The sequence below is a fragment of the Delftia sp. HK171 genome, assembly GCF_001886655.1.
GTDB classification, from domain to species: domain Bacteria; phylum Pseudomonadota; class Gammaproteobacteria; order Burkholderiales; family Burkholderiaceae_C; genus Comamonas; species Comamonas acidovorans.
In genome coordinates this window covers 6,311,237-6,368,907 of record NZ_CP018101.1, presented here as the reverse complement: position 1 = coordinate 6,368,907, position 57,671 = coordinate 6,311,237, and the positions used below count along the sequence as shown (strand labels likewise).

The following is a 57,671-nucleotide window of genomic DNA, read 5'->3' as shown; positions in this document are numbered from 1 at the left end:
GCGCCAAGGCCTGTTTCCGAGCGCACCTGCTGCGCGGGGAAGATGGCGCGTTCCTTGGCGGCCTGGGCGCTCTTGTCGAGCACCGAGAACAGCCACACGCCCACGAAGCCGATGGTCATGGAGAACAGCGCGGGCGAGGCGTAGGGGAACCAGGCCGAGCCTGCGGGGTTGCCCAGCGTGGCCTCCCACACCGGGGGCGAGACCACGGTCAGGCCCACGGAGGAGATCAGGCCCATGAAGCCGCCGATCACCGCGCCCTTGGTCGTGCAGTCCTTCCACAGCACCGACAGCAGCAGCGGGGGGAAGTTGGCCGAGGCCGCGACCGCGAAGGCCAGCGACACCATGAAGGCGATGTTCTGCTTCTCGAACACGATGCCCAGCAGCACGGCGATGGCGCCCAGCGTCAGCGTGGTGATGCGCGAGACGCGCAGCTCGGCGGCGCTGTCGGCCTTGCCCTTCTTGATCACGGTGGCGTACAGGTCATGCGACACGGCCGAGGCGCCCGACAGCGTCAGGCCCGCGACCACGGCCAGGATGGTGGCGAAGGCCACGGCCGAGATGAAGCCGTAGAACACGTCGCCGCCCACGCTCTTGGCCACCAGCACAGCCGCCATGTTGGCCGTGCCCGCGCCGCCGTGGATCACGCCCTTGACCGTATCGGCCATCTCGGGGTTGGTCAGCACCAGGGTGATGGCGCCGAAGCCGATGATGAAGATCAGCACGTAGAAGTAGCCGATCCAGGTCGTGGCCCAGAACACGCTCTTGCGTGCTTCCTTGGCATCGGGCACGGTGAAGAAGCGCATCAGGATGTGGGGCAGGCCCAGCGTGCCGAACATCAGCGCCATGCCGAAGCTGATGGCCGAGATCGGGTCCTTGATGAAGCCGCCCGGGCCCATGATGGCCAGGCCCGCCTTGGCGGCGGCCGAGGGGTCGGCGCCGTTGTTGGCAGCGATCTCGGAGCGCACGCGCACGCCTTCGGCGAACAGCGCCTCGGGGCTGAAGCCGTACTTGGCCAGCACCATGAAGCCCATGAAGGTCACGCCGGCCAGCAGCATGCAGGCCTTGATGATCTGCACCCAGGTCGTGGCCGTCATGCCGCCGAACAGCACGTAGATCATCATCAGGCCGCCCACCAGCACCACGGCGATCCAGTAGTCCAGGCCGAACAGCAGCTTGATCAGCTGGCCCGCGCCCACCATCTGCGCGATCAGGTAGAAGGCCACCACCACCAGCGTGCCGCTGGCCGCGAAGGCGCGGAACGGTGTCTGGGAGAAGCGGTAGCCTGCCACGTCGGCGAAGGTGAACTTGCCCAGGTTGCGCAGGCGCTCGGCCAGCAGGAAGGTCAGGATGGGCCAGCCCACCAGGAAGCCGATGGAGTAGATCAGGCCGTCATAGCCGCTGGCCATGACCGAGGCCGAGATGCCCAGGAAGGAGGCGGCCGACATGTAGTCGCCCGCAATCGCCAGGCCGTTCTGAAAGCCCGTGATGCCGCCACCGGCCGTGTAGAAGTCGGCGGCCGACTTGGTGCGGCCCGCGGCCCACTTGGTGATCCACAGCGTGGCCACGACGAAGGCCGTGAAGAGAATGATGGCGGTCCAGTTGGTGGCCTGCTTGGCGGCCACGCCGACATCTCCGCCGGCGGCCAGCACGGGCCCCGTCAGGGCCAGCGCCACGGCGGGCGCCAGCAGCATGCGTTGTGCGGAATTCTTCATTTCGTGGCGTCCTTCAGGATGTCCTGGGTGAGCTTGTCGTACTCGCCATTGGCGCGGCGCACGTAGAGGCCGGTGATGATCACCGAGAAGACGATCACGCCCATGGCGATCGGGATGCCCAGCGAGGTCACGCCCGCGCCAATGGGCTGGGCCAGAAAGGATTTGTCGAAGGCAATCAGCGCGATATAGCCGTAATAAACGACCAGCATCAGCAGCGTCAGAAAAAGGCCCAGGCGATTGCGTCTGGATCGCAACTCCTGGTATTTGGGATGGCGCTGTATTTTGTCTACCACCGGATCGGTCATGGTTTGTCTCCTGAAGTTGGAATCGCGGCGGCAGCCCCATGGATCTGCAGCCTTGCGGCGCATTCTGGAAAGCGCTTCTGACCGAGTGCTTACGCAGTGCAGCATGGTTTGGCAGGGTTTTTACGGTGCTTTTCACATGGAAAAAGACGGCATCAGGGTTGCTGCTGAGTTAGTAAGAAATCGTTCAGTTCGCCGTCAATTTCTGTAAGAGGTGAGTCAGATTCGCGTCAGCAGGCAGGCGGATAGTGAATCGGCGGGCCTATGGCAAGCCCGCTAAATATTCAATAAATCAAGGAGACAGACATGGCTATCAACGCATCGCAAGGCGCGGGGGTCAAGGCGACCCCGCGGCCCATGACTCCGGAAGAACGCAAGGTGATCTTTGCCTCGTCGCTAGGCACGGTTTTCGAGTGGTACGACTTCTATCTCTACGGATCGCTGGCGGCCATCATCGCCAAGCAATTCTTCAGCGGGCTCGATGCGGGATCGGCCTTCATCTTCGCGCTGCTGGCCTTCGCGGCCGGCTTCATCGTGCGGCCCTTCGGCGCACTGGTGTTCGGGCGGCTGGGCGACATGATCGGGCGCAAGTACACCTTCCTCGTGACCATCCTGATCATGGGCCTGTCGACCTTCATCGTCGGCATCCTGCCCACCTACGCCAGCATCGGCGTGGCGGCGCCGGTGATCCTCATCGGCCTGCGCATGCTGCAGGGCCTGGCCCTGGGCGGCGAGTACGGCGGTGCGGCCACCTACGTGGCCGAGCATGCGCCGCACGGCAAGCGCGGCGCCTACACCTCGTGGATCCAGACCACCGCAACGCTGGGCCTGTTCCTGTCGCTGCTGGTGATCCTGGGCGTGCGCACCTCCATCGGCGAGCAGGCCTTTGCGGACTGGGGCTGGCGTATTCCCTTCCTGCTGTCCATCGTGCTGCTGGGCATCTCGGTGTGGATCCGCATGACGCTGTCCGAGTCGCCGGCCTTCCAGAAGATGAAGGCCGAGGGCAAGGTCTCCAAGTCCCCGCTGACCGAGTCCTTCGGCCAATGGCGCAACCTCAAGATCGTGATCCTGGCGCTGATCGGCCTGACCGCCGGCCAGGCTGTCGTCTGGTACACGGGGCAGTTCTATGCGCTGTTCTTCCTGACCCAGCAGCTCAAGGTCGATGCGGTGACGGCCAATCTGCTGATCGCGGCGGCGCTGATCATCGGCACGCCGTTCTTCGTGATCTTCGGTTCGCTGTCCGACAAGATAGGCCGCAAGCCCATCATCATGCTGGGCTGCGTGCTGGCCGTGGTGACCTACTTCCCCGTGTTCAAGGCGCTGACCGAAGCGGCCAACCCCGACCTGGCTGCGGCACAGGCCAAGAACAAGGTGGTCATCGTCGCCGATCCCAAGGAATGCTCGTTCCAGTTCAATCCCACGGGCACCTCCAAGTTCACCAGCTCCTGCGACGTGGCCAAGCAGCTGCTGGCCGCAGGCTCGGTCAGCTATGACTCCGAGGACGCAGCGCCCGGCAAGACGGCCTTCATCCGCATCGGCAGCACCGAGATCCCCTCGTTCTCCATCAAGGGCCTGAGCCCCGAGGAAGCCAAGGCCAAGGACGCCGAGTTCAAGAAGACCGTGGCCAAGGTGCTGGCCGAGGACGGTTATCCCACCAAGGCCGACCCCGCGAAGATGAACAAGGTCATGATGGTCGCCATCCTGACCTACCTGGTCATCCTCGTGACCATGGTCTACGGGCCCATCGCCGCCATGCTGGTGGAACTGTTCCCCACGCGCATCCGCTATACCTCCATGAGCCTGCCGTATCACATCGGCAATGGGTGGTTCGGCGGCCTGCTGCCCACCATGTCGTTCGCCATCGTGGCCCAGACCGGCAACATGTACAGCGGCCTCTGGTATCCCATCGTCATTGCAGGCGCCACGGCCATCATCGGCACGCTGTTCCTGCGCGAGACCAAGGATGTGGATATCTACGCGAATGATTGAGGGCTCCCCCTGAGGCGCTGACGCGCCTTCCCCCTCTCTCGCTTCGCGGGAGGGGGACGACGCCATCGCCGCGAGGCGGCTCTTGCTCGGCGTCTCTGAGTTGGGCCGCGCCGGTTGCATGCGGTATGCGCAGTATCCGGCGGTGTTTTGCGGCTCTGCATTGATGAAAGCCCATGGCGGTTTGCCGTGGGCTTTTTCTTTGGGTGCTTCTAATGGTTTTCCATGTCATGCCTGTGGCAGCAAAGCATCAGATGGCGCATTTTCAGAGGCGGGCATACATTTTTTGACATGCCCGCACCTAGAATCCGCAGCAGCCGCAAATGGCACTGATCTAGAGCCGGAGTCGGCCCTGAGATTTCAAGAATACCCACTCAACAATCCCAAGGAGATGCCGAGATGATCAAGATGAACCGCGTTGCCCTGGCCGTGCTGGCCGTGCTGGGTTCCACCACCGTGATGGCGCAAAGCAGCGTGACGATTTATGGCCGTATCAACACCACGATCGAGCGCCAGAAGATCGGTGACGAAAGCGTCAGCAAGATGGAGAACAACTCCTCGCGTTGGGGCATGCGCGGTGTCGAAGATCTGGGCGGCGGCCTGAAGGCCGGCTTCGTGCTGGAAAGCGGTTTCGCTTCCGACACCGGCATGGGTTCCTCCTCCACCGGCGCGCTGACCTTCGGCCGTCAGAGCGAAGTGAACCTGTCGGGCAACTTCGGTATGCTGCGCCTGGGCAACTTCTTCCCCGGCTCGTACTTCGCCACGGCCGACTACGTGAGCATGCACAACCATGACACGGGTTCGTCCTCCGACGCGCTGTACTTCGATCCCGTCTGGTTCGCCAGCGGCCTGGGCACCGCCAACAAGATCTCCTACACCACGCCCAACTTCGGCGGCCTGACGGTGGAAGGCTCGGTCTCCATGCACGAGAAGGCCACCGCCCTGGCCAAGAAGAAGAACGGCTACGACCTGGCCGCCAACTACAACGTGGGCCCCCTGGCCCTGGGCGCCGGCTACAGCCAGTTCGACGAAGACAAGCAGCTGGCCTTCCGCGCTGCCTACACTCTCGGCCAGTTCGTGCTGGGCGGCTACTACCAGCGCAACGACGAAGAAATCCGCGGCACGCGCAACAACTTCCGTCTGTCGGGCATGTACACCCTGGGCGCTTCCGAGTTCCACGTGAACCTGGGCCACGCCAACAAGTGGAGCAACATTGCCGACTCCGGTGCCAACCAGTGGACCCTGGGCTACAACTACAACCTGAGCAAGCGCACCAAGGTCTACGGCTACTACACCAAGGTGGACAACAAGGCCGGCGCCAACTACATGACCGGTGTGAAGGGCGCGGACTTCTCCTCCTTCGCGCTGGGCGTGCGTCACGCATTCTGATCGCCGCGCGGCGTAAGCCGCGAGCAAAGCAGGTCTGTTCCAATCAGCACCTGCCTGCCATATCAGGCCTCGTACCGAAAGGTGCGGGGCCTTTTTGTCTGGGCCCGTCTTTTCAAAGCCTGATCAAGGAAAAAACCATGAGGATCATCGCGGCCGGTTGCCTGGCCTTTGTCGTCGTCTCGCTGCTGGCCGTCACCCAGGTGAAGGGTGTGCCGAGTGAGCAGGCCATGCCTGCCTCCGTGCAGATGGCCAAGTAAGCCCTCGGCAAGAGGCACGAGCCCCGGACTGGTTCCGGGGTTTTTTTATGGTCGCGCGGATGCGTCGAGGGGGTATCTTTTTGTTTAACCTGTATGAAAATACAGGTATTGAGAAGCGTCTGATGCCTGACGCATGGACTGCCTAGAATGTTTGGCTCCCACTGACCACAGAACACCCATGACGCACGGTCTGATTCGAATTCGCGGCGCACGCCAGCACAATCTCCAGAACCTGGATCTCGACATCCGTACCGGCGAGCTGACCGTGGTCACGGGGCCCAGCGGCTCGGGCAAGTCCAGCCTGGTGTTCGATACCCTGTATGCCGAAGGCCAGCGCCGCTATGTCGAGACCTTCTCGGCCTATGCGCGCCAGTTCCTGGACCGCATGGACAAGCCGGCCGTGGACCGTGTGGAGGGAGTGCCGCCGGCCATCGCCATCGACCAGACCAATCCCGTCCGCAACTCGCGCTCCACCGTGGGCACGATGACCGAGCTCAACGATCACCTGAAGCTGCTGTTCGCGCGTGCGGCGCAGCTGTTCGACCGCGACACCGCCGTGCCCGTGCGCCACGACACGCCCGACAGCGTGCTGGAGGAGCTGGCCGAGCGTTGCCGGCAGGCCGGCGATCCGCGCATCGCCATCACCTTCCCCGTCGAGCTGCCCGCCAACACCACGGCTGCCGAGGTGGAGCAATGGCTGTCGGCCAGCGGCTTCACCAAGGTCCAGGCCGAGCGCGAGGCGGAGAAGGCGGGCGCCGTGGAGCCCGCTGCAGACGCCAAGGGCAAGAAGACCAAGGCGGCGGCGCCGCTCAAGGTCAAGATGCTGGATGTGGTGGCCGACCGCTTCCGCCTGGGCAATGTGGAGCGGGCCCGTGTCTACGAGGCCATCGAGGTCGCGCTCAAGCGCGGCAGCGGCCACATGACGGTCTATGTGCTGCCTGAATCCGCCGTGGAAGCCGCAGGTGGCCAGCCCACCGAGCCCCAGCTGTGGAAGTTCTCGCTGGGCCTGCACTGCCCCGAAAGCGGCCTGAGCTACCAGGAGCCGATTCCCTCGCTGTTCTCCTTCAACTCCGCCGTGGGCGCCTGCGAGGCCTGCCGTGGCTTTGGCCGCGTGATCGGCGTGGACTGGGGGCTGGTCATTCCCAACGACAAGCTCACCCTGCGCACGGGCGCCATCAAGCCCGTGCAGACGCCGGCCTGGAAGGAGATCCAGGATGACCTGATGCGCCACGCCGAGGCCGAAGGCATTCCGCGCGACACGGCCTGGGCCAAGCTCACCGATGCGCAGAAAAGCTGGGTGCTGGACGGCTCGCCCAACTGGAATGGCAAGTGGACCCAGACCTGGTACGGCATCAAGCGCTTCTTCGAATACCTGGAGAGCAAGGCCTACAAGATGCACATCCGGGTGCTGCTGTCCAAGTACCGCAGCTATACCGAATGCCCCACCTGCGGCGGCGCGCGCCTGAAGACCGAAAGCCTGCTGTGGCGCCTGGGCGGCAAGCAGGCCGCCGATGCCGTGCTGCCGCCCGGCGACGAAGGCCGCTACCGCCGCTTCATGCCGAAGGGCGTGGCCTGGAGCCGTGAGCAGCTGGACGCGCTGCCGGGCCTGTGCCTGCACGACCTGATGCAGCTGCCCCTGGTGCGGCTGCGCGACTTCTTCCAGCAGCTGGCGCCAGCAGTCGACGCCCCATTGCATGACGGCGAGGCCCAGGCGCTCAAGATGCTGCACGCCGAAATCATGGCGCGCGTGCAGTACCTGTGCGACGTGGGCATCGGCTACCTCACGCTGGACCGCCAGAGCCGCACGCTGTCGGGCGGCGAGGTGCAGCGCATCAATCTGACCACGGCCCTGGGCACCTCGCTGGTCAACACCCTGTTCGTGCTCGACGAGCCCAGCATCGGCCTGCACCCGCGCGACATGGAACGCATCACCGAGGCCATGCAGCGCCTGCGCGATGCGGGCAACACCCTGGTCGTGGTCGAGCACGACCCGGCCGTGATGTTCGCCGCCGACCGCATGATCGACATGGGCCCCGGACCCGGCGCGCGCGGCGGCCAGATCGTGTTCGACGGCACGCCCGAGGACCTGCGCCATGCCGACACGCTGACCGGCGCCTACCTGGGCGGCCGCAAGCAGGTGGGCTTCGGCCTCAAGCGCATGGTGACCGAGTCCACGCCGCGGCTCATCCTCGAAGGCGCGCGCGAGCACAACCTGCGCAGCATCGACGTGGACTTTCCGCTGCAGCGCCTGGTCACCATCACCGGCGTCAGCGGCTCGGGCAAGTCCACGCTGATCCAGGACGTGCTGGTGCCCGCGCTGATGCGCCACTTCGGCAAGCCCACGGATGCGGCCGGCGCCTTCGAGCGCCTGCTGGGCGCCGACCACCTGAGCGACGTGATGTTCGTGGACCAGTCGCCCATCGGCAAGACGGCGCGCTCCAACCCGGCCAGCTACGTGGGCGCCTGGGACTCCATCCGCGAGCTGTTCGCCATTGCGCCGCTGTCGCGCCAGCGCGGCTACACGGCCGCCAAGTTCAGCTTCAACAGCGGTGACGGCCGTTGCCCCACCTGCGGCGGCTCGGGCTTCGAGCATGTGGAGATGCAGTTCCTCTCCGACGTCTACCTGCGCTGCCCCGACTGCAACGGCACGCGCTACCGCCCCGAGATCCTGGAAGTCACGATCGAGCGCCACGCGGTCGGCGAGCTGCAGCCGCGCAAGCTCAACGTGGCCGATGTGCTGGAGCTCACCGTGGCCGAGGCGGCCCTGCTGTTCGCCCAGGACCGCGAGGTCATCCGCGCCCTGCAGCCCATCGTCGATGTGGGCCTGGAATACGTGAAGCTGGGCCAGCCCGTGCCCACGCTGTCGGGCGGCGAGGCCCAGCGCCTCAAGCTCGCGGGCTTTCTGGCCGAGGCGGCCAAGTCCCAGGCCAAGTCGAAGCAGGCGCTGGCCAAGAAGGGCACATTGTTCCTGTTCGACGAGCCCACCACGGGCCTGCACTTCGACGACATCGCCAAGCTCATGCGCGCGCTGCGCAAGCTGCTGGAGGCCGGGCACTCGCTGATCGTCATCGAGCACAACCTCGACGTGATCCGCGCCAGCGACTGGCTGATCGACCTCGGCCCCGAAGGCGGCGACGGCGGCGGCGGCATCGTGGCCCAGGGCACGCCCGAGGAAGTGCGCCAGATTCCCGGCTCGCACACGGCCCAGGCGCTGCGCGAGTACGACCTGGCCATGGGCGTGGGCGGCGAGGCCGTGCGCGAGGTCGCCCCCATGCTCTACAAGAGCCAGCGCAAGGCGCATGCCATGTCGGGCGCCGCGGCCAGGAATGCCATCGAGATCGTCAACGCCAAGGAGCACAACCTCAAGCAGCTGTCGGTGGAGATCCCGCGCGGCAAGTTCAACGTGGTGACGGGCGTCTCGGGCTCGGGCAAGTCCACGCTGGCCTTCGACATCCTGTTCAACGAAGGCCAGCGCCGCTACCTGGAGTCGCTCAACGCCTATGCGCGCTCCATCGTCCAGCCTGCGGGCCGGCCCGAGGTGGATGCGGTCTACGGCATTCCGCCCACCGTGGCCATCGAGCAGCGCCTGTCGCGCGGCGGGCGCAAGTCCACCGTGGGCACGACCACCGAGGTCTGGCACTTCCTGCGCCTGCTCTACGTCAAGCTGGGCACGCAGCACTGCATCCACGACGGCGCCGCCGTGCAGCCGCAGACGGCGGAAAGCATCGCGGCCCAATTGCTCACGCAGTTCAGGGGCCAGACCATCGGCCTGCTGGCGCCGCTGGTGGTCAACCGCAAGGGCGTTTACACCGAGCTGGCCGACTGGGCGCGCCCGCGCGGCTACACGCATCTGCGCGTGGACGGCGAATTCCTGCCCACCACGGGATTCCCGCGCATCGACCGCTTCAAGGAGCACACCATCGAACTGCCCGTGGCCAGCGTCACCGTCACGGCGGCCAACGAGCGCGAACTGCGCGGCCACCTGGCGCAGGCGCTGGAAACAGGCAAGGGTGTGCTGCATGTGCTGTCAGGCCTGGACAACCTGGCCGATGCCATGGCCGGCGGCCGGAGCACGGCCGGCATCGGCAGCCTGCAGGTGTTCTCCACCCAGCGCGCCTGCCCGGTCTGCGCCACCAGCTATGCCGAGCTGGACCCGCGCCTGTTTTCCTACAACAGCAAGCACGGCTGGTGCCCCGACTGCGTGGGCACGGGCGTCAAGCTCACCAAGGACCAGCGCAAGGTCTATGACGACACCCTGCTGGTCGAGGACAACCGGGGTCGCGAGGTCAAGTTCGAAGGCCAGGAAATCGAAGACCTGGCCGAAGTGACCTGCCCCACCTGCCAGGGCACACGCCTGAACGCCACGGCGCGCGCCGTGCGCTTCCATGGCGTGGGCATTGCCGAGATCGCCCAGCTGTCGGTCAACGACGTGCGGCAATGGGTGCAGGCGCTGGCCCTGTCCGGACGCGAGTCCGACATTGCGCGCGACCTCATCCCCGAGATCCAGAGCCGCCTCGAATTCCTGGAGGAAGTGGGCCTGGGCTACCTGACGCTGGACCGTGGTGCGCCCACGCTGTCGGGCGGCGAGGCCCAGCGCATCCGCCTGGCCGCGCAACTGGGCAGCAACCTGCAGGGCGTGTGCTATGTGCTGGACGAGCCCACCATCGGCCTGCATGCGCGCGACAACCAGATCCTGCTCAACGCCCTGCACAAGCTGGGCGACAAGGGCAACACCCTGGTCGTGGTCGAGCATGACGAAGACACCATCCGCCGCGCCGACCACATCATCGACATCGGCCCCAGCGCCGGCATACGCGGCGGCCGCCTCGTGGCCCAGGGCACGGCGGCCGACATCATGGCGGCCGAGGACTCCATCACGGGCCGCTACCTGCTGCACGCCATGCGCCACCCGTTCCAGCCGCGCCGCTGGGTGGGCGAAGGCCAGCCGCCGCAGGCGGCCGCCGAGCTTGCCGCCGTGGCCGAACCGGTGCCGGAACCCGCGCCTGTCAAGGTATCCAAATCCAAAAAGAAGGCCGCGCCTGTCGTTGTCGAAGCCGAGCCCGCCTCCGACGCACTGAGCTGGCTGACCGTGCGCGGCGCCCACTTGCACAACCTGCAGAACGTGGATGCGCGCGTGCCGCTCAAGCGTCTGGTGGCCGTCACGGGCGTCAGCGGCTCGGGCAAGTCCACGCTGGCGCGCGACGTGATGCTGGCCAATGTGGCCGCCTGGGTGGGCCAGCGCGCCACCAAGGCTGGGCGCGATGCCATGGACGCGGGCAAGGCGCCGCCGCTGTCCGGCTGCAAGGGCCTGCAGGGCTTCGAGGGCATTGACCGCGTGCTCGAGGTCGACCAGACCCCCATCGGCAAGACCCCGCGCAGCTGCCCGGCCACCTACATCGGCTTCTGGGACACCATCCGCAAGCTCTATGCCGAAACGCTGGAGGCCAAGGCCCGCGGCTACGCGGCCGGCCGTTTCTCGTTCAACACCGGCGAAGGCCGCTGCCCGGCCTGCGAGGGCCAGGGCATGCGCACCATCGAGATGAGCTTCCTGCCCGACGTCAAGGTGCCCTGCGAGGTCTGCCATGGCGCGCGCTTCAACCCCGAGACCCTGGCCGTCTCCTGGCGCGGCAAGAGCATTGGCGACGTGCTGCAGATGGAGGTGGACGAGGCCGTCGAGTTCTTCGCCAGCATGCCCAGTATCGCCCACCCGCTGCAGCTGCTCAAGGACGTGGGCCTGGGCTATCTCACGCTGGGCCAGCCCTCGCCCACGCTGTCGGGCGGCGAAGCCCAGCGCATCAAGCTCGTCACCGAGCTGACCAAGGTGCGCGACGACGTGACCCGGCGCGGCAACAAGGCGCCGCACACGCTCTATGTGCTGGACGAACCCACGGTGGGCCTGCACATGGCCGATGTGGACAAGCTCATCCGCGTGCTGCACCGCCTGGTGGATGCGGGCCATAGCGTGGTCGTCATCGAGCATGACCTGGACGTGATCGCCGAGGCCGACTGGATCATCGACCTCGGCCCCGAAGGCGGAAAGGACGGCGGCCGCATCATCGCGGCCGGCACGCCCGAGGATCTGGTGGCTGCGGGCACGCACACGGGCAAGGCGCTCAAGCCCGTGCTGGCCCGTTGAGCCTCAGGCGCAGGCCACGCCTGCGCTGCGTGCGGAGCCTGCGGACAGGCGGCTGCTCCAGAAGACCAGCACCAGGCCCACGGCCGTCAGCGCGGCGGCGGCCCAGCCCAGGTTGACCAGGCCCAGGCCACCGGCCAGGGCCAGGCCGCCAACCCAGGCACCCAGGGCATTGCCCAGGTTGAAGGCCGCAATGTTCAGGCTGGAGACCAGGTTGGCGCCCTGGGGGCCGGCCTGGTCCAGCACGCGCATCTGCATGGGGGCCACCGTGGCGAAGGCCACGACGCCCAGCACGATCACATAGGCCATGGCCACGGCCTGGTTCCCGAAGGCCCAGCGGCCTGCCGCCAGCACCACCATCAGCGCCGCAATGCTCCACACCAGGGCGCGCATCACGCCCCGGTCGGCCAGCTTGCCGCCCAGCAGATTGCCTGCGGCCAGGCCCGCGCCAAACAGCAGCAGGGTCAGTGCCACCAGGCTGTCGCCCATGCGGGTCACCTGGGTCAGCAGCGGCTCCACATAGGTGTAGAGCGCAAACACGCCTGCAAAGCCGAAGGCCGTGATGCCCAGGCCCAGCCAGACCTGGCCGTTGGCCAGCACGGCCAGCTCCTGCGCCAGCGGCGTGACTTCGGGGCGGCCCTGGTCGCGCGGGACGAAGGCGGCCAGGATGGCAAAGGCCAGCACGCCGATCGCGGCCACGGCCAGGAAGGCGCTACGCCAGCCGAACATCTGGCCGATCCAGGCGCCGGCAGGCACGCCCAGCAGGGTGGCCAGAGTCAAGCCCGAGAACATCAGCGCAATCGCCGACGCCTTCTTGTCCACCGGCACCAGTCCCGTGGCCACCACGGCGCCCACGCCGAAGAAGGTGCCGTGGGTCAGCGAGGTCAGCACGCGCGCCGACATCAGCCATTCATAGCTGGGCGCGAACGCGGCGGCCAGGTTGCCGGCGATGAAGATCAGCATCAGCGCCAGCAGCAGGCGCTTGCGCGGCCATTGGCGCGTCAGCAGCGTGAGCACGGGCGCGCCCACGGCCACGCCGATGGCGTAGCCCGAAATCAGCGAGCCCGCCGTGGGAATGCTGATGTGAAGATCCTGGCTGACCTGTGTCAGCAGGCCCATGATGATGAATTCCGTGGTGCCGATGCCAAAGGCACCGGCCGCCAGGGCGAGTAGGGAAAGAGGCATGGACGGATTCCTTGTGATCCTTGGTGTGATGTCCATTAATGTCGCACTGCAACATACCTTTGTGTAGATGGAATAATGGAAACGGATCTGTTCCTGTGTGGAATAGATGACCTCTTTTCAGGAGACGCCATGCCCGCACTTGTCCCACCCACGGCCACCGACACAGGCAGCGCCGATGCCAACCGCTTTGCCGAGCTGGAGATGCTGATCCTGGTGGCCGAGCGCGGCAGCCTCTCGGCCGCTGCGCGCCACCTGGGCATCTCGCCCTCGGCCGCCAGCAAGAGCATGTCGCGGCTGGAGGCGCGCCTGGGCGTGCAGCTGCTGCAGCGCAGCACGCGGCGCCTGCATCTCACGCCCGAAGGCTGCCAGCTGTTCGAGCGCGGCAAGCGCGTGCTGGCCGACCTGGAGGAACTGGAGGCCTGCGTGGCCGTGCGCAGCGAACCGCGCGGCCTGGTGCGCATCAACACCAGCTCATCGACCGGAAAAATGCTGCTCGTCCCGCTGGTGCCGCAACTGCTGCAGCGCCATCCCGGGCTGAGCCTGGAACTGAGCTTCACGGACCAGATCGTGGACCTGGTCGAGGCCGGCACCGACATCGCCGTGCGCTGGGGCCAGCTTCCGCCCTCGGACATGGTGGCGCGGCTGCTGGGCCACACGCGGCAGGTCATCCTCGCCTCACCGCAGTACCTGGCCCGCATGGGCAGGCCCCTGCATCCAGACGAGCTGGGCCACCATGTGCGCCTGGGCTGGAGCTACCAGCGCGCCATACCGCACTGGCCATTTCTGGTGGACGGCCAGCGCGTGGCCGTCGATATCGGGGAGGTGGTGCGCGTCAACGACGGCGATGTGATGCGCGAGCTGGCGCTGCATGGCACGGGCCTGGCCCGCCTGTCGCTGTACCACGCCTGGGCCGACGTGCTCGCCGGCCGGCTGGTGCCCGTGCTGGAGGAATTCAACACGGGCGACCTGGAACCCATCCACGCCGTCTACCTGGGCAAGCCCGACCGCCTGCCCCCGCGCACGCGCGCCGTGCTCGACTTCCTGCAGGCGCATGTGGACCTGCGGCATGCGGAGCAGCTGCCGGCGCTGCCCTGAGGGGTGGCCGGCAGCGAGGGCGTCACTCCTGCTCGGCTGGCAGAGGCGCGGCGTTGAATGACAGGTTCTCGATGATGTCGTGCAGCACGGTGGGCACTGGGTCCACGGGTGCATCGGCCGCGTAGACGATGCCTGTGCCCACGCCCTTCGGGTCAAGCAGGCGCTTGACAACCATCACCTGTTCGGGGCGGGTTCCATTGGTGCGGGAACTGCCTTCACCCTCGTTCACGCTGTAGACGAAGTAGTAGGAACGCAGCAACTGGCCAGAGCTGGTGATCTTCACGCACAGCACGCCGCCCGCCAGATTGCCCCGGATCTGGTGTTCACAGCCAAACAGCCGGTCTGCCGTTTCCATCAGGCCATTTCCGTTCGCCGTGGCGGGTGTCTGCAGCTGCATATTCACGACTTCGGAGAAAACGCCTTCGCTGCCGAACGAAGTCAGCGCCCAGATTCCGCGCAGGCTGGATGCCACGGCGGGGTAACCGAAGTTGAAGCGCGAAATCGCCACTTCCTGCTCGCCGGGCAGCGTGATGAAACCCGAAACGCCGCTGGTGAAGCGCATGCTGACCTGGCCCATATTCCGGTCTTCTGTGCCCGACAGAGGGCCGCTGCCCAGATAGCGGCCACCCGTATAGCGCATCAGCGGCGCTGAAAAACGGTTGTTGGTCAAGGCGCCCGACGTCATGTAGAAGCTCGGCTGCCCGCTGGGCTCGTAGGCATACATCTGCATGACCAGGGTGCCGTTCTGTGCATCAAGGGCGAGTCCGCGACCCGGCTTGCCGTTGAGTTCGGAAGTCACGACCCAGGTGCCATTGCTGGGCATGAATGCGTGCGCCAGGCCGCAGCCCAGCAAGATGGCTGCTGCCAATGCTTTCTTGAACATGGTCCCTCTCTGTCTGATTAAGAAAATGCATGGGCATTCTAGCCATCGTCTTTATAAAGAGAAACAGTGCGATGGTTTTGAGTGGTTTTTGCTGGAGTCCGTGAAATGGGTTCGTACGCCGGCAATGTGTTTTCCGGCGTGCGTATTCAACTTTCTTGAAAGCGCCCGAATTCCATCCATTCACAGGCCTGCCCTGGCATTGCCCACGGGCCGAAAGGCGCGGGCACCCTGCCCATCCCTCCCAATCGCCCAGGCACACCAGGCCGATACCGCTCCCGCAAACACCACATACAGGCACACCAGCCATGGGCTGCCACCGGCCGTCTTGACCAGCGCCGTCGCAATGATGGGCGTGATGCCGGACGCGAAAATGCCCGAGAACTGGTAGACGAAGGAAATGCCTGTGTAGCGCACCTTGGCGTCGAACAGGTCGCAGAAGAGGGCGGCTTCGGGACCGTAGACCGCCGCGTAGAGAATGCCGAAGGGCACGACGATGGCGATCCATATCAGCAGCACATTGCCGCCGCTGTGGGCCATGAGCCAGAAGGCCGGGAAGGCCGAGACCGCGGTGATCAGCGATCCCCACAGATACACGCGGCTGCGCCCCATGCGGTCGGACAGGCGGCCGAACAGCGGAATCGTGAAGCACATCACCACGGCGGCGACCATCACGCCGATCAATGCGTCGGTGCGGCTGATCTGCAGGGTGGAGGTCAGGTAGCTGATCGAGAACACGCCGAAGACGTTGAAGAAAACGCCGTCGATATAGCGTGCGCCCATGCCCTTGAGCACATTGCCCGGATAGCGCCGCATCATGTCCATGAAAGGGATGGCCGTTTCCGCATTGCGTGCCTTGACGGCTGCGAATTCGGGCGTCTCCTTCACATGCAGGCGGATGTACATGCCCACGGCCACCATCAGGCCCGAGATCAGGAACGCGACGCGCCAGCCCCAGGCCATGAATTGCTCTTCGGTACACAGCCAGGACAGCAGGGCCACCACGCCCGAGGCCATGAACAGGCCGATGGCCAGGCCCACCTGGGGCAGGGAGGCGTAGAAGCCCCGCTTTTCCTTGGGCGCGTATTCGTAGGCCATGAGCACGGCACCGCCCCATTCGCCGCCCAGGCCTATGCCCTGGGCCACGCGCAACAGCAGCAGCAGGATGGGCGCGGCCACGCCGATCTGCGCATGCGTGGGCAGCAGGCCGATCAGGAAGGTGGACACGCCCATGATCATCAGCGTGACCACCAGGATGCTCTTGCGTCCCACGCGGTCGCCGAAGTGCCCGAAGATCACCCCGCCCAGCGGCCGTGTGACGAAGCCCACGGCAAAGGTGGTGTAGGCCAGCAGCGTGGAGATCAGCGGATCGTCGCTGGGAAAGTACAGCTTGCTGAACACGATGCCGGCGACCACGCCGTACAGGAAGAAGTCATACCACTCGATGGTTGCGCCGATGAGCGCGGAGGTCACCACCTTGCGGATGACCCTGGGATCGGTTGCCGTCGTCATGCTGTCTCCTGGTTGTCTGTCGCATTGCCGGGATGCAGGAACGGGCAGTCATGCGACCTTGAGCTGCCCTGTCTCTCCGTGCCTGTCTTCGCGAACCATGTCGGCGGCCTTCTCGGCCATCATCACCACGGGCGCGTTGGTGTTGCCCGAGACCAGGGTGGGCATGACCGAGCAATCGACCACGCGCAGACCGGCCATGCCGTGCACGCGCAGGCGCGCATCGACCACGGCCAGGGCGTCGCTGCCCATGCGGCAGGTGCCGCTGGGGTGGAAGATGGTGGCGCCGTGGTTGCGGCAGAACTCCAGCAGTTGAGCATCGCTGTGCGCATCGGGGCCGGGCTTGACCTCGCGCTTCACGAAGGGGCGCATGGCCGGCGTGTCGGCAATGGCGCGCGCCGCGCGCACGGCCGCCACGTTGGTGCGGCGGTCCAGGTCGGTGGCCAGGTAGTTGGGCTGGATGGAGGGCGGCTCGAAGGCATCGCGCGAACGGATGCGCAACTGCCCGCGTGACTCGGGCCGCAGCTGGCAGACTGACATGGTGAAGCCCGAGTACGGATGGACCTGCCCCCCTGCCATGTCGGCCGACAGCGTGGAGACGTGGAACTGGATGTCGGGCGTGGCGGCCACGGGCCGGCCCTGCTCGTCCCTGAGCGCACGCATGAAGCAGCCGCCCTGGTTGATGCCCACGGCCAGCGCGCCCGAGCGGAACAGCAGCCATTCCAGCCCCAGCCTGGTCCTGCCCACCCAGGAATTGAGCTGGTCATTGGTGGTGATGGGCTGGCTGCATTCGTAGCCCAGGCGGATCTGAAGATGGTCCTGCAGGTTCTCGCCCACGCCCGGCAGATCGTGCACCACGGGAATCCCCAGGGACTGCGACAGCGCGGCCGGGCCTATGCCCGACAGTTGCAGCAGCTGCGGCGACTGGATGGCGCCTGCCGACAGAATCACCTCGGCCCGCGCCTGGGCCTGGCGCTCCTGCCCGCCTTGCCGGTAGCGGATGCCGGTGGCGCGCCGGCCGCGCAGCACCAGCTGCGTGGCCATGGCGTCGGTCTCTATGCGCAGATTGGGGCGGCGCCGGGCCTCGCCCAGATAGGCCTTGGCCGTGCTGCAGCGCAGGCCCTTGTGGGTGGTGAGCTGGTAGTAGCCTGCGCCCTCCTGGTCGCGGCCGTTGAAGTCCTCGGTGCGGGGCACGCCGACCTGGCCTGCACCGGCAATGAAGGCCTCGATCAGCGGATGCTGTGCGCCGATGTCCGAGACCTTGAGCGGCCCGTCCGCGCCATGGCCCGGGAAGGCGCCGCGCGCATTGCCTTCGGACTTCACAAAGTAGGGCAGCACCTCCTCATACGACCAGCCTGCATTGCCCAGCGCCGCCCAATGGTCGTAGTCCTCGCGCTGGCCGCGCACGTAGATCAGGCCGTTGATCGAACTGCTGCCGCCCAGCGTGCGGCCGCGCGGCCAGTAGATGCGCCGGCCGTTCATGTTGGGGTCCGGGTCGGTCTCGAACTTCCAGTTGTAGACGGGGCTCCACATGGTCTTGCCGTAGCCGATGGGCAGGTGGATCCAGGGCGAGCGGTCCGGCGGGCCGGCCTCCAGCAGCAGCACCCGCGTGGCCGGGTCCTCGGACAGGCGCGCGGCCAGCACGCAGCCGGCAGAGCCTGCTCCCACGATCACGTAGTCATAGCTGTCGATGGGGTCCGGCATGCGGTGGCTCCTTTTGAGTTTCTTTTGAAGGAACTATTTGTTCCTTTGGATGAAACTTATTCGTTGCCGCCGTGGACTGCAACCCCGCGCAAACCCTTGCCGCCTCCTGGCGATCAGGCATGATCGAAAGCGTTTCCGGCCTTCCACACGACACGACACCGCCCCATGCCGCCATCCCTTGCCAGCGCTGCCCCGGACCCCACCCCTGCACGGCAGGACGAAGCGAACTCGGTCTCCGATCGCTCCCTGGCCGTGCTCGATTTCGTGACCCAGGCCGAGGCCCCGCCGGGCCTCATGGACATCGCAGCCGCGCTCAACCTGCCCAAGGCCACGGCCTCGCGCCTGTGCTCCCACCTGGAGGCGCGGCAATGGCTGCTGCGCCATGAGGGTGACCGCAGCTTCTCCCCCGGCCCCAAGCTGCTGAGCCTGGCCGTGCGCGCCCTGCAAGCCGACCCGCGCCAGGCCCTGCGCCATGAGCTGCTGTCCCAGCTGGTGGCCCGTCTGGGCGAGACCTGCAACCTCACCGTGCTGGACGGCACGCGCGTGCGCTACCTGGACCGTGTCGAAACCCACTGGCCGCTGCGCATCCAGCTGGAGGCCGGATCGATGGTGCCCATCCACGCCACGGCCAGCGGCAAGCTGTTCCTGGCCCATATGCCTGCGGCCCGGCGCGCCGCCATTCTGGACAGCGTGGAACTCACCGCCTGCACGGCCAACACGTTGACCACGCCCGAGGCGCTGGCACAGGAGTGCGCGCGCATCGTGCGTGAAGGCCACTCCTGCGACCGCGAGGAATTCATGCGCGGCATGATCGCCGTGGCCGTGCCCGTGCGCGATGCCAAGGGCCAGTGCCGCGCCACGCTGGCCGTGCATGCGCCCGAGGCGCGCATGCCGCTGGCGCAGGCGCTGGAGGGCCTGCCGCACCTGAAGGAAACGGCCCAGCGCATGGCCGGCCTGCTGTTCTGAGGCGCTGGGCACCCCAGAAAAAAGGCCCCCACGCTACCCTTGCTGCGCAAGGTCCGCTGCCCCCCAAGGGGGCCGCTTTTTGCCTTGGGGCGGCCCGGCGGCAAAATAAGGCCCCCACGCTACCCTTGCTGCGCAAGGTCCGCTGCCCCCCCCAGGGGGCCGCTTTTTGCCTTGGGGCGGCCCGGCGGCAAAATAAGGCCCCCACGCTACCCTTGCTGCGCAAGGTCCGCTGCCCCCCCAGGGGGCCGATTTTTGCCTTGGAGCGGCCCGGCGGCAAAAAAAAGGGCCTCACTCGGAGGCCCTTGTCGTCACTGGAAGCCCAGCGTATGCGGCAACCAGGTGGACAGCGCGGGGATGAAGGTCAGCAGGCACAGCACCACGAAGTGGGCCAGCAGGAACAGCGGCATCTCGCGTGTGAGATCGGTGATGGACACGCGCGTGGCCACCGAGGTCACGAACAGCAGCCCGCCCACGGGCGGCGTGATCATGCCCAGCGTCAGGTTCACGATCACCACCATGGCGAAGTGCGTGGGATCGATGCCCAGGCTGAACGCAATGGGCGCCAGGATGGGCACCAGGATCATCACGCCGGGCAGCGGCTCCATGAAGATGCCGAACACCAGCAGCAGGATGTTCACCGCCACCAGGAACAGGGTGGGCGACAGCTCCCAGCTCACGATCAGTTCGGACAGGTACTGCGGAATGCCCTCCACCGTCAGCACCCAGGCAAAGGCCGCCGAAGTCGCCATCACCAGCAGCACCGAGGCCGTCAGCATGGCCGAGCGCGCCGCAATGCCCGGCAGCGCGGACCACTGCAGCGTGCGGTACACCCACTTGCCGCAGACCAGGGCGTAGAACACGGCCACCACCGACGCCTCGGTGGGTGTGAAGATGCCGAAGCGGATGCCCACCACGATGAGCACGATCAGCATCAGCGCGGGAATCGCCTTGAAGCTGTTGATCCACATCGTGCGGCCGTCAGGGCGCGGCTCGGTGGAGCGGTAGTCGCGCTTCCTGCACACCCACCAGTTCACGGCGGCCATGGCCAGCGCGATCAGGATGCCGGGGATGAAGCCGGCCATGAACAGCCCGCCCACCGACACGTTCTCATCCTGCAGCGCGTAGATGATCATGCTCACCGACGGCGGAATGATGGGCCCCACGATGGCCGTGCTGGCCGTCAGCGCCGCCGCGTAGGAGCGTGCATAGCCGGCCTTGTCCATCATCTTGACCATCATCGAGCCGGGGCCGGCCGCATCGGCCAGGGCCGAGCCCGAAATGCCCGAGAACAGCGTCAGCGACAGCACATTGGCATAGCCCAGGCCGCCGCGCAGATGGCCCACGAACTGCGCGGCAAAGCGCAGCAGCACATGCGTGAGCGCGCCGCCCGACATCAGCTCGGCGGCCAGGATGAAGAAGGGCACGGCCATCAGCGGAAAGCTGTCTATGCCCGTGAACATCTCCTTGAACACGATGAGCTGCGGATAGCGGCCCCCACGAAGACGGCCAGCGCGGCGGAGATCGCCAGCGCGAAGGCCACCGGAAAGCCCAGCGTGAGCAGGACGATGATGGCGATGAAAAGCGTGATACCCATGATGTGTCTGCCTGGTGGATCAGATCGACGCGGCTGCGTCGGCATCCATCTCGTCGGATTCGGCGAAGGAGCCATCAGCCACGTAGCCGCGCGCAATGAACAGCAGATGCACCAGCATCAGCACGAAGCCCACGGGCATGGCCGCGTAGACGAAGGAGATCGGAATGTCCGTGGCCGCCGTGGTCTGGAAGCGCGTGGCCCAGACGTACTGCGACGAGGCCACCGCCATCACCGCGCAGAACAGGCCCACGCCCAGCACCACGAGGCGGCGCAGCCACTGCGCCTTGCGCGTGCCCACCGAGCGGTGCAGGTTGTCGATGGCGACATGGCCGCCGAAGCGCAGCACCAGCCCCGCGCCCAGGAAGGTGACCCAGATCATCATGTGCCGGGCCACTTCCTCGGCCCAGACAATGGAGTCGCCCGTGGTGTAGCGCAGCACCACATTGGCAAACACGATGCAGGCCATGGCCAGCAACAGCACGATCAGCAGCCAGCGGTTGCAGGCCACAAGGGCGCGTTCGATTCGGTTGAGCATAGGAGTGGGCGAGAGCAGGAGGGGAGCGGCGCAAGGGCCGGGCTGCCGCCGGATGTCAGATCATCGGCGCGGGCGCCGTGCGGGGCCACAGGTGTTGCCTGCAGCGGGGCGCCCTGCATTGCGGGCCGCAGCCCGCAATGTGTCAGGGGATTACTTGGCGTTGGCGATGGTGTCCAGCGTCTTCTGGCCGAACTTCTTCGCGTATTCCTTGTAGGCCGGCTCCAGCGCGGTGCGGAAGGCGGCCTGGTCCACCTTCTCCACCACCTGCATGCCGTGGCTCTTGGCCTCTTCCACGCCCTTCTTCTCCACCGTGTCCACGAACACGCGCGAAGCGATGGCGCCCGACTTGGCGCCCTGCGTGAAGGCCGCCTTCTGGCTGTCGTTCAGCGTGCCCCAGAACGAGGGCGACACCAGCAGGGCCATGGGCGCGTACACATGGGCCGTCAGCGTCAGGTGCTTTTGCACCTGCCACAGCTTGGCCGAGGCCAGCACCGAGATCGGGTTCTCCTGGCCGTCGATCGTGCCCTGCTGCAGCGCACCGATCACCTCGGGCCAGGACATGGGCGTGGGCGATGCGCCCAGCGTGCGGAAGGCCGTGATGTGCACGGGGTTCTCGGTCACGCGGATCTTCAGGCCCTTGAGATCGGCCACGCCGTTGACGGCGTGCTTGTTGTTGGACAGGTGGCGAAAGCCCTGTTCGCCCCAGGCCAGCGCGACCAGGCCGCGCTTGCTGAACTTGGCCAGCAGCTCCTGGCCGAAGGCGCCGTCCAGCACGGCGCGTGCATGCTGCGTGTCGCGGAACAGGAAGGGAATGTCCACCACGCCCACATCGGGCACGAAGTTGCTGATGGCGCCCGTGGAGACGATGGCCGCCTCCACCGTGCCCAGCTGCAGACCCTCGATCAGCTCGCGCTCGCCGCCCAGGGCGGACGCGGGGAACTGCTTGAACTTGTAGGCGCCGTTCGTGCCCTTTTCCACCGCATCGGCCCAGGCCTGGGCGGCCGCGCCGTAGTGCGAATTCACGGCCAGGGCGTAGCCCACCTTGACCTCCTTGGTCTGGGCCAGTACGGCGCCAGCCGAAGCAACCGCCATGGCGGCCACGCAGGTCGAAAGAAGGGTGCGGCGGATCATTTGCATAGCGGCAGTCTCACTTGTTGTGTGTTGAAAAATGGCCCCCACGCTCCCCTTGCAGGGCAAGGTCCGCGGTCCCCCGCAGGGGGCCGCTTTTCATCCTGGGGCGGCCCGGCGATGAAAAAAAGAGCCCATGGATTGTAGTGACCACTCCCCTTGTGGCGACCACGTACAAAGCGCTCGTCATGTGCGTTGAGGTGCATCTGATTTGGCGATGTCGTGGGCAGCGATCGGCATATCAACCAATGGACAGACGCACCGGCTTTCCCACGCGGCTCAACATTTCAACCAGGGCGTCAATGGTGAACTTTGCAGTCTTTCTGTTCACCACATCCGAGATGCGCGGGCGGGACACCATCAGGATCTCTGCCGCGTCTGACTGCTTCAGGTGATGCTGTGCAATCCATTGCGCCAGCTCCGCCATCAGCTGCTCCTTGAGAAGATGGGTGTCGTTGATCTGCTGGCGCGATGCAGCTTGCAGCTTCAATGCCTCGTCTTCAGGAAAGCCCAGCTCCAGAAAGAGGTTTGCCTTCGCCTTGGTCACATGGCGGATTTCTGTATCGATCTTCATTTGTTGGCCTTTCTCATGTGGACCACGGCACGGTAGCGCGCCGATGCGATGTCCTTGTCGTGCCGGCTTGTCACCTGTGATTTCTTCTGGAAGCAGTGCAAGACATAGACCGCTTCCTCGAACTTGGCCACATACATCACCCGGAACGCTCCGCTGGCGTCCCTCACGCGGATCTCCCGCGTCCCGGCGCCCACGTCGTCGAAGGGTTTCCAGTCCTCCGGTTCCTGGCCTGCCTGAACCTTGCTCAACTGAAAGCCCGCATCTCGCCTGGGGCCTGCGGGAAAGTCCCGCAGATCGTCGTATGAGGATCCGACCCAGCGGATGTCTTTGTCCTGCTCCATGGAAGATCCTTGTATAAAATTTTATACAGGCATGCCGAAGGCGTAAAGCGGCTGTATGGCCTTTCGAGTGCGTGCATCAAAGCAAAAACGCCCGAGGCGCAGGCATCGGGCGTTTTGCGTCATGGCAGGGGTGCCGTCTTCGTGCGCGCGGCTCAGCGTGCCCCGATCCGCTCGAACTCGCTCTCCACCGCCGCATGCGCCTTCAGGATGCTTTGCGAAGGCGCAGGGCCCATGCGGCTGACGACCACCGTGGCCAGCCAGGCCAGGATGAAGCCGGGGATGATCTCGTACAGGCCCAGCCAGCCGAACTGCTTCCACACCAGCACCGTCACGGCGCCGGTGATGATGCCGGCCAGCGCGCCGCCGCGCGTCATGCGGCTCCAGAACAGCGACAGGATGATCACCGGGCCGAAGGCGGCGCCGAAGCCGGCCCAGGCGTAGCTGACCATGCCCAGCACCTTGGAGTCGGGGTTGCTGGCGATGGCGATGGCGATCAAGGCCACCAGCAGCACCATGGCGCGGCCGATCCAGACCAGTTCGATCTGGCTGGCGTTCTTGCGCAGGAAGGTGCGGTAGATGTCCTCGGTCAGCGCGCTGGAGCACACCAGCAGCTGGCACGACAGCGTGCTCATCACGGCCGCCAGGATGGCTGCCAGCAGCGCGCCCGAGATCCAGGGGTTGAACAGCTGCTTGGTGATCTCCATGAACACCGTCTCGGCATTGGCGTTCACGGCGGAGGCGCCACCGGGGTTGGCCGCGAAGTAGGGGATGCCGATGAAGCCCACGGCCACGGCGCCGGCCAGGCACAGGATCATCCAGGTCATGCTGATGCGGCGCGCCGAGGGAATGGTCTGCACCGACGAGGCCGCCATGAAGCGCACCAGGATGTGCGGCTGGCCGAAGTAGCCCAGGCCCCAGGCCAGCAGCGAGACCACGCCCACGAAGCTGGCGCCACGGAACAGGTCGAACTTCTCTGCCGCCACGATGGCGTGCAGGTCCTGGCCCGGCTGCAGATGGCCCTGCACGGCCAGCCAGGCGATCACGGGCGCCAGGATCAGCGCCGTGATCATCATCGAGGCCTGGATGGTGTCCGTCCAGCTCACGGCCAGGAAGCCGCCGATGAACACATAGGCGATGGTGCACAGCGCGCCCACCCACAGGGCCGTGCTGTAGGGCATGCCGAACATGTTCTCGAACAGGCGCGCTCCCGCCACCACGCCCGAGGCGCAGTACAGCGTGAAGAACACCAGGATCACCACGGCCGTCACGATGCGCAGCACGTTGGAGTGATCCTCGAAGCGGTTGGCCAGGTAGTCGGGCAGGGTCAGCGCATTGCCGGCGCGCTCTGTGTACAGGCGCAGCCGCGCCGCCACCAGGCGCCAGTTCAGGTAGGCGCCCAGGATCAGGCCGATGGCGATCCAGGCTTCCGACAGGCCGGACAAGTAGATGGCGCCGGGCAGGCCCATCAGCAGCCAGCCGCTCATGTCCGAGGCGCCGGCCGACAGCGCCGTCACGAAGCTGCCCAGGCTGCGGCCGCCCAGGATGTAGTCGGAAAGATTCTTGGTGCTGAAGTAGCCGATGGCGCCGATGCCGAGCATGGCGACCAGGTAGATGGCGAACATGATCGCCGTCGGGTCGTTCCAGTTGAATTGCATTGAAGTGTCCTGCGTTGGTCGTGTTTTTCGGGTTGTGCGGGGCGCTTGCCAGGGGCCGGTTGTGCCGGCCCCGGCGGTTCAAGCCATGGTCATGAGTTGGGCGTTTCCGCCTGCAGCGGCGGTATTGGTGCTGATGGATTGCTCGTGGAACAGCGCGGCCAGGTCATAGCCGCGGCCCGCATGCAGCTCGTCGCTGTTGCGGCTTTCCACGCGCACCAGGGCACCGTCGCGCGCGGCGACCTGGGCGCAGACCTGCAGCAGGGCGTCGCCGTCGCCCTCGAACAGCAAGGCCGCCATGGGCGCTTGTGCATCAGCCAGCGATTCGGCGCTGGCGCTGTGCAGCCACGACACGCCGGCATCGCCCGCAGCGGCGCGCAGCGCCTGCCAGGTGGCGGCGCAGCCGCTGTCGGCGCCTGTTCCGTTGTCGGGCAGCACGGCATGGCAGGCGTTGCCGCTGGCCAGGGCTGCTGCCACCTGGGCCACCAGGCCCAGCGGCGTGCGCGGCAGTGCCCAGACGGGGCCGCGCGGCAGCAGGCGGTAGCGGTTGGATTCGCCCGTGGGGCCGGGCAGCAGCATGGCGGCGTCAAGGCGCGAGGCGGCCAGGGCCTCGTCGCAGGCGGCGAGGGCCTGCACCTGCTCATCGGCAGACATGTCCTGGGGCGGTGCCTTGGACAGCGTCTCGCGCAGCAGGCCCAGCAATTGCAGCGGTGCCTGGGCGGACGCCTCGGCCCGCGCAAAGACGGACAGCGCCGCGCTGGCCGGCCCCTGGGCCAGTCGGTGCAGGTACAGCGGGCCGCCGGCCTTGGGGCCGGTGCCGGACAGGCCCATGCCGCCAAAGGGCTGCACGCCCACCATGGCGCCGATCACATTGCGGTTCACATAGATGTTGCCCGCATGCACGCGCTGGGTGAGGTGGGCAATGGTCTCGTCGATGCGGCTGTGCACGCCGAAGGTCAGGCCGTAGCCGGTGGCGTTGATGCCATCGACCAGCGCGTCCAGCTGCTCGCGCTTGAAGCGGATCACATGCAGCACGGGGCCGAAGACCTCGCGCTGCAGGCGCGTGGTGCTGTCGATCTCGATGAGGGCCGGTGCCACGTAGTGGCCATTGAGCACGCCGTCCTTGCGTTCCACGCGGGTGACCTTCTGGCCCGCTGCGGCCATCTGCTCTATGTGCTGCTCGATCTGGCGGCGCGCCGCGTCGTCGATCACGGGGCCCACATCGGTGCTCAGGCGGTCGGGGTTGCCCAGGTTCCACTCCTGCAGCGCATCGCGCAGCATGGTCAGCGTGCGGTCGGCCACCTCGTCCTGCAGGCACAGCAGGCGCAGGGCAGAGCAGCGCTGGCCGGCCGAATCGAAGGCCGAGGCCAGCACATCGGCCACCACCTGCTCGGCCAGGGCCGAGGAGTCCACCACCATGGCGTTCTGGCCGCCGGTCTCGGCAATCAGCGGAATGGTGCGGCCCGCAGGCGACAGGCGGCGGGACAGCTGGCGTGCAATCAGGCGCGCCACCTCGGTGGAACCCGTGAACATCACGCCCGCCACCTGGGCATGGGCCACCAGGGCTGCGCCCACGGTCTCGCCCGTGCCCGGCACCAGCTGCAGCGCGTCGCGCGGCACGCCAGCCTCGTGCAGCAGGGCCACCATGGCGGCGGCCGTCAGCGGTGTCTGCTCGGCAGGCTTGGCCAGCACCGTGTTGCCGGCGGCCAGGGCCGCAGCCACCTGTCCGCAGAAGATGGCCAGCGGGAAGTTCCAGGGACTGATGGCCAGCACCACGCCCAGAGGGCGCTGCGCGGCGTTGTCGAAATGCGCGGCCGCCTGGGCGCCGTAGTAGCGCAGGAAGTCCACGGCCTCGCGGACCTCGGCCACGGCGTTGGAAAGGGTCTTGCCTGCCTCCCGCATGATCAGGCCCATCAGCGGCTGGCTGCGTTGCTCCAGCAGGTCGGCGGCGCGGGCCAGCGCGTCGGCGCGCGCGGCGGGCGGTGTGCCGGCCCAGATGGGCGCGGCCTGCGCGGCGCGCGCGGCGGCGGCTTCGGCCTCGGCCGCCGTGGCCTCGCGCACCCAGCCCACGATGTCGGACAGCTCGGCCGGGTTGCGCATGGGCTGCCAGCCTTCGGTACGCGCCGGGTCGGCCGGCAGGTCGGCATCCGCGGGGGCGGCCAGATAGGTCTGGCGCGTGCTGTGCAGCAGCGCGGCGGCCAGCGAGGCCAGTTGCTGCTCGTGCGCCAGGTTCAGGCCCTGGGAGTTGGCGCGGGCCTGCCCTGGCTTGTCTCCCTGCTGCGCGAACAGATCTGCCGGCAGCGCAATGCGCGGGTGGGGGGCGCCCAGCCGGCCTTCGTTGCGCGCGATCTTCATCACCTCGTCCACCGGGTCGGCCACCAGGTCGGAGACCGGCACGGAGGCATCGCCGATGCGGTTCACGAACGAGGTATTGGCACCGTTCTCCAGCAGGCGGCGCACCAGATAGGCCAGCAGCGTCTCATGGCTGCCCACGGGCGCATAGATGCGGCAGGGGCGGGCCAGCTTGCCTTCGGAGGCCGGGCCCGTTACCTGTGCGTACAGCGGCTCGCCCATGCCGTGCAGGCACTGGAACTCGTACTGGCCGCTGTAGTAGCTGCCGCCCACGGCCTGGGCCAGGTGGTAGATGCTGGCCAGGGTCTGCGCGTTGTGCGTGGCGAACTGGGGGTAGATGGCATCGGGCGCATCCAGCAGCTTGCGCGCGCAGGCCAGGTAGCTCACATCGGTATAGACCTTGCGCGTATAGACCGGGTAGCCGGCCTGGCCGCCTTCCTGGGCGCGCTTGATCTCGCTGTCCCAGTAGGCGCCCTTGACCAGGCGCACCATCAGGCGGCGGCGGCTGCGGCGGGCCAGGTCCACCAGGTAGTCCAGCACCTGCGGGCAGCGCTTCTGGTAGGCCTGGACCACAAAGCCTATGCCGTTCCAGCCCTTGAGCGAGGGCGCGGCACACAAGGCCTCCAGCAGGTCCAGCGACAGCTCCAGCCGGTCGGCCTCTTCGGCGTCGATGTTCATGCCGATGTCGTACTGCTTGGCCAGCTCGGCCAGCTGCAGCACGCGCGGCAGCAGCTCGGCCATCACGCGCTCGTACTGCGCGCGGCTGTAGCGCGGGTGCAGGGCCGACAGCTTGATGGAGATGCCCGGCCCCTCGAAGATGCCGCGCCCGTTGGAGGCCGCACCGATCGCGTGGATGGCCTGCTCGTAGGCCTGCAGGTAGCGCTGTGCGTCGGAATCGGTGGCGGCCGCCTCGCCCAGCATGTCGTAGCTGTAGCGAAAGCCCTGTTTTTCATAGGCGCGGCTGTTGGCCAGCGCCTCGGCAATGTCCTGGCCCGTCACGAACTGCTCGCCCATCAGCTTCATGGCGCGGTGCACGCCCTGGCGGATCAGCGGCTCGCCGCCCTTGCCGATCACGCGCGTCAGCGCCGACGACAGGTTCTTTTCGCTGCTCGTGGACGTGAGCTTGCCCGTCAGCACCAGGCCCCAGGCCGCCGCGTTCACGAACAGCGAGGGCGAACGGCCCACATGGGCGCGCCAGTCGCCCTTGCTGATCTTGTCGCGGATCAGCGCATCGCGCGTGGCACGGTCGGGAATGCGCAGCAGCGCCTCGGCCAGGCACATCAGCGCCACGCCTTCCTGGCTGGACAGCGAGAACTCCTGCACCAGCGCCGCCACGCCGCTGCCGGCCGGCGCATCGCGCAGCCCCTGCACCAGCCGGGTCGCCAGCTCGCGCACCTTGTCGGCCTGCTGGGCATCCTGGGCGCGTGCCAGCGGCAGCAGCACCGGCAGGCACTCGGGCTCGGGCCGGTGCCAGGCGGCCGTGATGGCAGCGCGCAACGGCGTCTGCGGCAGGATGGATTGGGCGAATTCCAGAAAGGGTTGCACCTCTTGGCCAGCGTTGGGTTGTGCCTCTTCGATCGCGACATCGCCAGGGCTGTCGCCTGCGCCTGCAAGCCGGATGGTGGTTGCGCCGCGCTCCAGCGCATCGACGTACTGGACGACGGCCTGTTTGATCAGCCAGTGCGGTGTGCGACCCATCTGCTGGGCTGCGACGCGGATGCGCTCGCGCAAGGCGTCGTCGACTTTGATGCCTACGGTGGTGGACATAATGGATTGGAAAGGGAAAGTGCTTTTTCGATGACTGGGGTGCAACCGGATTCGGCGTGATTTCACATGGGTTGCACCTTTTTTGATAGGGGGTAAACCCTTTATATTTACTCAGGCAAGCTGGGTCCCATGGAGCCCGTCCAGGCGGGCCGCTCTCACGGCTTCCCGGGTCGTCCTGCGGATGGCTCCAGCGCCTGCGCTTACTGGTAATGGATGGTGAACTCTGCGGAAGCGTTGGCGCTGCCGGGTACAACCCGGTCTTCCGTCTGCACGTAGCGTCCCTGCAGCGGAATCGAGAACGCCGTCTGCCCTTGGGGAACGTCGCCCGCCAACCATCGGCTGGTGTCGTCCGCCTCTGCGCCGAACCGCACCGGCTTGCCGTTGCTGAGGATTTGCGCGGCAATGCCTCGTGCCGTGGAGGTCCTGTCCAGCGTGAGGTTGGAGGACGTGTTGTTGCGGTCGGTCACATCGGTCAGTGTCACGTACACCTGCGTTGCGGTCCCTGTATCGCCGCCCGAGCAGTCCAGCTGAATGTTCTGTTCCTCGCTGCTGGCGCTGGTGGCTCCAACGCCACCGGACGACCTCATGAGCACGGCGCCCATGTCGAACCTTATTTCTTTCACCCTGACCTTGCAGGTAGGAACGCGGGGACGAATGACGACCGGGCCCGCGAAACGAAAATCGACCAGCAATTGTCCGGTCGCATCATTGGCACGGGATTGAGCGAATGAGCCAGATAATGTGCCCCCACTGGAGATGGGGCCCGTTTTGATTAATTCGATATCATAATAAAAGCTCGCTTCATTCCAATTGCCACTTGTCTTTGGAACTGTTGAGTAGACCAAAAAAGGGAACGGAATTGTGAAGGCGCTTAATTTTAACTTGATATTCTTGATGGTTCCAGGGGCTGCATAAAGACCATTTTCATGAGGGCCGATGCCAGTGAGGTAGTCTTCTATTCCAGGAACACATTCAAACTGTGGTTTCTTGGATTCTGGGATTTTATTGGTAAGTTTCAACGGGCCGCTGTATTTGTAGATGGTGCTTCCAATGTCGTAGTCACCAGGTGCGAATTCGGGAACTGTCATGCCGGAGAGTTCGGCCGTAAAGTACGGCAAGCCGTCGCTGGTGTTCAATTTGCACAAGGCCCATGTTGAAGGGGTAGTCAAGGCCCAAGTCAATGGAATAAATGAACTTTTGAGGATGCGAAGTGCATTTTTCACGGAGTTTCCTTTCGAGCATCGGGTAAGGTCTGCCCAATGCAAGCATGAACGTTGGTTCCCCAAAGGCTCAGAAGTATCAGACCGTGCTACTGATAGCTCATCGTGAATGTGGCCGCACCATTGGCCTTGCCCGGCGTCACCTGGGGAGCGGTGTTCAGATGGCGGGCCTTCAAGGGAATATCCAGTTTGCCTTGCCAGAATACGGCGCTGCCTGCAAACCACTGGTTGGTATTGCCTACGGCTCTGCGAAGTGGTGCCCACGGGCGTGGAAGACGAAAAATGCACATTTCCCAAAAGAAGATTGATAGGGGGCGGATACGCGGCAGGTGAGCACCTGAGGGGTAATTCTTAATGGTGTGCTTATTTGAAAATAGACCAAGAGTTGGCCAGAATTGCTGCCGGCACGGTATTGCATATTGAACCGCTCATTTTTCAATCTGCTGCGCAGCCGAGCCGCCGGTTGCAGCCGTCAAACGGCAAGCAGGCGTGGCAGCACGAGCCAATGACTGCAAGAGTGCGTTGTGTACGGTAGGGCCGCGCAGTGCTGCGTGCCGCTGGCGCGTAAAAGGGCACTATCGAAATGCTTGTCGGTTGCCGCACCATGTGGCGTTTCCTGGGCTAGCGCGAACCCTCTTTTGGGAAGAGGGTTCGCCTCAGATTCAGGTCTTGTCAGCCGCCTTCAAGGCGCTGATCTTCAGGCTGGGCTGCAGGATGGCCAGCGGACGGTCAGCCCGCAGGGTTTGCTGCGGCGGCTTGTGCTTGCCGGTGCCTGCGTCGTGCCCTGCCGCCACGGGAGTTCTGCCCGTGTTGCTGGTGACTGGCACCGTGGTGGGCAAGGCGCTGATCTTGACGCTCATGCGCAGGCCGTCCAGGTTGCGCTCCAGCTTCAGTGCCTGCTGGCTGTCGCTCGGCTGTGTGGCACGAGCGGGCAGCACTGCCGCCGCAGTGACTGCCGGGGCGCTGGCGACTACCGTGGCCGGTGCCGTTGCTGCCGTACGTTCCTGGGTCATGCCGGCCAGAGCCACGGCCGACGCAGCGTTGGAGGCCGGGGCGCCTGCCACGGCTGTCTTGGTATTGGTGGTTGCGGTTGAGGTTGCCGCGGTCTTGCCCGGCTTGGCCGATGCCACGTCGGTGGCCGCAGGCAGCAGCTTGTTGCTGGCCACACAGGGCAGTTCCAGGCTTTGCGGCGGCTGGTAGGTGGTGCTGCGCTTTCTTTCAGGCAGGGTATAGGAGAGGTTGCAGCCCACCATGCCGGTGTCTGTCTTCCACTGCACCTGCAGCTCGCCCTGGTCAGACAGTCCGCGCGCCAGCAGCTTGCCGGCCTGGCCGATCACGCCCAATTCCTTGCCGTCCATGTCCAGCACGCTGGCGCCAAAGGGCACAGGCATGTTGCCTGCCTGCCGCGCGCGGATCACGGCCGAGCGACCATAGGCTGTCTTGAACACCAGCAGTGGCACGGCGCCGGCCAGCGGCGCGACGTGCTGGCTGGTTTCCTTGAGTTCCACGTCCGTCGACAGGCCCTTGGGATCGATGGAGACCTCGTTCATCGAGAACGGCGTCAGATACGGGACGACGGCATAGCCCCGGCTGTCCACCTTCACGCCGGGCGCGTTGTTGATGCGCGCGCCTTCCGCGTTCTTGGCCTCCACGATGGCAAAGGTGTCAGATACCGATTGCGACAGCGTCACGCCGCCCGGGTGGGCCACGATGGCGCCACGCGCGCCTACCGAGAACTGCTGGTAGCCGCTGCTGGCGCTGACGCTGCCGCTGAGTTCGGTCTGCGATGCGCGGTAGGTGGCGTTGGCGCTGGCACTGGTGCTGCTGCCATTCATGCCACCGGTGTTGTGGTTGGCGCTGAGGCCGTAGGAGATGGCGTTGTCGTCGCCCAGCAGCCCGGACAGGTTGGCCTGGGCCTGCACGCGGCCGCGCGAGTCGCGGTTGGTATTGGTGGAGAGCATCATGCCGCGCTCCATGCTGAGCGGAATCGACAGGCCCACGTGCAGGAACGTGTTGGACTGTCCCCAGGCATCACGCTGGCGCGCCGCAGAGAGGTTGTAGGAGATGTTGCGGAACGAGTTGCTGTAGCCAATGGCGTAGTCGACGTTGGAGCCCTGGCGGTTCCAGTACTTGGCAGTGGACGCCGTGAGGCTGAGACTGCCTCCCCCGGGGCCAAACTGCTGGCCCATGACCAGAGAGGCGCGGTTGCGAGGCCGGTACAGGTCCGTGGAGGGCCGTAGCAGATTGGCCTGATCCCGTGCGCGCATGGCGTCGTTGAGGCCGAAGAATCCGTTGGTGGAGTAGCGATAGGCGGCAATGGCCACGTGGGTGCCGGTCTGCGCAAAGGACTTGGCGTAGCTGGCACGCAAGCTCTGTCCGGAAAAGGAGCCGTCATTGGGAATGCTGGTGGAGGCGTGCGTGATGTCTGCACCAAAGGCACCCCAGGGCGTGGTGAGCGCCGCGCCAATCATGGGCGAGATATGGCCCTTTGCCACGGACACACCGCCGTAGCCGGTCAGCATGTTGGTGAAGCCGTGCTGCCAGGTCGCCTGCGAGAACAGCGGTGAGGTATTGGGCAGGTGGCGCACCACGCCCGCCGTGAGGCTGTAGCGGTCCTGCCCCTCGCGCAGCGACAGCGGCACGGCCGCGTAGGGCACGGCAAAGCTGCGCACGGCGCCATTGGCCTCGGTAATGCTGACTTGCAGGTCGCCACCGTAGCCCGTGGGGTAGAGGTCGTTGATGACGAAGGCGCCGGGCGCCACCGTGGTTTCGTAGAGCTTGATGCCGTTCTGCGTGATGGTGACTCGGGCATTGGTGTTGGCCACGCCGCGCACCACGGGCGCGTAGCCGCGCTGGGAGTCGGGCAGCATGCGGTCGTCACTGTTCAAGCGTATGCCGCGAAACGAGGTGGAGTCCATCAGGTCGCCACCCGTGTAGGTGTCGCCCAGTATGAGCTGGGAAGACCAGTCGGCAATGTCGCGCTGTGCGTAGGTGGAGATGTTCTGGTAGTTGCCCCGTCCAGTGTCCGCCCAGCTGAAGGAGCCGTTGTGCCGGAAATGCCAGCGGTCGATGTTGACGCCGCCGTTCAGGCCCAGGTAGCTCTGCGTGGTGTTTTCTGCGTTGCTGGAGCGCCCGTGGTAGGTGTTGAACTGGTAGCCGAGCAGGCCGACAGGCACGCCGGCGCTCCATTGGTCGGGGCTGACATAGCCGCGCACCGAGCGGCGCAGCGAGGCCTGGGGCACGCTCAGGTCCAGTCGCTGCTTGCCGAAATCGAAACTGGTCAAGGCGCCTGCAACGATCTGGTCCAGACGGTTGCAGCCACCGTCGGCCACCAGCTTCAAGGCGGCCTCGGGCGGCAGGCGCGAGAGGTCGATGCCCACCTTCTCCAGCAGTGCTTTGTCCAGGCAGGGCAGCGCGTCCTGCGAACCGGCGAGTGCCTTGAACTGCACTTCGCTGCGGCCAACCCAGTTGCCGTTGATGTAGATGTCTGGGTTGTAGCTGCCTGCCGTGACCACGTTGGCGCGCGAGTAGCGCGAGACGTCAATGGTCTGCCTGCCGGTGTTCAGAAAGCTGGGGTCGAAGTCGACGGCAGCCGGCGTGGGCTGCCACTGGCCGGTGGACGTGGAGGTCGTGACTTCCTTGACCTGCTGGCCCTGCTGGGCCTCGGACTGCCAGCACACCAGCACGGAGAGCAGCAGCGCATGGCCGGGCTTCAGTTGGAAATATCCGGCAGGGCCCTGGCCTGGCCCCGGCATTGTTCCTTTTCCTTGCCTTGTATGCCGGCTTTTGATTCCCTTTTCTGAATCTGGAAAGACTGGCCTGATCATTTGCTTATCTCCTAATGCTGTGCGCCCGATGCAAAGCGAACGGCCAAGGCCGATGTGCCAGTCCCGTTAAAGAGACCGATGCCGTTTCGCTGGGTATTAACGCTGGGTATCGGTGTGCTGGCCGGGCTGAAAATGCAGTGGCATTAGATAATCAGACCGGAGAGAACGGGGGATTCGCGTGGCTGTGCTCGCATTGCCCTGTTTATTGGGCGGAATTGCCAATTCTGGCTTCGTGGTTGAGACTGGCGCCCCAATCATTGATGCTGCTGAACATCACCGTGGCACCGGTCGCACCAGCCATATTGGCACCCGCAGGTTCCTTGATTGGGAAGGCGGCCACTTGGCCGGGAAGAACGGGCCCAACGCCTGCCTCGAAGGATTTGCCGTTGAGCTGCAATTCAACGCCAGCCACATTGACCACAAAGGCGCTGGGATTGCGTGCATTCAACACAGGCTGGTTTTTGGCGTCAACGCCTGCCGACCATTGAAGCAGGGCAGGAGCCTCCTGGGCATTGCCGGGCAGATTGCCGGGCCGGTACATGAGCTTGACGCGAGTGCGAAAGGCGAACTGGAGATTGTTGGAGTCGCCTTCCATTTCCGCCTTGGGCGGGACGTCCAGCACGTTGAGCCAGAACAGGGATTCCTTGTCAGCAGGCAGTGCTTCGCCCGAATAGATGATGCGCAACGTCTGGGTCTTGCCCGCCTCGATGCGCATGATGGTGGGCGTGATGACGAAGGGAACGTCGATGTTCTCAGGCGATTCCTGGTTGTTGCCCTTGTCCAGCCAGGTCTGCACCAGGGCAGGTTTGCTGCCTTCGTTGGTGAGCTGGATGGTGGCTTCCTTCTCGCCACTGGGGAATATGATGCGCGTGCCCGTCAATGTCACGCTGGCCTGTGCCGCCGTTCCAAGAAGAAGGGACAACAGGATGGCAGCAAGCCCATATGAACGTTTGATCGTCAGCATCGGAGAACTCTCTGGGTTTTGAGCGAAAGAATGGGGCCAGGCCCATGTCGGGAAAGCAGAAGACACGGCATACCGACCACCGCAAGGCGGCCGATATGCCTGAAAGTCAGTGATTACTGATAGACCAGCGAGTAGGTCACCGAGGTGTCGGTACGGCCTGCGGTCACGGGGCCGGTGGCCACGTATTCGGAGGCGAAACGCATGATGGCCCGGCCATTGCCACCGACCTTGTTGTCGATGTCCACAAAGCGCGATTGGGCGGAACCGATCTTCAGGCGCTCGTTGTTGCTGGGATCCACGATGGCGATCTGGACACCGGAGGCCACGGTGGGCGCACCAGTACCGCTGGCCGCTGCGGGCTTGAGCATGCCGGTGACCAGGTCCACGTTGGGGCCGGCTTCGAAGAACACGGCGACCTTGGAGACGGGTGCTGTGGAGGTGGCGGTGGCCAGCTCACAGCCGCTGAGTTCCAGCGAGAACGCCTGGCGGCCGACCGTGGCACCCACAGTGGCCAGCTGGTTGTTCGCCACGTTGGGCAGCTTCACGCCGTCCTTGGCGGCGCCGGCGACCGTGGTGTCCACCTTGCAGGTGGTGGTGACCACCTCGCCCGTGAAGTTGATGGTGCCGTCTGCTGCTTGAGCGGTGTTCATGGCCATCATGACCAGGCCGGCAACCGATGTCAGCAATGCGATCTTTTTCATGGGTATTCCCTCGAGTTGAAGAGATAAATGAAATTCCAGCAGCGATGAATGCGCTGGTGGAATAAGAGAGTGTGTGAATGGTTGAGTGGTTAATAAATCATCAGTGTTCCATGTTCACCTCATCAATCCAATGGTTGGTAACTGTCAGCATGGTCAAGGGTTTGCAAGGGGTGCGATCATGCTGGAATAGGTGGTGGCGCTGACATGGAGAAATTGTTCGGATGAGGGAGCGTTGGCGAGGGATGGGCGAGGTTTGTTTCTCTGGCATGTTTGAAGTTGAATTGTTCAAATACACCAGTGCCCAATGGCGCGGATGGGGTGCAGGAGGGAATCTGTCAAAGAAAAAGGCGAAACAAAAACCTGTTCTTTGGGTATGTGATGGATTCTAGGTGTGCACCGCCGCTATATGAAATAGGGCGCATTCTGATAATTGATGCTTGATCTAGGAATAGTCCTAGATTTGCTCTGTCGAATGGGGAAAAGAGGGTGCACAGCCCGCCTGCGCCGGGCGGTTGGCTGTGCTGAGGGTGATGGTGTCTGCGGGGGGAGCGCGGGTCCCGCAGATCAGGAGGGGCCGATGGGGTAGTCGAAGGCGAAGGCGCAGGCCTGCAAGGGCTGCACCGGCCCTCGGTCCTGTGGATCAGGGGCGCTGGGTCAGCAGGTACTGCGCCATTTCGGCAAAGCCGTCTCCACGCTCGGCCTGGGTGACGTGGCGAGGCAGGTGCTTGAGCTGGGGCACGAAGCGCGCGATGTTGGCCACGCCCAGGCTGTGGGGCATGTGCTCGAACATGAGCTGGTCGTTGGTGGAGTCGCCGATGTAGATCCAGCGGTCCAGCGTGGCGTCGAGGTCGATGTCGAACAGCGTGCGCAGGATCCATCGCGCGCCTTCGAGCTTGTTGTGCGCGCCAAACCAGCCGTTGATGTGGATGGAGCTGACGGTGGCGTTCATGCCCGCCGCCTTCAGGATGGCCACGCAGCGGTCAATGTCCTGCTGGGGCATCTGGGTGAATTCGCTGTGGTCCACGGCAATGTCGCATTCGCGGCCCGCCGAGTCGGTGGCGCGCAGCGCCCCGGGCACGGTGGCCTCGATCTCGGCCAGCACCTGCTGCATGCGCGCGTAGTTGGCGGTGCGCGTGGCCTCGTCCTGCTGGTAGAGCTTGTCCAGCCCGCCCTGCGCATTGCGCCGCAGTGCCACGGCGCCGTTCTCGGCCACGATGGCATCCACGGGCCAGGCCTGGGCAAAAGGCTCGCTCCAGCCCACGGGCCTGCCCGTGATCGGCACCACGCGCAGGCCGGACTGCTTGAGCCGGGCGATGGCATCGACGACATGGTCCGGCACCACGCCCTCGGTGGTCAGGGTGTCGTCGATGTCGGTGAGGATGCCGAGCGGCGATGCGGGAGGTGTCCAGAGGGACAGCGGCTGGAGGGTTGTAGGCACGGTCGTCAAAATGCAAAAAGCCGCCCGGGGCGGCTTGTAAAAGGGCAGCGTTTGCGCGCACGGACCGTGCGCGCAAGGGCTCCATCCTACTGCCTGGCGAATTCGACGATGGCCTTGTAGAACTTGTCGGAGCCGTCCTTGGGGTTGTCTGGGGACAGTTCACGCATCTGAATCCTCAAGTGACAGGCTGATCGGCTCGGTTGGAACACTGCTCACGTCGTAGTGCAAAAAGGCGATCAGGCACTGGATGCCGATGATGATGGGCAAGGCTGCCAGCATGACGGTTCCGCTCGTGGCTGGATGACTGGTGTTTCCAATCCAATGCCAGAGGCCGAAGATAGTGCCCACCAAGACCAGCAAGGCGCCGCTCAGGCTGTATACCGTGCCGATATTGAAGTCGCGCACCAGATAGTTGTAGACATAGCGCCGCCCCAGCCGTGAAGCATGCTTGCGCAGGAATTCGGGCAGCACCTTGCCGATCCTGAGGTTGGACTCCTCATCGGCATAGACTGAATCCATGGGTACATCCTTGACGACGGCGCGGACAGTGTTCAGGCGAAACAGCATGTCGGTCTCGAAGAAATACCGGCGCTCCAGCTTGTCCAGCGGCAGCTCGGCCAGCACGCAGGTGCGCACGGCGGTGTAGCCGTTGGTGGGGTCCATCACGTTCCAGTAGCCGCAACTGAGCTTGGTCATGAAGGACAGCACGGCATTGCCGAACAGGCGCAATGGCGGCATGTCCTGTACCGACTCGGGCCGGTAGAAGCGGTTGCCCTTGGTGTAGTCGGCCTGGCGGCGCAGCAGGGGGCGCACGAACAGGGGCAGCAGCGTGGGATCCATCTGGCCGTCGCCGTCGATCTTCACCACGATGTCCATGCCGTCGGCAATCGCCGCCTTGTAGGCCGTGACGATGGCTCCGCCCACACCCCGGTTCTCGGGATGGTAGAGCACGCGCACGCGCGGATCCGTGTTGGTTTCTTCGATGAAGCGTCCACTGTCAGCGGGGCAGGCATCGTCCACGGCATAGATGGCCTCGACCTCTGGGCCAATGGCTTGGATGACACCCTGCACGTGTTGAGTGACCTTGTAGCAGGGGATGGCGACAGCGATGCGCATGGGGGCTCTTCAGAAAATCGTCTATGGTAAGTGTGCTTTGGCTTTTGCCGAAGCAGTAGGATAGTTTAGTTGTCTGGGGTTCCGGATGTTCATATAGAGCGGTTTGGCTCCAAGAGGAGACGTTGAATCCTGGGGTTTTCTCGCGGGATATATATGGTTCTTGACTGCAAGAAAAATTTTACCAAAATACAGGCTTGCTGGGGTGATCTATATACTTTGGCATAACATGTTGCAAAATAGCAAGAATATTTTCTTCCAGTATTCCTGATCAGAAAATCAGAAGCCAACTTTCATAAATGAAGTTCAGGGGAAAAGATACTGAAAATGTCTTGTATTTTGTGAATTGCATTTCCTATGTGTTTTGAGTTTTTTGAGTTTGAATGCCCGCTTGCAGAATTAAACTATTTTTTCTATAGAAGTGATCGGTTGCATAGATCTCGTGCCCTTTGGTCGAGTCACTAAGCGTGGGCTGATATCGTGATTCCCGCAAGAATAAGTGATCCCCCAATAATTGTGGAAATTCGGATCGGTTCATTTAAGAAAATCCAGCCCAAACAAGGGACAATCAAAAAAGCCAAGCCCATGAAAGGGTAAGCAAGATGCAAAGGGGCATGTCGCAGAACCCATATCCATACTAAAGTAGTAAATCCGTAAAGAGCGAGAGCGGTGATGAGCCAGCCGTTCAAAACCCAGTGTTGCCAAGTAGCCGCCTCTGGAATGGATTGGGCGGCTTTTTTGAAAAGGAGCTGACCAAGCGAGATGCCCAGGACGCACAGGACAGTAATGCTGGTGAGGATCGGAGTCATATCAGAGTTTTAAAAGGAAGGTTCAGCGAGGATCACGACGGAAGTAGGGATCAATAGGTACGCCGTGCTGTATCAACGCGCGTGCAGCTTCGGGAAGCGTTGACCTAAGAAGCTCTGCCCCGTACCAAGTTATGATAGTGCCTGGAGGGCAGTTAAAGCTGATAGAAAGCTCGCCATCACCAGCTGGACGCAAGATGTCGTTGCCTTGGAATGCATAGGTATGAGGAGCGCCATCCAAATGAAGGGGTAGGAGTGGCTCCGGTGTGTACCAGCCGACGGGCTCATGCCCGTTGCTGAGTTGCATTTTTGCTCTACGGCAAGCGTGTGACATCTCTGGTGAGCTGATTGCGAAACGCAGCCGCCAGATGGCGTCCAACATATTTTGAGGAGCCAAAGAGGCAGCGTCCGGAATGCGAAGGGGAATAACAAGGGTGGCAGGACTGCTCTCCAGACGCCATTTTTCGGTCTGTAAAGGCGTGGCATTGATGGCTCGCATTGGGCCCATGGTATCCCGGTCCAGTACGATCTGAACGGGGCCTGGACGGTATGGATCCATACTTAACGTCTCATGACGCGCTGCATAACGTGTAATTGCGGGGGGGACGGCCGCTAGTAGTAAACCTATGAGAATTCTCTGGGATGTCCATTTGAGCCATTGAAAGGCGGTTCCTGTTTTTTCTGTGTAATGCTGCTTGATTGGCTTTTGAAGCAGTATGGCGATACTGACGCCACAGAGCAGCATTAACCAAGGTTCCAGAAAGAATAAATTGTAACGCGTGTTGTAGAGTACAGGTGCCAGTTGAAGAACCATGCCAAGTACCAGTAGTGCCAAAAATAGCAAGACAACCAACTTCTCTCCATCTGCTCCTGTTGTTCCGGGTAGCTGTGGCATAGACCTCCCGGGGCTGCGCAGTGCTCTTGCCGACAAGGCTAAAGCGGCCAAGAGAATAGCCATTAATTCAAATGTCCTGAGAGTACGGAGTTTTGGTGCAATACGTAATTCGGGTGTGCTGTAAAATAACCAGGCTTTTAGCTTTCCAAAAAAGAATACTACATTATCATGTGGTGAAGTGTTTTTGAGAATATCAATTGCAACGCGCGCATTTATTTTATCTGCTGTTTTATTGAGCGGGTTGCCTTGAGTCTGAGGTGAGACTGTTGAAGGGGTGATTCCTGCATCGTACCTGAAGCCTGAATACAAAGGTTCCAAACCCATTTTGAAGGGGCTTAAGCCATAGTAGAGCCCTGAACCCGCACCAGTTCCAAGACCCCAAACACCAAAATACATGCCGTTTTTTACGGCAACAGCGGCCGGCAGCATTAGAGCTATCAGCAGCGCTATACAAAATCTTCCATTAATTCGCTGGGAGAATTTGGCGATGACAGTACTTGGGTGGGGTACCTGTCGAGTGCAAAATATCGTGAATGCAAGCGCCAGTAGTAAGGCGCCTAATGTAAAAAATTGCAGAACAGGCCTCGATAGCAGGGTAATAGTGAGGCCCATTGAAAAAAAGATCAATGTCGTACGAGGTCGCTGGTTCTTCAGTGTATATTCAATAATTGACGTAGTGCATAGCATTAAGCCGAATAAATATAGTGTTTCGGTCAATACCTGGGGAATGTAAGCAATAATTTCTGGGAAGAATACAAGCAGGGATGTCGCTGCTATACCTGCCAAGATGCCTCCAAGTAATACTGCGCAACGCCACATTAACAGCACGCAAAGAAGAAATAGTATGCAATTGGCGAACTGAATGCTTGCTGGGTCGGCATTCCAGACTGCAGCCCATATATATCCTAATGGGGCGACATAATAGCTAGCGGGATCCGTGGTCAAAAATTCCCATGGATGCTCCGCTAGCTTGCGCGCATTAGGTAAATAGACCCAGAATGCATCACCATTTATTTCTGCCTCTGGAGGGGGGAAGTGTTGTATCAGTCGTTTGGTTGCGGCTGTCAACAAGAAAGCTAACCATAGCGCTGAAATATATAGTCTATGTATTCGATTCATGCGATTGCGAATTTATAGTGCGGAATTTTCGCCCGTACTCCATGCGTGATTGATCTCCAGGGGTCGGGTATTTATCCAGTACAAATTTGTGCCAATAGGGCAATTGAGTACTAGGCGAAAGTATCATGGCTCAAGCGGGCGAAGCTCTTGGTTTGCATGGGTAACTAGAGAATTTTTATGTCCATCTATCTTTGTCTGACAGGTCGTCTCGAATTTCTCGCAGTTATGGTCCTGGCTACTTAAAATAATTTTATCTCCCACAGCTCATTCAATATGTTGGGGTGCTGTGTGATGATATCGCTAGTATTCAAGCTTGCAAGCAGTGTTGCTGGTAATTGCGTAAAGATACATTTGCGAGTGCTACGCGGTTCTATTTCTTGTTTCTTTACACTGCTGCTGTCTTTGGTCTCCAGGTGGTCCTTTGTTTTTTTAATACGTTGGTTTAATTGCGAAAATTTTCACGTTCCCAGATAAATTTATAACTAATAAAATTTATCGGCAAGATAAGGGTCGGTATCATGATTGATGGCTATACGAATGCTCCATCGTGCCTTGTGGCTCCTGTTATCCAACCACTTCGGGAGAATTCGAATTGTGTATTAATGGATTTGGTGAGCAAGGAAAGGCTTAGGGCTGTCAATTAAATCAACAGAGGGTCAAGTAGTGCCGAGCTGAGTTGGCTGTCGTACTGGAAAGGAGATAAATGAGAAGCCATTCTGAGAAAAATGGAAAATATCAAGATAGTCATAGTCCAGTACCGAGATTTTGCGATGTTCGGAAGTTTGGGTGATTTCCTGTAACAGACCAGTCAACTCAACATTAACCATGCATAAGCTATGGTAAGCGGTGCGTAATGAAAAGCAAGCCGATAAAACATGCCAATATCGGGAAAATCCGTGCATATAGCAGATGTGCTATTTTTCTGCATGCTTGCTTTAGCGCATTTTTGTCCATGTTTTTCCAGCGCAATGCTCGTGACTCCAGTAAGAGCCAGGATGCATATCCAGCAAAAATGGAAAGTACAAAGGTTAGAAAAAGACTTGCCCAAAAATTCATCTCGGGCCACAGCGCAATAACTGACTGAGCTATTGGGTAGCCGTAGAGATAGATTCCATAAGAAGGGTCGCCTAGCCGAGTAAACCAACCATCTTTTGCAGGTAGGTTTCCAAGATGGATTACGAGGATGGGGAGTAGAAGAAATCTCGCTGTGGCTGTATATGGAGTTAGAAAATATATAGCGATAAGTACAGGGGTAATGGTAATGAGCAGAGTTTTGCTATGTTTCTGAAACCAATTTCGATGCATTGCGATAAGAGACCCTGCTGCAAAAAAAGCCGGGTATTCGATCCAATGTTGGATGTGCCCTGTGAAGTCGGCATTGGCAAAGCAGAGAAATCCTACAATGTAAGAAAGTAGTAGGGATTTTATGAGCGAAGATCTGCGTAGTATTCCTATAAGCCCCAATGCTGCTAGCACAAGATAGCAGGCAAACTCCATTGCAATGGTCCAATAAACGCCATTCATTACAAATGGATTTGGGTTGCTTGCGAAGGACCCCGGAATAAATGGAAACTCACGGACCAACGTCAAATTGGTCAAGAAAAATCTCCATGTAGTAGCATTCTGAAGATATTGTCCTAAAGGCAGGTTGTTGAATATAATCCCAAAAAATAAAGTGCAGCAAAGAACGGACCCCAACATTCCTGGCCAAAGGCGCAATAAACGCTTCCAGAGAAATGGTATGAACTTTGGTTCCCTGTACCAACTCAAAGTTACCAAATACCCGCTAATGCAGAAAAATACCATGACTCCAACGCCACCGGTCACGCTCCAGTGGAGCCAACGATTCTCTAGCCAAGCGGGCGCATGAATTCCGGTAAGCGGATAATGATGCGAAAAGATAACAACCAATGCGGCAAGAATTCTTATTTTGTCGAGTTGGTTTTTATGCATCTGGAATAATGGTGTTGAAAATTCGGTTTCGTCTTGTTGTGCTTAGTTGCTCTGCAACGCCAACCCCGCATGCTCCCGCAGCGGATGAAAGTGAATCTTCGGAAACCGCTCCTGCGCCAATCGCACGTCATAGGGTGAGGTGCACAGATAGGCCAGCGTGTCGGCCGCATCGCGCGCCATGCGCAGCGGGTAGGCGTTCTCGAATTCGCGCAGTTCGGCCGGGGTGTCGGCCGTGATCCAGCGGGCGCCGGTGTACTGGCAGCCTTCCAGGCGGATGTCGCAGTCGTATTCGGCGTTCAGGCGGTGCTGGACGACTTCGAACTGCAACTGGCCCACGGCGCCCAGCAGCATGTTGCCGCCGGCCTCGGGCTTGAAGACCTGGATGGCGCCTTCCTCGCCCAGCTGCATCAGGCCCTGCTGCAGCTGCTTGGTGCGCAGCGGGTTCTTGAGCACCACGGTCATGAACATTTCCGGGGCGAAGAAGGGCAGGCCCGTGAATTGCAGGTTGGTGCCGTCAGTGATGGTGTCGCCCAGCTGCACGCCGCCGTGCGTGGTGAAACCGATGATGTCGCCCGCATAGGCCTCTTCCACGGCTTCGCGGCGCTGGCTCATGAAGGTCACGACGGAGGTGGGGCGCAGCTCCTTGGCTGTGCGCTGGACCTTCATCTTCATGCCGGGTGTGTACTTGCCCGAGGCCACGCGCACGAAGGCGATGCGGTCGCGGTGGTTGGCATCCATGTTGGCCTGGACCTTGAAGACCACGCCGGAGAAGCCTTCGTCCTCGGGGTGGATGATCTTTTCCACAGGCTGCTTGTTGACCAGCAGCGAGCTTTTGCGGGGGCCGGGCGGGGGCGACATGTCGACCACGGCATCCAGCACTTCCATGACACCGAAGTTGTTCACGCCGGAGCCGAAGAAGACCGGCGTGAGCTTGCCTGCCAGGAAGGCCTCGTGGTCCCAGGGGGCCGAGGCGCCCTGGGCCAGTTCCATGCTTTCCAGCGCATCGTCGAAGGACTGGCCGAAGCGCGCGCGCAGCTTGTCGGCCTCGGCCAGGGGGATGGCTTCGAAGTCCTGTGGGCGGCGTTCGCTGCCGGGCTGGAACACCGTCATGGTCTGGGTGAGCAGGTTGATGATGCCGCCGAACTGCCGGCCCTGGCCCACAGGCCAGGTGACGGGGCAGCAGGGCATGCCCAGCTCGCGCTCGACTTCGTCGAGGATGTCCAGCGGATCGCGCACTTCGCGGTCCATCTTGTTGACGAAGGTGATGATGGGCGTGTCGCGCTGGCGGCAGACCTCGATCAGGCGGCGGGTCTGCGATTCCACGCCGTTGGCGGCGTCGATGACCATCAACGCCGAGTCCACGGCCGTGAGCACGCGGTAGGTGTCTTCCGAGAAGTCCTTGTGGCCGGGCGTGTCGAGCAGGTTGACCACGTGATCGCGGTAGCTCATCTGCATGACCGAGCTGGCCACCGAGATGCCGCGCTGCTTTTCGATTTCCATCCAGTCGGATGTGGCATGGCGGCTGGCCTTGCGGCCCTTGACGGCGCCCGCGATCTGGATCGCGCCCGAGAACAGCAGCAGCTTTTCGGTCAGCGTGGTCTTGCCCGCGTCGGGGTGGGAAATGATGGCAAAAGTCCGGCGGCGCCGGGTTTCCAGGGCGTAAGTCAAGGGGGAGTCCAGGAGATGGGTAAATAGCAGGGCGCGCGTACCGGCTGGCGGCCGCGGCGAACCGGCGCATTTTACAGAGCGTGTGTCGCAAGCGGGTTGTCGGAGGAATCCGCCAATGCCTTCGGCGAAACGGTTGTTACAGCATTTGCTCCGGAGATGCTGGGACGAGATATGAGTACAGCCAAAAGAGCTGGCGTGAGAGCGAAGAATGGCAGCAAGTATCGATATTCGCCTGCAGTAGCGAAGACCGCAATGGCGATCAGGTGAATGGCTGCTGGCACGCTGATCAGCAGGGCTGGCACGTTCTTTTGGCGCACGCCATGCCACAGGACCATGGCCAGCAGCGCAAAGCCCAGCCAGGGCGTCCACAGCAGCCAGCGCCAGGCATGACTTTGGCGAAGCAGGCCACGCAGCGCGGTTTCTGCGGAATCCAGCATGAAAATCCGCATTTGCGATTGCGCCTGGGTGCGCTTGATCACATAGCGGGCATAGTCGAGCGCCGGAAACCCGCCCTGGGCCAGCGCGGCCGACAGAAGCACATTGACGCGGCTGGCCGTCACATCGGGCAGGTTGTGCCAAAGGTTGTAGCGCAGGAATTCATGCGCCAGCTCCTTGCGCTGTTCTTCGGTCAGGCTGAAGAGCTGAGGGCCCTGCGGATGGAACACCAACATATCCCAGTAGGCCGGGTCCGAGTAGGCGAGCATGAGCTGGCGCGGAGCATGGCCTTCCAGGATTTCCAAAGTGCGTGCCGACAGCTTGGGCGACTGCAGTACCCAGGGGTCGTTCATGAGGGGTTGCTTTTGCCAGAGGTCGTTCATGGCCCTGGGCTGCAGCAGCTTGACCGTTTCGAAGAGCACAAGTGAATCCGTGGCGCTTTGCGCAGCGGGCTTGTGCATCTGCGTGCCCGCATAGGCCAGGGCACACCACAGGCCGATGATGGCGCACAGCGGCAAGCGGCTTTTGCGGTGGACCAGAAAGATCGCAACCACGGCCGGTGCCAGAAAGAGGATGCCGTTGGCGCGCACAAAAACCGCAAACGGCAGTGCCAGCGCGATGAGGGCCAGGCTGGCACGGCTGTGTCGCTTCTGGCTGCAAATCCACCAAAGCTCGAACAGCAAGGCGCAGGAGGCCACGGCGAAGACGGCGTCTGGATACAGCGTGGCCATGAAATAGACCATGTGAGGCGCCGCGCAGACGAAGACCAGCAGCACGGCGTACAGCAGGCGGTGCCCGCGCGCCCAGTACCAGGCCAACATGCGCGCAAAGAAGAGGGCGCACAGCAACAGCAGGATGGCAACGGGCACCTCTACCCTGTGGGTGACGCCATATGTCCAGCGCACGAAGTAGTACCAGAACACGCTCTTGCCCGAGCGAAAGTGCTCGGGCCTGTCCACTTCCTGGAGGATGGCCGAACTGTCCTCGCCCAGTACGCCGGGCCAGAAGACCAGCAGCCATCCCAGATAGACCAGCACGAGCAGGCCGGCGCTGGCCAGGAAGGCGCGGCGCTCGTTGGAGCCTTCAAGACGGGCCTGCGCGGGAACGGCCGCGGAAGTCGGTGGGCCGGTGGCGGAGAGGTATCTGCTGTTCATGGGCCGTCGACGATGCGTTCAGGTCCTTGGGTAGTGGCAGTGCGGTCAGCGGGGAGCCGCTCACCTTCTTGATGCCGTCTTGATACGGCTCCTGCCAATCTCAACCCATCCTTGACAGCCCCGGCCCTAGAGTTTTCCCCATCGCAACAACAGGTGCCGCCAAGCGGTGCCGATGCGGGAGAAATTCCTATGACCCTGACCGAAATCACTGGATGGCTGGGCGCCTTGGGCGCTCTGGCTCTGTTTGTCTACCTGGGATACGCCTTGCTGCGGCCCGAGCAGTTCTGAGGTGGCGCAGATGCAAGACCTGATCTTTATCGCCCTGAGCCTGGGCTGCTTCGGGGGCCTGCTGGCCTTCGTGGCGGCACTGGGCCGGATTTGACTGCCTGAAAGGAGACCGCCATGTGGTTGACCTGGATGGAATATGCACTGGTGCTGCTGCTGATGACGGCGCTGGCCGTGCCCATGGGGCAGTGGCTGGCACGCTGCTTCACGAGTGAGCACCATGCCTGGATCGAGCGGCTGAGCTTTCGCGCCCTGGGCGTGAACCCGGCCGAGCGCATGGGCTGGCAGCGCTACGGGCTGGCGCTGCTGCTGTCCAACGGCGCCATGCTGCTGCTGGGCTATGCGCTGCTGCGCGCGCAGGGCTGGCTGCCGCTGAATGCGCTGGGCAATGCGGCGCAGACGCCGGATCTGGCCTTCAACACGGCCGTGTCCTTTGTGACCAATACCAACTGGCAGGCGTATTCGGGCGAGAGCAGCCTGTCCAACGCCACGCAGATGGTGGCCATCACCTTCATGATGTTTGCGGGTGCTATCACGGGCGTGGTCGCGGCTGCCGGCTTCATCCGCGGCCTGGCGCGCTCCAGTGCATCGGACCTGGGCAACTACTGGGTGGACTATGTGCGCGTGCTGTGGCGCGTGATGCTGCCGCTGAGCTTTGTGGTGGCCCTGGTCTATGTGTGGCAGGGCGTGCCGCAGACGCTGGATGGCCAGGTCTGGGCGACGACGCTGGAGGGCGCGCGCCAGCAGATCCTGCTGGGCCCCGTGGCCAGCCTGGAGAGCATCAAGCACATCGGCACCAACGGTGGCGGCTTCTTCGGCATGAATGCGGCCCATCCGTTCGAGAACCCCACGCCGCTGACCAATGCCATCCACATCCTGAGCATGCTGCTGATTCCCTCGGCCATGACCTATGCCTTCGGCTCCATGCTGCTGCGCCGCCGCCAGGGCTGGGTGCTGTTCGGCGCCTGCCTGGTTATGTTCGTGGGCTTTCTGGCGCTGGTGTTCACGGCCGAGCAGGCAGGCAATCCGCTGCTCACGGCCGCAGGTGCCGACCAGCAGATCAGCGCCACCCAGCCGGGCGGCAACATGGAGGGCAAGGAGCTGCGCTTCGGCATCGCCGATACGGCGCTGTTCGTGGCTACGACCACGGCCGCGACCACAGGCTCGGTCAATGCCATGCATGACTCGCTGACGCCCCTGGGCGGGCTGGTGCCGCTGGCGCAGATGATGCTCAACTGTGTGTTCGGCGGCGACGGCGTGGGCCTGATCAACCTGCTGCAGTACGCCATCCTCACGGTCTTCCTGGCCGGCATGATGATCGGCCGCACGCCCGAGTTCCTGGGCAAGAAGATCGAGGCGCGCGAGATCAAGCTGGTGATGCTGGCCGTGATGGCGCATCCCATCTCCGTCCTGGGCTTCACGGCGCTGGCGGCGGTCTGGCCCGACACGCTGGCCAGCCTGGCCAATCGGGGGCCGCACGGCTTCTCGGAGGTGCTCTATGCCTATGCCTCGGGCACGGCCAACAACGGTTCGGCCTTTGCGGGCCTGAATGCGAACACGCCGTTCTTCAACACCACCATCGGCCTGGCCATGCTGGCGGGCCGGTATCTGACGCTGCTGCCCATGCTGGCCCTGGCCGGCAGCCTGGCGGCCAAGCCCACCGTGCCTGCGGGGCCGGGCACCTTCCCGACGGCCACGCCGCTGTTCATGGGGCTGCTGGTCTTCGTGGTGGTCGTGGTTGGCGGGCTGACCTTCCTGCCTTCGCTGGCCCTGGGGCCCGTGGTCGAGCAGCTGCAGATGCTGTCAGGACAGGTCTACCCCTGAATCCCTGAGCCAGCTGAGCCCGTTTTTTTCTTGGCCGCCGGTTCTGCCTTGGCAGGGCCGTGCGGCGGAGGTTTCGAGATGCAAGTTCAAACACATACTTCCGGCCCCTTGCCGGTGCTGCGCGCTGATGCGCAGGCCCAAGCGCAGGCCGTTCCTGGCGGGCTGCGCTCGCTGTTCGGCCCCAGCCTGCGGTCGGCACTGTTCGTCGCCGTGGTCACGGGCCTGGCCTATCCGCTGGTCACCACGCTCGTGGCCCAGGCTGCGTTTCCCAAGACCGCCAATGGCAGCCTGGTCATGCGCCAGGGCTCGGTCGTGGGCTCGGCCCTGATCGGGCAGGAGTTCGCCTCGCCCCGTTATTTCCAGGGCCGGCCCAGCGCCACCACGGCGCCCGACCCCGACAAGGCCGATGCCACGGTGGCCGCGCCCTACAACGCTGCGCTGTCGGCTGCCACCAACCAGGGGCCGACCCATGCGGCGCTCAAGGAGTCCGTGGCGGCGCGCGTGGCGGCCTACCGCGAACTCAATGGTCTGGCGGCAGATGCCGCTGTGCCTGTGGATGCCGTGACGGCCTCGGCCTCCGGTCTGGATCCGCACATCTCGGTGGCCAATGCCGAGCTGCAACTGCCGCGCGTGGCCCGCGAGCGCCAACTGCCCGTGGCCAAGGTCCAGGAACTGTTGCGCCAGCAGGTGGAGCCGCGCGTGCTGGGCCTGCTGGGCGAGCCGCGTGTGAACGTGCTGCAGCTGAATCTGGCGCTGGACGATCTTTCGGCCGCGACGCTGCAGCCTGCGGCAGTCCATGCCGCCAAGGAGTAAGCCATGTCGCGCAAAACTGCTTTGTCCCTGTTCGATCCTTCGCTGGTGCGCCAGGCGCTGGGTGACTCCGTCCGCAAGCTGGCACCCAGCGCGCAATGGCGCAACCCGGTGATGTTCGTGGTCTACCTGGGCGCCATCTTCACCAGCCTGCTCTGGGCCCAGGCCCTGGCGGGCGAAGGCGAAGCTCCTGCGGGCTTCATCCTGGCGATTGCGCTGTGGCTGTGGTTCACCGTGCTGTTCGCCAACTTTGCGGAGGCGCTGGCCGAGGGGCGCAGCCGCGCCCAGGCCGCCAGCCTGCGCAGCATGAAGCGCAGCACCGTCGCCAAGAAGCTGGAGCAGGCCAACTACCAGAGCCGCTGGCATCCCGTGGGTGCCGAAGAACTGCGTTCGGGCATGTGGGTGCTGGTGGAGGCCGGCGACACCGTGCCGCTGGACGGCACCGTGATCGAGGGCGTGGCCTCGGTGGACGAGAGCGCCATCACCGGCGAATCGGCCCCCGTGATCCGCGAGGCCGGCGGCGACTTCTCTTCGGTCACCGGCGGCACGCGCGTGCTGTCGGACTGGCTGGTGGTGCAGATCACCGTCAATCCCGGCGAGTCCTTCCTGGACCGCATGATCTCCATGGTGGAGTCGGCCCGCCGCCACAAGACGCCCAACGAGCTGGCGCTGACCATTTTGCTGGTCGGGCTGACGCTGCTGTTCCTGCTGGTCATCGTTACGCTGCGGCCCTATTCGTCCTTTGCGGTGGAGCTGACGGGCAGCGGCCAGGTCGTGGGACTGACGGTGCTGGTGGCGCTGCTGGTGTGTCTGATCCCGACCACCATCGGGGGCCTGCTGTCGGCCATTGGCGTGGCGGGCATGAGCCGCATGATGCAGGCCAACGTGATCGCCACCTCGGGCCGCGCCGTGGAGGCGGCCGGCGACGTGGACGTGCTGCTGCTGGACAAGACCGGCACCATCACTCTGGGCAACCGCCAGGCCAGCGAGTTCCTGCCCGCGCCCGGCGTGACGGCCGCGCAGCTGGTGGATGCGGCGCAGCTGGCCTCGCTGGCCGACGAGACGCCTGAAGGCCGCAGCGTGGTCGTGCTGGCCAAGGAGATGCATGGCCTGCGCGAGCGCGACCTGGCCACGCTGCATGCGGTCTTCGTGCCCTTCACGGCCCAGACGCGCATGAGCGGCGTGGACATGCCCCAGCCGGACGGCGCCACGCGCAGCCTGCGCAAGGGCGCGGCCGACGCCGTGCGCCGCCACGTTGAATCCCTGGGCGGCCAGTTCCCGCCCGCCATGCTCAAGGTGGTGGAGGATGTGTCACGGCGCGGCAGCACGCCGCTGGTCGTGGCCGACGGTGCCCGCGTGCTGGGCGTGATCGAGCTCAAGGACGTGGTCAAGCACGGCATACGCGAACGCTTTGCCGAGCTGCGCCGCATGGGCATCAAGACCGTGATGATCACGGGCGACAACCCGCTCACGGCGGCGGCCATTGCGGCCGAGGCCGGCGTGGACGACTACCTGGCCGAAGCCACGCCCGAGGACAAGCTGCGCCTGATCCGCGAACACCAGGCCGCCGGCCGGCTTGTGGCCATGACCGGCGACGGCACCAACGACGCACCTGCCCTGGCCCAGGCCGACGTGGCCGTGGCCATGAACAGCGGCACCCAGGCGGCCAAGGAAGCCGGCAACATGGTGGACCTGGACAGCAACCCGACCAAGCTCATCGAGGTCGTGGAGACCGGCAAGCAGATGCTGATGACGCGCGGCGCGCTGACCACCTTCAGCGTGGCCAACGACGTGGCCAAGTACTTCGCCATCATCCCGGCCGCCTTCGTGGGCACCTATCCGCAGCTGTCGGCGCTCAACGTCATGGGGCTGGCCAGCCCGGGCTCGGCCATCCTGAGCGCCGTGATCTTCAACGCGCTGATCATCATCGTGCTGATTCCGCTGGCCTTGCGTGGCGTTCCCTACCGTGCCATCGGCGCCTCGGCCCTGTTGCGGCGCAACCTGCTGATCTACGGCCTGGGTGGCCTGGTCGTTCCCTTCATCGGCATCAAGCTGATCGACATGCTGCTGGTGGTTCTGGGCTGGGGCACCCCCTGAGTCGCTTCGCGCCTTCCCCCTCTCTACTTGCTTCGCAAGGGAGGGGGACGACACCCTCGGGGCGGGGCGGCCCTTCCTCGGTGTCCCTCGCTTTGGGGCGCGCCGGTTTCATGGGCTGCTGATTTCCATTTGATATCTCTGAAACATCCATATGAGTTTTTTTTCTTCTCAAGCGACGTGGCGGTGCTTCTCCTGGGTCGCGCTGCTGTCGCTGACTGGGACGTCCTGCCATGCGCAGTCTCATGCCGAGACATCTCCCGTCAGCTCCGCCAGCGCCGCGCCTGCGGAACCGTCCACATCCGCCTACGCGCTCGCCGGCAGCGTGACGCTGCTCAGCGACTACCGTTTCCGGGGCATCTCGCAAAGCTGGATGGGGCCGGCGCTGCAGGGCGGGCTGGAGCTGTCGCTGCCGCGCGGCGCCTACCTGGGCGTGTCCGGCTCCAGCGTGTCGCGCCACAGCTATCTGGACGGCCGCGCGCTGGAGTTGGACCTGTACGGCGGCTGGCGCACCGAATTGCCGGCGGGCTGGACGGGCGACATCGGCCTGCTGCACTACAACTACCCCGGCGCGCGCGTGCCCCGCGGGGATGGCAGCGGCGGCGTGCGCTACGACACCACCGAGGCCTATCTGGGCGTCACCAACGGCGGCTTCAGCGCCAAATGGTCGCTGGCGCTGACGCCTTACTTCGGGCTGCGCGACAGCACGGCGGCCACGGCCTTTGCCGAGGCACTTCCCGGCAGCGGCAGCTCACGCGGCAGCAGCTATCTGGACCTGAACTACCAGCATCCGCTGGGCGACTGGGCCGTGCTGGGCCTGCATGCCGGCCACACGCAGGTGCGCAACTACAGCGAACTGTCATATGCCGACTGGCGCGTCTCGCTGGCCCGCAGCTGGGGACCGTGGACGGCCACGCTGGCCTGGGCCGGTACCTCGGCCGACACGCGCTACTACCGCGCGGCCAACGCGGCGGGCCAGATGCAAAGCCTGGGGCGCAGCGGCTGGGTGCTGTCGCTGTCGGCGGCGTTCTAGTGTGGGAGCACGCTCTGGTGCTAGGCTGAGAACCATGCCCATTTCGTCCTCTGCCGAGCCGGCGCCGCCCGGTCTGCCGCGCCCCGATCCCGACGCCCTGGTCGCGCGCCTGCGCCATGAGCGGGCGCAGGAGGGACGGGGCAAGCTGCGCATCTACTTCGGATCGAATGCAGGCGTGGGCAAGACCTACGCCATGCTGGCCGCCGCCCAGCGCGAACGCCAGGGGGGGCGCGAGGTTCTGGTGGGACTCGTGGAAACCCATGGCCGCAAGGAAACGGCGCAGCAACTGCATGGCCTGGAGCAGCTGCCGCTGCGCGAGCTGCCGCACCAGGGGCGGACGCTGCGCGAGTTCGACCTGGATGCGGCGCTCGCGCGGCGGCCGCGCGTGCTGCTGCTCGATGAACTGGCGCACAGCAATGCGCCGGGTTCGCGCCATCCCAAGCGCTGGCAGGACGTGCAGGAGTTGCTGGACGCAGGCATCGATGTCTGGACCACGATCAACGTGCAGCACCTGGAAAGCCTGAACGACGTGGTGGGCGGCATCGTGGGCATCACGGTGCGCGAGACCGTGCCCGACCAGATCTTCGACGATGCCGACGAGGTCATCGTCGTCGACATCTCGCCCGACGAGCTGCTGCGCCGCTTGAAGGATGGCAAGGTCTACATGCTGGAGCAGGCCGAGCGGGCCTCGCGCAACTTCTTTCGCCGCGGCAACCTGCTGGCGCTGCGCGAGCTGGCGCTGCGCCGCACGGCCGACCGCGTGGACGAGGACATGCGCGACTACCGGCGCGAGCGCTCCATAGGCACGGTCTGGCCTGCGCGTGAGCGCCTGCTGGTGGCCGTGGCAGGACACGCGGGCGACGACGCGCTGGTGCGCCAGGTCGCGCGCATGGCGCGACGGCTCGATGCGGACTGGATGGTGGTCTACGTGGACGCGCCCCAGCGCCAGCACCGCCCACGCAGCGTGCAGGCCGCCGTGCTCAAGACCCTGGCCCTGGCCGCGCGCCTGGGGGCCGAGACGGCCACGCTGCCGGGCGCCGATGTGGCCGAGGCCCTGGTTGCCTTCGCGCGCGAGCGCAACGCCAGCCGCCTGGTACTGGCCCAGCCGCCGCGCCCGGCATGGTCGCCCTGGCGCTGGTGGGGCCGCAGCCTGCCTGACCGCATCGTCCAGCTGCATCCCGACATCGACGTGCTGGTGCTCTCCGGGGGCTCCAGCGCGGCCCGGACCGAGGCCGCGCCTGCCGCACCGCTGCGGCGCAGGCCGCTGCCCTGGAAGGGCTATGCCGGCGTGACCCTGGCCTGCTTGACCGCCACGGTGCTGGCCGAGCAGCTGCTGCGCATCTTCGACCCGGCCAACGTGGTGATGCTGTTTCTGCTCATCGTCGTGCTGTCTTCGTTGCGCTGGGGGCGTGGCCCAGGCGCCTGGGCGGCGCTGCTGTCGGTACTGTGCTTCGACTTTTTCTTCGTGCCCCCGCGCGGATCCTTCCATGTCAACGACACGCAGTACCTGTTCACCTTCGTGCTGATGCTGGGCGTGGCCCTGGTCTGCGGCCAGCTCATGGCGCGGCTGCGCCACGAGGCGCGCGTGGCGGCCGAGCGCGAGCGGCGCGCGGGCGCCCTGGCGCGGCTGGCGCGCGACCTTTCGGGCGCGCTCACGCAGGAGCAGGTGGTGGAGATCGCGCTGAGCACGGTCTCGGGCGTGTTCGACGCCCAGGCCGGGCTGCTGCTGCCCGATGCCGACGAGCGCCTGCGCCCCGCCGGCGGCGGCTCCTGCCCCATGGACGACAGCATTGCGCGCTGGGCCATGGACCATGGCCAGCAGGCCGGCCAGGGCACGGACACGCTGCCGGCCGCACCGGCCCGCTATGTGCCGCTGGCCGCACCCGTGCGCATGCGCGGCGTGCTGGTGCTACAGCTGCGTGCGCCGCAGCGCCTGGAGGTGCCCGAGGAGCAGCGCCTGCTGGAGGCCTGTGCCAGCCAGGTGGCGCTGGCGCTGGAGCGCCAGCACTTCGTGGCCGTGGCCCAGCAGACCCAGATCGCCATGGAGGGCGAGCGCATGCGCAACACCCTGCTGTCGGCCGTCTCGCACGACCTGCGCACGCCGCTGACCACCATCCTGGGCGCGGCCGAGGCCGCGCAGCGCCATGTGCCGCCGGGCGGCGCGGCCGACATGCTGGAGCAGGTCCGCATCCAGGCCCAGGCCATGCAGCGCCTGGTGGAGAACCTGCTGGACATGGCGCGCCTGCAGCAAGGCGGCGTGCACCTGCAGCGCGAATGGCTGCCGCTGGACGAAGTGGTGGGCAGCGCGCTGCGCCAGATGCGCGCGCGCCTGGGCCAGCATCCCGTGAACACCGACGTGCCCGCCAGCCTGCCGCTGCTGCAGCTCGATGCCCTGCTCATGGAGCGCGTGCTGGTCAACCTGCTGGACAACGCCGCCAAGTACACGCCGGCCGGCACGCCGCTGGCCATCAGTGCGCGTGTGCAGGATGGCGAACTGCTGCTGTCCGTGCGCGATGGCGGGCCGGGCCTGCCATCGCATCTGCCGGTGGAGACGCTGTTCGAGCCCTTCACGCGCGGCACGGCCGAGTCCACCGTCTCGGGCATCGGCCTGGGCCTGGCGCTGGTGCGCAGCATTGTCGAGGCGCATGGCGGGCGCATCGAGGCTGCCGCCGCACGGCCCGGCCCGGGCACCATCTTCACGCTGCGCTTTCCCGTGCCCGAGCAGCCTGCGCTGGATTAGAGTCCCGCCATGCACGAAAGCCCCCCATGAGCACGCCCGCCAACCGCATCCTGATGATCGAGGACGACCCCGGCATCCGCCGCTTCGTGCGCCTGGTGCTGGAAGACGAAGGCTGGCAGGTCTTCGAGGCCGACAGCGCGCGCCGCGGCCTGATCGAGGCCGCCAGCCGCCAGCCCGACCTGGTCATCCTCGACCTGGGCCTGCCGGACGCCGATGGCAAGCAGGTCCTGACCGAGCTGCGCGGATGGTCCTCCGTGCCCGTGCTCGTACTCTCCGCGCGCGAGCGTGAGGACGAGAAGGTGGCCGCATTGGATGCCGGCGCCGACGACTACCTGGTCAAGCCCTTCGGCGTGCCCGAGCTGCTGGCCCGGCTGCGCGTGATGCTGCGCCGCCGCCAGCAACTGGGCGCCGCCGGTGGGGCGGGCGGCACCGCCGCGTCCAGCAAGGTGCACTTCGGCCCGGTGCAGGTGGACCTGGCCACGCATGAGGTGCGGCGCGCGGGGCAGCCGGTGCACCTCACGCCCATCGAATTCCGCCTGCTGGCGGCGCTGATCGCCGCCCAGGGCCGTGTGATGACCCATCGCCAGCTGCTGCTGCAGGTCTGGGGCCCCGAGTACCTGAGCCGCGCCCACTACCTGCGCGTGCACATGGCCAATCTGCGCCAGAAGATCGAGGACGAGCCGGCCCAGCCGCGCCACTTGGTGACCGAGCTGCAGGTGGGCTACCGGCTTGTGGGGCTGGGCGGTGAGGCATCCCCGGGATCGGTATAATCGGCGCCTCTCCGAGGAGCGTTGCAGCGGCCCCCACACATCAGGCGTGGTCGCGAGGCTCGGAGTCATACCTGCAACGACGCTCGCCCACGCTTTCTGTGCGGTGAGCTTTTTTTCGTCTCCCGCAGAACGTGGTTTTTCATTCATCTTTTGGAGAAAACCATGAACGCTGCTGTTCGTCCCGTTTCCGCCGACACGGCCATCGCTGACATTTCCCTCGCTGCCTGGGGCCGCAAGGAAATCCTGATCGCCGAAACCGAAATGCCCGGCCTGATGGCCACGCGCGAGGAATTCGCCGCTGCCCAGCCCCTCAAGGGCGCGCGCATCACCGGCTCGCTGCACATGACCATCCAGACGGCCGTGCTGATCGAGACGCTCAAGGCCCTGGGCGCCGAAGTGCGCTGGGCGTCTTGCAACATCTTCTCGACGCAGGACCACGCTGCTGCCGCCATCGCGGAAACCGGCACGCCCGTGTTCGCCATCAAGGGCGAATCGCTGGCCGACTACTGGGACTACACCCACCGCATCTTTGAATTCGGCGCCGCCGGCACCGAAGGCGAAGGCCCGAACATGATCCTGGACGACGGCGGCGACGCCACCATGCTGCTGCACCTGGGCATGCGTGCCGAAAAGGACCTGTCCGTGCTGGACAACCCCGCCTCCGAAGAAGAGAAGATCGCCTTCGCCGCCATCCGCGCCAAGCTGGCCCAGGACCCCACCTGGTACACGCGCAAGAGCGCCCACATCATCGGCGTGACCGAAGAGACCACGACCGGCGTGCACCGCCTCAACGAGATGTCGGCCAAGGGCACGCTGAAGTTCCGTGCCATCAACGTCAACGACTCCGTCACCAAGAGCAAGTTCGACAACCTCTACGGCTGCCGCGAATCGCTGGTGGACGGCATCAAGCGCGCCACCGACGTGATGATCGCCGGCAAGGTCGCCGTGGTGGCCGGCTACGGCGACGTGGGCAAGGGCTGCGCCCAGGCGCTGCGCGCGCTGTCGGCCCAGGTCTGGGTCACCGAGATCGATCCCATCAACGCCCTGCAGGCGGCCATGGAAGGCTACAAGGTCGTGACCATGGAATGGGCGGCAGACAAGGCCGACATCTTCGTGACCACCACCGGCAACCGCGACATCATCCGCCACGAGCACATGGTGGCCATGAAGAACGAAGCCATCGTCTGCAACATCGGCCACTTCGACAACGAGATCGACGTCGCCTCCATCGAGCAGTACCAGTGGGAAGAAATCAAGCCCCAGGTGGACCACATCACCTTCCCTGACGGCAAGAAGATCATCCTGCTGGCCAAGGGCCGCCTGGTGAACCTGGGTTGCGCCACCGGCCACCCCAGCTTCGTGATGAGCGCCTCGTTCGCCAACCAGACCATCGCCCAGATCGAGCTGTTCACCAAGCCCGACGCCTACGAGGTCGGCAAGGTCTACGTGCTGCCCAAGATCCTGGACGAGAAGGTCGCCCGACTGCACCTGAAGAAGGTCGGCGCCATGCTGACCGAACTGACGGACGGCCAGGCCGCCTATATCGGCGTGAGCAAGCAGGGCCCCTACAAGCCCGAAACTTATCGCTACTAAGCACCCCCTGAGGCGCTGACGCGCCTTCCCCCTCTCTACCCGCTTCGCGGGGGAGGGGGACGACGCCCTCGCTGCGGGGCGGCCCTTGCTTGGCGTCCCTGAGTTGGGTCGCGCCGGTTTCGGGCATTAGTCAACTGAGATTTCCTGGAGCGACGCTATGCGCGCAGA

The 57,671-nt window shown here is 64.3% G+C and carries 37 protein-coding genes, 1 pseudogene and 1 riboswitch (2 of these 39 running past the window's edge); of the genes and pseudogenes, 14 read left to right on the top strand and 24 right to left on the bottom strand.

All coding sequences use genetic code 11. The features are described 5' to 3' along the window. Together BO996_RS28395 and BO996_RS28390 are read right to left on the bottom strand one after the other, a co-directional pair. Positions 1-1,712: the 5' portion of a cation acetate symporter gene (locus BO996_RS28395; RefSeq protein ID WP_012207754.1), read on the bottom strand. It extends 22 nt beyond the left edge of the window; only the first 1,712 of its 1,734 coding nucleotides appear in the window; the start codon lies at positions 1,710-1,712; the stop codon falls past the left edge of the window. Continuing rightward, positions 1,709-2,017 (bottom strand): DUF485 domain-containing protein, encoded by a 309-nt coding sequence (locus tag BO996_RS28390; protein ID WP_013800408.1) that lies wholly within the window; start codon positions 2,015-2,017, stop codon positions 1,709-1,711. Before BO996_RS28390 ends, BO996_RS28395 begins: the two co-directional genes overlap by 4 nt. A gap of 303 nt (positions 2,018-2,320) precedes the next feature. Here BO996_RS28390 and BO996_RS28385 point away from each other — a divergent pair, with 303 nt between their 5' ends. The 3 genes from BO996_RS28385 to uvrA all read left to right on the top strand — a co-directional run bounded on the left by BO996_RS28385 (position 2,321) and on the right by uvrA (position 11,782). After that, positions 2,321-4,003: an MFS transporter gene (locus BO996_RS28385; protein ID WP_013800409.1), complete on the top strand. Its 1,683-nt coding sequence runs from the start codon at positions 2,321-2,323 to the stop codon at positions 4,001-4,003. A 396-nt stretch (positions 4,004-4,399) separates the two neighbouring features. Beyond that, positions 4,400-5,389: a porin gene (locus tag BO996_RS28380; RefSeq protein WP_071956976.1), complete on the top strand. Its 990-nt coding sequence runs from the start codon at positions 4,400-4,402 to the stop codon at positions 5,387-5,389. A gap of 435 nt (positions 5,390-5,824) precedes the next feature. Then, positions 5,825-11,782, top strand: a complete 5,958-nt coding sequence (uvrA, locus tag BO996_RS28375; RefSeq protein ID WP_071956975.1) for an excinuclease ABC subunit UvrA — start codon at positions 5,825-5,827, stop codon at positions 11,780-11,782. A gap of 3 nt (positions 11,783-11,785) precedes the next feature. Here the strand turns inward: uvrA and BO996_RS28370 are convergent, their stop codons facing one another. Further along, positions 11,786-12,964 (bottom strand): MFS transporter, encoded by a 1,179-nt coding sequence (locus BO996_RS28370; RefSeq protein WP_063328538.1) that lies wholly within the window; start codon positions 12,962-12,964, stop codon positions 11,786-11,788. Between the two features lie 129 nt (positions 12,965-13,093). Between BO996_RS28370 and BO996_RS28365 the strand changes: the two genes are divergently transcribed. Beyond that, positions 13,094-14,059: a LysR family transcriptional regulator gene (locus BO996_RS28365; RefSeq protein ID WP_071956974.1), complete on the top strand. Its 966-nt coding sequence runs from the start codon at positions 13,094-13,096 to the stop codon at positions 14,057-14,059. A gap of 22 nt (positions 14,060-14,081) precedes the next feature. On the opposite strand, the gene BO996_RS28360 is transcribed toward BO996_RS28365, so the two are convergent. The 3 genes from BO996_RS28360 to BO996_RS28350 all read right to left on the bottom strand — a co-directional run bounded on the left by BO996_RS28360 (position 14,082) and on the right by BO996_RS28350 (position 18,152). Next, entirely contained in the window at positions 14,082-14,942 is an 861-nt protein-coding gene (locus BO996_RS28360) for a hypothetical protein (protein ID WP_063328536.1), read from the bottom strand. A 180-nt stretch (positions 14,943-15,122) separates the two neighbouring features. Beyond that, positions 15,123-16,451: an MFS transporter gene (locus BO996_RS28355; RefSeq protein ID WP_047218440.1), complete on the bottom strand. Its 1,329-nt coding sequence runs from the start codon at positions 16,449-16,451 to the stop codon at positions 15,123-15,125. 48 nt (positions 16,452-16,499) lie between these two features. After that, positions 16,500-18,152 (bottom strand): GMC family oxidoreductase, encoded by a 1,653-nt coding sequence (locus tag BO996_RS28350; RefSeq protein ID WP_071956973.1) that lies wholly within the window; start codon positions 18,150-18,152, stop codon positions 16,500-16,502. A gap of 165 nt (positions 18,153-18,317) precedes the next feature. On the opposite strand from BO996_RS28350, the gene BO996_RS28345 reads away from it, so the two are divergent. Continuing rightward, positions 18,318-19,118, top strand: coding sequence for an IclR family transcriptional regulator (locus BO996_RS28345; RefSeq protein ID WP_012207743.1), 801 nt, complete (start codon positions 18,318-18,320; stop codon positions 19,116-19,118). A gap of 308 nt (positions 19,119-19,426) precedes the next feature. Here BO996_RS28345 and BO996_RS28340 read toward each other — a convergent pair. From BO996_RS28340 to BO996_RS28255, 18 genes and pseudogenes are all read right to left on the bottom strand, one after another. Continuing rightward, positions 19,427-20,712 (bottom strand): annotated as a pseudogene (locus BO996_RS28340) (TRAP transporter large permease). A 19-nt stretch (positions 20,713-20,731) separates the two neighbouring features. Continuing rightward, complete coding sequence (locus BO996_RS28335; protein ID WP_043820239.1) at positions 20,732-21,247, bottom strand: TRAP transporter small permease; 516 nt, start codon at positions 21,245-21,247, stop codon at positions 20,732-20,734. Between the two features lie 150 nt (positions 21,248-21,397). After that, positions 21,398-22,384 (bottom strand): TRAP transporter substrate-binding protein, encoded by a 987-nt coding sequence (locus BO996_RS28330; RefSeq protein WP_071956972.1) that lies wholly within the window; start codon positions 22,382-22,384, stop codon positions 21,398-21,400. 232 nt (positions 22,385-22,616) lie between these two features. After that, positions 22,617-22,949, bottom strand: coding sequence for a helix-turn-helix domain-containing protein (locus BO996_RS28325; protein WP_013800421.1), 333 nt, complete (start codon positions 22,947-22,949; stop codon positions 22,617-22,619). Next, positions 22,946-23,290, bottom strand: a complete 345-nt coding sequence (locus BO996_RS28320; RefSeq protein WP_013800422.1) for a type II toxin-antitoxin system RelE/ParE family toxin — start codon at positions 23,288-23,290, stop codon at positions 22,946-22,948. Before BO996_RS28320 ends, BO996_RS28325 begins: the two co-directional genes overlap by 4 nt. Before the next feature lie 152 nt (positions 23,291-23,442). Next, positions 23,443-24,945 (bottom strand): sodium/proline symporter PutP, encoded by a 1,503-nt coding sequence (gene putP / locus BO996_RS28315; protein ID WP_071956971.1) that lies wholly within the window; start codon positions 24,943-24,945, stop codon positions 23,443-23,445. 78 nt (positions 24,946-25,023) lie between these two features. Further along, the gene (gene putA, locus BO996_RS28310; protein WP_071956970.1) at positions 25,024-29,061 is read right to left on the bottom strand and encodes a trifunctional transcriptional regulator/proline dehydrogenase/L-glutamate gamma-semialdehyde dehydrogenase; all 4,038 of its coding nucleotides are present in this window, start codon (positions 29,059-29,061) and stop codon (positions 25,024-25,026) included. Positions 29,062-29,261: 200 nt separating this feature from the next. Continuing rightward, positions 29,262-30,284: a fimbrial protein gene (locus BO996_RS28305; RefSeq protein WP_232240435.1), complete on the bottom strand. Its 1,023-nt coding sequence runs from the start codon at positions 30,282-30,284 to the stop codon at positions 29,262-29,264. Between the two features lie 659 nt (positions 30,285-30,943). After that, entirely contained in the window at positions 30,944-34,036 is a 3,093-nt protein-coding gene (locus BO996_RS28295; protein ID WP_071956969.1) for a fimbria/pilus outer membrane usher protein, read from the bottom strand. A 274-nt stretch (positions 34,037-34,310) separates the two neighbouring features. After that, complete coding sequence (locus BO996_RS28290; protein WP_071956968.1) at positions 34,311-35,072, bottom strand: fimbrial biogenesis chaperone; 762 nt, start codon at positions 35,070-35,072, stop codon at positions 34,311-34,313. A gap of 113 nt (positions 35,073-35,185) precedes the next feature. After that, complete coding sequence (locus tag BO996_RS28285) at positions 35,186-35,773, bottom strand: fimbrial protein (RefSeq protein ID WP_013800427.1); 588 nt, start codon at positions 35,771-35,773, stop codon at positions 35,186-35,188. 640 nt (positions 35,774-36,413) lie between these two features. Further along, a complete protein-coding gene (locus BO996_RS28280) occupies positions 36,414-37,211 on the bottom strand; it encodes an HAD-IIB family hydrolase (RefSeq protein ID WP_071957239.1) in 798 nt (265 codons plus the stop codon). Between the two features lie 159 nt (positions 37,212-37,370). Then, positions 37,371-38,327 (bottom strand): glycosyltransferase family 2 protein, encoded by a 957-nt coding sequence (locus tag BO996_RS28275; RefSeq protein WP_071956967.1) that lies wholly within the window; start codon positions 38,325-38,327, stop codon positions 37,371-37,373. Positions 38,328-38,785: 458 nt separating this feature from the next. Then, a complete protein-coding gene (locus tag BO996_RS28270; RefSeq protein ID WP_071956966.1) occupies positions 38,786-39,133 on the bottom strand; it encodes an EamA family transporter in 348 nt (115 codons plus the stop codon). A 22-nt stretch (positions 39,134-39,155) separates the two neighbouring features. Continuing rightward, positions 39,156-41,144: a hypothetical protein gene (locus BO996_RS29355; RefSeq protein ID WP_156898012.1), complete on the bottom strand. Its 1,989-nt coding sequence runs from the start codon at positions 41,142-41,144 to the stop codon at positions 39,156-39,158. A gap of 834 nt (positions 41,145-41,978) precedes the next feature. Continuing rightward, on the bottom strand, positions 41,979-43,097 hold the full coding sequence (locus BO996_RS28265; protein ID WP_071956965.1) for an acyltransferase family protein: 1,119 nt from the start codon (positions 43,095-43,097) through the stop codon (positions 41,979-41,981). A 42-nt stretch (positions 43,098-43,139) separates the two neighbouring features. Further along, positions 43,140-44,765, bottom strand: coding sequence for a peptide chain release factor 3 (locus BO996_RS28260; RefSeq protein ID WP_071956964.1), 1,626 nt, complete (start codon positions 44,763-44,765; stop codon positions 43,140-43,142). 71 nt (positions 44,766-44,836) lie between these two features. Continuing rightward, entirely contained in the window at positions 44,837-46,354 is a 1,518-nt protein-coding gene (locus BO996_RS28255; RefSeq protein ID WP_071956963.1) for a hypothetical protein, read from the bottom strand. Positions 46,355-46,543: 189 nt separating this feature from the next. Here BO996_RS28255 and kdpF point away from each other — a divergent pair, with 189 nt between their 5' ends. The 9 genes from kdpF to BO996_RS28210 form a co-directional block, all read left to right on the top strand. After that, complete coding sequence (gene kdpF, locus BO996_RS28250) at positions 46,544-46,642, top strand: K(+)-transporting ATPase subunit F (RefSeq protein WP_034397326.1); 99 nt, start codon at positions 46,544-46,546, stop codon at positions 46,640-46,642. 114 nt (positions 46,643-46,756) lie between these two features. Beyond that, positions 46,757-48,463 carry a potassium-transporting ATPase subunit KdpA gene (gene kdpA / locus BO996_RS28245; RefSeq protein WP_071956962.1) on the top strand — a complete coding sequence of 569 codons (1,707 nt, stop codon included), beginning with the start codon at positions 46,757-46,759 and terminating at the stop codon, positions 48,461-48,463. 78 nt (positions 48,464-48,541) lie between these two features. Then, on the top strand, positions 48,542-49,276 hold the full coding sequence (gene kdpC / locus BO996_RS28240) for a K(+)-transporting ATPase subunit C (protein WP_043820205.1): 735 nt from the start codon (positions 48,542-48,544) through the stop codon (positions 49,274-49,276). Positions 49,277-49,279: 3 nt separating this feature from the next. Then, positions 49,280-51,370 carry a potassium-transporting ATPase subunit KdpB gene (gene kdpB, locus BO996_RS28235; protein ID WP_071956961.1) on the top strand — a complete coding sequence of 697 codons (2,091 nt, stop codon included), beginning with the start codon at positions 49,280-49,282 and terminating at the stop codon, positions 51,368-51,370. A 151-nt stretch (positions 51,371-51,521) separates the two neighbouring features. Next, positions 51,522-52,400: a TorF family putative porin gene (locus tag BO996_RS28230; RefSeq protein ID WP_071956960.1), complete on the top strand. Its 879-nt coding sequence runs from the start codon at positions 51,522-51,524 to the stop codon at positions 52,398-52,400. Positions 52,401-52,434: 34 nt separating this feature from the next. Beyond that, positions 52,435-55,140, top strand: coding sequence for a sensor histidine kinase (locus BO996_RS28225; RefSeq protein ID WP_071956959.1), 2,706 nt, complete (start codon positions 52,435-52,437; stop codon positions 55,138-55,140). A 26-nt stretch (positions 55,141-55,166) separates the two neighbouring features. Next, the gene (locus tag BO996_RS28220; protein ID WP_034397322.1) at positions 55,167-55,910 is read left to right on the top strand and encodes a response regulator; all 744 of its coding nucleotides are present in this window, start codon (positions 55,167-55,169) and stop codon (positions 55,908-55,910) included. A gap of 7 nt (positions 55,911-55,917) precedes the next feature. Next, positions 55,918-56,002, top strand: a riboswitch (S-adenosyl-L-homocysteine riboswitch). A gap of 70 nt (positions 56,003-56,072) precedes the next feature. Continuing rightward, the gene (gene ahcY / locus BO996_RS28215; RefSeq protein WP_013800445.1) at positions 56,073-57,503 is read left to right on the top strand and encodes an adenosylhomocysteinase; all 1,431 of its coding nucleotides are present in this window, start codon (positions 56,073-56,075) and stop codon (positions 57,501-57,503) included. Positions 57,504-57,660: 157 nt separating this feature from the next. Continuing rightward, positions 57,661-57,671, top strand: partial view of a TlyA family RNA methyltransferase gene (locus tag BO996_RS28210; RefSeq protein WP_071956958.1) — the 5' end (the start) only. It continues 1,192 nt past the right edge of the window; only the first 11 of its 1,203 coding nucleotides appear in the window; the start codon lies at positions 57,661-57,663; its stop codon lies off the right edge, out of view.

Excerpts from the sequence above, each read along its gene's own strand:
- BO996_RS28335 (WP_043820239.1), bottom strand. The coding sequence starts at position 21,247 with ATGCTCAACCGAATCGAACGCGCCCTTGTGGCCTGCAACCGCTGGCTG.
- BO996_RS28295 (WP_071956969.1), bottom strand. The coding sequence starts at position 34,036 with ATGCCGGGGCCAGGCCAGGGCCCTGCCGGATATTTCCAACTGAAGCCC.
- BO996_RS28355 (WP_047218440.1), bottom strand. The coding sequence starts at position 16,451 with ATGACGACGGCAACCGATCCCAGGGTCATCCGCAAGGTGGTGACCTCC.
- BO996_RS28265 (WP_071956965.1), bottom strand. The coding sequence starts at position 43,097 with ATGCATAAAAACCAACTCGACAAAATAAGAATTCTTGCCGCATTGGTT.
- kdpF (WP_034397326.1), top strand. The coding sequence starts at position 46,544 with ATGACCCTGACCGAAATCACTGGATGGCTGGGCGCCTTGGGCGCTCTG.
- BO996_RS28270 (WP_071956966.1), bottom strand. The coding sequence starts at position 39,133 with ATGACTCCGATCCTCACCAGCATTACTGTCCTGTGCGTCCTGGGCATC.
- uvrA (WP_071956975.1), top strand. The coding sequence starts at position 5,825 with ATGACGCACGGTCTGATTCGAATTCGCGGCGCACGCCAGCACAATCTC.
- BO996_RS28370 (WP_063328538.1), bottom strand. The coding sequence starts at position 12,964 with ATGCCTCTTTCCCTACTCGCCCTGGCGGCCGGTGCCTTTGGCATCGGC.
- BO996_RS28220 (WP_034397322.1), top strand. The coding sequence starts at position 55,167 with ATGAGCACGCCCGCCAACCGCATCCTGATGATCGAGGACGACCCCGGC.
- putP (WP_071956971.1), bottom strand. The coding sequence starts at position 24,945 with ATGCAATTCAACTGGAACGACCCGACGGCGATCATGTTCGCCATCTAC.
- BO996_RS28350 (WP_071956973.1), bottom strand. The coding sequence starts at position 18,152 with ATGCCGGACCCCATCGACAGCTATGACTACGTGATCGTGGGAGCAGGC.
- BO996_RS28385 (WP_013800409.1), top strand. The coding sequence starts at position 2,321 with ATGGCTATCAACGCATCGCAAGGCGCGGGGGTCAAGGCGACCCCGCGG.
- BO996_RS28225 (WP_071956959.1), top strand. The coding sequence starts at position 52,435 with ATGCCCATTTCGTCCTCTGCCGAGCCGGCGCCGCCCGGTCTGCCGCGC.
- BO996_RS28285 (WP_013800427.1), bottom strand. The coding sequence starts at position 35,773 with ATGAAAAAGATCGCATTGCTGACATCGGTTGCCGGCCTGGTCATGATG.
- BO996_RS28230 (WP_071956960.1), top strand. The coding sequence starts at position 51,522 with ATGAGTTTTTTTTCTTCTCAAGCGACGTGGCGGTGCTTCTCCTGGGTC.
- BO996_RS28275 (WP_071956967.1), bottom strand. The coding sequence starts at position 38,327 with ATGCGCATCGCTGTCGCCATCCCCTGCTACAAGGTCACTCAACACGTG.
- BO996_RS28345 (WP_012207743.1), top strand. The coding sequence starts at position 18,318 with ATGCCGCCATCCCTTGCCAGCGCTGCCCCGGACCCCACCCCTGCACGG.
- kdpC (WP_043820205.1), top strand. The coding sequence starts at position 48,542 with ATGCAAGTTCAAACACATACTTCCGGCCCCTTGCCGGTGCTGCGCGCT.
- ahcY (WP_013800445.1), top strand. The coding sequence starts at position 56,073 with ATGAACGCTGCTGTTCGTCCCGTTTCCGCCGACACGGCCATCGCTGAC.
- kdpA (WP_071956962.1), top strand. The coding sequence starts at position 46,757 with ATGTGGTTGACCTGGATGGAATATGCACTGGTGCTGCTGCTGATGACG.
- BO996_RS28390 (WP_013800408.1), bottom strand. The coding sequence starts at position 2,017 with ATGACCGATCCGGTGGTAGACAAAATACAGCGCCATCCCAAATACCAG.
- BO996_RS28360 (WP_063328536.1), bottom strand. The coding sequence starts at position 14,942 with ATGTTCAAGAAAGCATTGGCAGCAGCCATCTTGCTGGGCTGCGGCCTG.
- putA (WP_071956970.1), bottom strand. The coding sequence starts at position 29,061 with ATGTCCACCACCGTAGGCATCAAAGTCGACGACGCCTTGCGCGAGCGC.
- BO996_RS28380 (WP_071956976.1), top strand. The coding sequence starts at position 4,400 with ATGATCAAGATGAACCGCGTTGCCCTGGCCGTGCTGGCCGTGCTGGGT.
- BO996_RS28365 (WP_071956974.1), top strand. The coding sequence starts at position 13,094 with ATGCCCGCACTTGTCCCACCCACGGCCACCGACACAGGCAGCGCCGAT.
- BO996_RS28325 (WP_013800421.1), bottom strand. The coding sequence starts at position 22,949 with ATGAAGATCGATACAGAAATCCGCCATGTGACCAAGGCGAAGGCAAAC.
- BO996_RS28255 (WP_071956963.1), bottom strand. The coding sequence starts at position 46,354 with ATGAACAGCAGATACCTCTCCGCCACCGGCCCACCGACTTCCGCGGCC.
- BO996_RS29355 (WP_156898012.1), bottom strand. The coding sequence starts at position 41,144 with ATGAATCGAATACATAGACTATATATTTCAGCGCTATGGTTAGCTTTC.
- BO996_RS28320 (WP_013800422.1), bottom strand. The coding sequence starts at position 23,290 with ATGGAGCAGGACAAAGACATCCGCTGGGTCGGATCCTCATACGACGAT.
- BO996_RS28330 (WP_071956972.1), bottom strand. The coding sequence starts at position 22,384 with ATGCAAATGATCCGCCGCACCCTTCTTTCGACCTGCGTGGCCGCCATG.
- kdpB (WP_071956961.1), top strand. The coding sequence starts at position 49,280 with ATGTCGCGCAAAACTGCTTTGTCCCTGTTCGATCCTTCGCTGGTGCGC.
- BO996_RS28290 (WP_071956968.1), bottom strand. The coding sequence starts at position 35,072 with ATGCTGACGATCAAACGTTCATATGGGCTTGCTGCCATCCTGTTGTCC.